59 protein-coding genes and 2 tRNA genes (2 of these 61 running past the window's edge) are annotated in these 55,212 nt (G+C 71.4%); 32 read left to right on the top strand and 29 right to left on the bottom strand.

The window, feature by feature from the left end; translation table 11 throughout:
- Positions 1 to 586 carry the 3' portion of a PadR family transcriptional regulator gene (locus IEX37_RS09865; RefSeq protein WP_188756096.1) on the top strand. The gene continues 17 nt to the left of window position 1, outside the view, so the window shows 586 of its 603 coding nt (coding positions 18-603); its start codon lies off the left edge, out of view; it ends in the stop codon at positions 584 to 586.
- Between the two features lie 62 nt (positions 587 to 648).
- Here the strand turns inward: IEX37_RS09865 and IEX37_RS09860 are convergent, their stop codons facing one another.
- Positions 649 to 954: an EthD family reductase gene (locus IEX37_RS09860; protein ID WP_188756095.1), complete on the bottom strand. Its 306-nt coding sequence runs from the start codon at positions 952 to 954 to the stop codon at positions 649 to 651.
- Positions 955 to 1,115: 161 nt separating this feature from the next.
- On the opposite strand from IEX37_RS09860, the gene IEX37_RS09855 reads away from it, so the two are divergent.
- Positions 1,116 to 1,709, top strand: coding sequence for a carboxymuconolactone decarboxylase family protein (locus IEX37_RS09855; RefSeq protein ID WP_188756094.1), 594 nt, complete (start codon positions 1,116 to 1,118; stop codon positions 1,707 to 1,709).
- Between the two features lie 6 nt (positions 1,710 to 1,715).
- Here the strand turns inward: IEX37_RS09855 and IEX37_RS09850 are convergent, their stop codons facing one another.
- The 7 genes from IEX37_RS09850 to IEX37_RS09825 all read right to left on the bottom strand — a co-directional run bounded on the left by IEX37_RS09850 (position 1,716) and on the right by IEX37_RS09825 (position 9,325).
- Complete coding sequence (locus IEX37_RS09850; RefSeq protein WP_188756093.1) at positions 1,716 to 4,886, bottom strand: DEAD/DEAH box helicase; 3,171 nt, start codon at positions 4,884 to 4,886, stop codon at positions 1,716 to 1,718.
- A gap of 49 nt (positions 4,887 to 4,935) precedes the next feature.
- A complete protein-coding gene (locus IEX37_RS09845; protein WP_188756092.1) occupies positions 4,936 to 5,265 on the bottom strand; it encodes a hypothetical protein in 330 nt (109 codons plus the stop codon).
- Between the two features lie 59 nt (positions 5,266 to 5,324).
- Positions 5,325 to 5,585, bottom strand: a complete 261-nt coding sequence (locus IEX37_RS09840; protein ID WP_229663196.1) for a DUF2599 domain-containing protein — start codon at positions 5,583 to 5,585, stop codon at positions 5,325 to 5,327.
- The gene (locus IEX37_RS15970; RefSeq protein ID WP_229663198.1) at positions 5,518 to 6,288 is read right to left on the bottom strand and encodes a hypothetical protein; all 771 of its coding nucleotides are present in this window, start codon (positions 6,286 to 6,288) and stop codon (positions 5,518 to 5,520) included. The genes IEX37_RS09840 and IEX37_RS15970 overlap by 68 nt, the downstream gene beginning before the upstream one ends.
- Before the next feature lie 103 nt (positions 6,289 to 6,391).
- Entirely contained in the window at positions 6,392 to 6,571 is a 180-nt protein-coding gene (locus IEX37_RS09835) for a hypothetical protein (protein WP_188756090.1), read from the bottom strand.
- 414 nt (positions 6,572 to 6,985) lie between these two features.
- A complete protein-coding gene (locus IEX37_RS09830; RefSeq protein WP_188756089.1) occupies positions 6,986 to 7,315 on the bottom strand; it encodes a PadR family transcriptional regulator in 330 nt (109 codons plus the stop codon).
- A gap of 42 nt (positions 7,316 to 7,357) precedes the next feature.
- The gene (locus tag IEX37_RS09825) at positions 7,358 to 9,325 is read right to left on the bottom strand and encodes a M13 family metallopeptidase (RefSeq protein ID WP_188756088.1); all 1,968 of its coding nucleotides are present in this window, start codon (positions 9,323 to 9,325) and stop codon (positions 7,358 to 7,360) included.
- 85 nt (positions 9,326 to 9,410) lie between these two features.
- Here IEX37_RS09825 and IEX37_RS09820 point away from each other — a divergent pair, with 85 nt between their 5' ends.
- Together IEX37_RS09820 and IEX37_RS09815 are read left to right on the top strand one after the other, a co-directional pair.
- Complete coding sequence (locus tag IEX37_RS09820) at positions 9,411 to 10,787, top strand: MATE family efflux transporter (RefSeq protein WP_229663190.1); 1,377 nt, start codon at positions 9,411 to 9,413, stop codon at positions 10,785 to 10,787.
- Between the two features lie 9 nt (positions 10,788 to 10,796).
- Positions 10,797 to 11,831: an aldo/keto reductase gene (locus IEX37_RS09815; protein ID WP_308421667.1), complete on the top strand. Its 1,035-nt coding sequence runs from the start codon at positions 10,797 to 10,799 to the stop codon at positions 11,829 to 11,831.
- A gap of 27 nt (positions 11,832 to 11,858) precedes the next feature.
- Here the strand turns inward: IEX37_RS09815 and IEX37_RS09810 are convergent, their stop codons facing one another.
- A complete protein-coding gene (locus tag IEX37_RS09810) occupies positions 11,859 to 12,497 on the bottom strand; it encodes a TrmH family RNA methyltransferase (RefSeq protein ID WP_188756086.1) in 639 nt (212 codons plus the stop codon).
- Positions 12,498 to 12,554: 57 nt separating this feature from the next.
- Between IEX37_RS09810 and IEX37_RS09805 the strand changes: the two genes are divergently transcribed.
- The 5 genes from IEX37_RS09805 to IEX37_RS09785 all read left to right on the top strand — a co-directional run bounded on the left by IEX37_RS09805 (position 12,555) and on the right by IEX37_RS09785 (position 17,222).
- Entirely contained in the window at positions 12,555 to 13,187 is a 633-nt protein-coding gene (locus tag IEX37_RS09805; RefSeq protein ID WP_188756085.1) for a metal-dependent transcriptional regulator, read from the top strand.
- 132 nt (positions 13,188 to 13,319) lie between these two features.
- Positions 13,320 to 14,240 (top strand): ABC transporter ATP-binding protein, encoded by a 921-nt coding sequence (locus IEX37_RS09800; RefSeq protein WP_188756084.1) that lies wholly within the window; start codon positions 13,320 to 13,322, stop codon positions 14,238 to 14,240.
- A 15-nt stretch (positions 14,241 to 14,255) separates the two neighbouring features.
- Positions 14,256 to 15,107 (top strand): ABC transporter permease subunit, encoded by an 852-nt coding sequence (locus IEX37_RS09795; RefSeq protein ID WP_188756083.1) that lies wholly within the window; start codon positions 14,256 to 14,258, stop codon positions 15,105 to 15,107.
- Positions 15,108 to 15,159: 52 nt separating this feature from the next.
- Entirely contained in the window at positions 15,160 to 16,515 is a 1,356-nt protein-coding gene (locus tag IEX37_RS09790) for a sensor histidine kinase (protein WP_188756082.1), read from the top strand.
- A complete protein-coding gene (locus tag IEX37_RS09785) occupies positions 16,512 to 17,222 on the top strand; it encodes a response regulator transcription factor (protein ID WP_268236532.1) in 711 nt (236 codons plus the stop codon). The genes IEX37_RS09790 and IEX37_RS09785 overlap by 4 nt, the downstream gene beginning before the upstream one ends.
- Positions 17,223 to 17,275: 53 nt before the next feature.
- Here the strand turns inward: IEX37_RS09785 and IEX37_RS09780 are convergent, their stop codons facing one another.
- Positions 17,276 to 18,280, bottom strand: coding sequence for an SDR family NAD(P)-dependent oxidoreductase (locus IEX37_RS09780; protein WP_229663189.1), 1,005 nt, complete (start codon positions 18,278 to 18,280; stop codon positions 17,276 to 17,278).
- A 177-nt stretch (positions 18,281 to 18,457) separates the two neighbouring features.
- On the opposite strand from IEX37_RS09780, the gene IEX37_RS09775 reads away from it, so the two are divergent.
- The 4 genes from IEX37_RS09775 (at position 18,458) to IEX37_RS09760 (ending at position 22,084) form a co-directional block, all read left to right on the top strand.
- Positions 18,458 to 19,276, top strand: coding sequence for an HAD-IIA family hydrolase (locus tag IEX37_RS09775; protein WP_188756081.1), 819 nt, complete (start codon positions 18,458 to 18,460; stop codon positions 19,274 to 19,276).
- Between the two features lie 133 nt (positions 19,277 to 19,409).
- Complete coding sequence (gene nucS / locus IEX37_RS09770; RefSeq protein ID WP_188756080.1) at positions 19,410 to 20,105, top strand: endonuclease NucS; 696 nt, start codon at positions 19,410 to 19,412, stop codon at positions 20,103 to 20,105.
- 34 nt (positions 20,106 to 20,139) lie between these two features.
- Complete coding sequence (locus IEX37_RS09765) at positions 20,140 to 20,811, top strand: HAD hydrolase-like protein (RefSeq protein WP_188756079.1); 672 nt, start codon at positions 20,140 to 20,142, stop codon at positions 20,809 to 20,811.
- 10 nt (positions 20,812 to 20,821) lie between these two features.
- Positions 20,822 to 22,084: a coiled-coil domain-containing protein gene (locus IEX37_RS09760; RefSeq protein WP_188756078.1), complete on the top strand. Its 1,263-nt coding sequence runs from the start codon at positions 20,822 to 20,824 to the stop codon at positions 22,082 to 22,084.
- A 182-nt stretch (positions 22,085 to 22,266) separates the two neighbouring features.
- Here the strand turns inward: IEX37_RS09760 and IEX37_RS09755 are convergent, their stop codons facing one another.
- Positions 22,267 to 22,473: a cold-shock protein gene (locus IEX37_RS09755; RefSeq protein ID WP_188756077.1), complete on the bottom strand. Its 207-nt coding sequence runs from the start codon at positions 22,471 to 22,473 to the stop codon at positions 22,267 to 22,269.
- A 331-nt stretch (positions 22,474 to 22,804) separates the two neighbouring features.
- On the opposite strand from IEX37_RS09755, the gene IEX37_RS09750 reads away from it, so the two are divergent.
- Positions 22,805 to 23,293, top strand: coding sequence for a hypothetical protein (locus IEX37_RS09750; protein WP_188756076.1), 489 nt, complete (start codon positions 22,805 to 22,807; stop codon positions 23,291 to 23,293).
- 170 nt (positions 23,294 to 23,463) lie between these two features.
- Here the strand turns inward: IEX37_RS09750 and IEX37_RS09745 are convergent.
- A tRNA-Leu gene (locus tag IEX37_RS09745) sits at positions 23,464 to 23,547 on the bottom strand.
- 230 nt (positions 23,548 to 23,777) lie between these two features.
- Here IEX37_RS09745 and IEX37_RS09740 point away from each other — a divergent pair.
- Genes IEX37_RS09740 through pknB form a run of 7 tightly spaced genes read left to right on the top strand, consistent with a single transcriptional unit; the run spans position 23,778 to position 32,848 of the window.
- Complete coding sequence (locus IEX37_RS09740) at positions 23,778 to 24,503, top strand: FHA domain-containing protein (protein WP_188756075.1); 726 nt, start codon at positions 23,778 to 23,780, stop codon at positions 24,501 to 24,503.
- A complete protein-coding gene (locus IEX37_RS09735; RefSeq protein ID WP_188756074.1) occupies positions 24,500 to 25,036 on the top strand; it encodes an FHA domain-containing protein FhaB/FipA in 537 nt (178 codons plus the stop codon). Before IEX37_RS09740 ends, IEX37_RS09735 begins: the two co-directional genes overlap by 4 nt.
- A 12-nt stretch (positions 25,037 to 25,048) precedes the next feature.
- The gene (locus IEX37_RS09730; RefSeq protein ID WP_188756073.1) at positions 25,049 to 26,365 is read left to right on the top strand and encodes a PP2C family protein-serine/threonine phosphatase; all 1,317 of its coding nucleotides are present in this window, start codon (positions 25,049 to 25,051) and stop codon (positions 26,363 to 26,365) included.
- Positions 26,362 to 27,747, top strand: a complete 1,386-nt coding sequence (locus IEX37_RS09725; protein ID WP_188756072.1) for an FtsW/RodA/SpoVE family cell cycle protein — start codon at positions 26,362 to 26,364, stop codon at positions 27,745 to 27,747. The genes IEX37_RS09730 and IEX37_RS09725 overlap by 4 nt, the downstream gene beginning before the upstream one ends.
- Before the next feature lie 19 nt (positions 27,748 to 27,766).
- Positions 27,767 to 29,224: a peptidoglycan D,D-transpeptidase FtsI family protein gene (locus IEX37_RS09720; RefSeq protein WP_188756071.1), complete on the top strand. Its 1,458-nt coding sequence runs from the start codon at positions 27,767 to 27,769 to the stop codon at positions 29,222 to 29,224.
- Entirely contained in the window at positions 29,221 to 31,056 is a 1,836-nt protein-coding gene (locus IEX37_RS16165) for a serine/threonine-protein kinase (RefSeq protein ID WP_188756070.1), read from the top strand. The genes IEX37_RS09720 and IEX37_RS16165 overlap by 4 nt, the downstream gene beginning before the upstream one ends.
- Positions 31,057 to 31,093: 37 nt before the next feature.
- Positions 31,094 to 32,848, top strand: a complete 1,755-nt coding sequence (pknB, locus tag IEX37_RS09710) for a Stk1 family PASTA domain-containing Ser/Thr kinase (protein WP_188756069.1) — start codon at positions 31,094 to 31,096, stop codon at positions 32,846 to 32,848.
- A gap of 21 nt (positions 32,849 to 32,869) precedes the next feature.
- Here the strand turns inward: pknB and IEX37_RS09705 are convergent, their stop codons facing one another.
- Entirely contained in the window at positions 32,870 to 33,025 is a 156-nt protein-coding gene (locus IEX37_RS09705) for a hypothetical protein (protein ID WP_188756068.1), read from the bottom strand.
- Entirely contained in the window at positions 33,025 to 33,798 is a 774-nt protein-coding gene (locus IEX37_RS09700) for a class E sortase (RefSeq protein ID WP_188756067.1), read from the bottom strand. Before IEX37_RS09700 ends, IEX37_RS09705 begins: the two co-directional genes overlap by 1 nt.
- A gap of 35 nt (positions 33,799 to 33,833) precedes the next feature.
- On the opposite strand from IEX37_RS09700, the gene IEX37_RS09695 reads away from it, so the two are divergent.
- Positions 33,834 to 34,088 (top strand): cell division protein CrgA, encoded by a 255-nt coding sequence (locus tag IEX37_RS09695; protein WP_188756066.1) that lies wholly within the window; start codon positions 33,834 to 33,836, stop codon positions 34,086 to 34,088.
- A 65-nt stretch (positions 34,089 to 34,153) separates the two neighbouring features.
- Here IEX37_RS09695 and IEX37_RS09690 read toward each other — a convergent pair whose 3' ends face one another.
- On the bottom strand, positions 34,154 to 35,026 hold the full coding sequence (locus IEX37_RS09690; RefSeq protein WP_188756065.1) for a rhomboid family intramembrane serine protease: 873 nt from the start codon (positions 35,024 to 35,026) through the stop codon (positions 34,154 to 34,156).
- Between the two features lie 19 nt (positions 35,027 to 35,045).
- Entirely contained in the window at positions 35,046 to 35,603 is a 558-nt protein-coding gene (locus tag IEX37_RS09685; protein ID WP_188756064.1) for a peptidylprolyl isomerase, read from the bottom strand.
- A 97-nt stretch (positions 35,604 to 35,700) separates the two neighbouring features.
- Here IEX37_RS09685 and IEX37_RS09680 point away from each other — a divergent pair, with 97 nt between their 5' ends.
- Complete coding sequence (locus IEX37_RS09680; protein ID WP_188756063.1) at positions 35,701 to 36,225, top strand: DNA helicase; 525 nt, start codon at positions 35,701 to 35,703, stop codon at positions 36,223 to 36,225.
- Complete coding sequence (locus IEX37_RS09675; protein WP_188756062.1) at positions 36,222 to 36,740, top strand: aminoacyl-tRNA deacylase; 519 nt, start codon at positions 36,222 to 36,224, stop codon at positions 36,738 to 36,740. Before IEX37_RS09680 ends, IEX37_RS09675 begins: the two co-directional genes overlap by 4 nt.
- Positions 36,741 to 36,746: 6 nt before the next feature.
- Here the strand turns inward: IEX37_RS09675 and IEX37_RS09670 are convergent, their stop codons facing one another.
- The 5 genes from IEX37_RS09670 to IEX37_RS09650 form a co-directional block, all read right to left on the bottom strand.
- Positions 36,747 to 37,760: an amidohydrolase family protein gene (locus IEX37_RS09670; RefSeq protein WP_188756061.1), complete on the bottom strand. Its 1,014-nt coding sequence runs from the start codon at positions 37,758 to 37,760 to the stop codon at positions 36,747 to 36,749.
- Positions 37,761 to 37,812: 52 nt separating this feature from the next.
- Positions 37,813 to 38,916, bottom strand: coding sequence for a zinc-dependent alcohol dehydrogenase (locus IEX37_RS09665; RefSeq protein ID WP_188756060.1), 1,104 nt, complete (start codon positions 38,914 to 38,916; stop codon positions 37,813 to 37,815).
- 37 nt (positions 38,917 to 38,953) lie between these two features.
- A complete protein-coding gene (locus IEX37_RS09660; RefSeq protein WP_188756059.1) occupies positions 38,954 to 40,006 on the bottom strand; it encodes a hypothetical protein in 1,053 nt (350 codons plus the stop codon).
- On the bottom strand, positions 40,003 to 40,554 hold the full coding sequence (locus tag IEX37_RS09655; protein ID WP_188756058.1) for a UGSC family (seleno)protein: 552 nt from the start codon (positions 40,552 to 40,554) through the stop codon (positions 40,003 to 40,005). Before IEX37_RS09655 ends, IEX37_RS09660 begins: the two co-directional genes overlap by 4 nt.
- 83 nt (positions 40,555 to 40,637) lie before the next feature.
- Positions 40,638 to 40,874 (bottom strand): hypothetical protein, encoded by a 237-nt coding sequence (locus tag IEX37_RS09650; protein WP_188756057.1) that lies wholly within the window; start codon positions 40,872 to 40,874, stop codon positions 40,638 to 40,640.
- A 297-nt stretch (positions 40,875 to 41,171) separates the two neighbouring features.
- Here IEX37_RS09650 and IEX37_RS09645 point away from each other — a divergent pair, with 297 nt between their 5' ends.
- A complete protein-coding gene (locus IEX37_RS09645; RefSeq protein WP_188756056.1) occupies positions 41,172 to 41,996 on the top strand; it encodes an IclR family transcriptional regulator in 825 nt (274 codons plus the stop codon).
- A gap of 28 nt (positions 41,997 to 42,024) precedes the next feature.
- Here the strand turns inward: IEX37_RS09645 and aroQ are convergent, their stop codons facing one another.
- On the bottom strand, positions 42,025 to 42,462 hold the full coding sequence (gene aroQ, locus IEX37_RS09640; RefSeq protein ID WP_188756055.1) for a type II 3-dehydroquinate dehydratase: 438 nt from the start codon (positions 42,460 to 42,462) through the stop codon (positions 42,025 to 42,027).
- Positions 42,463 to 42,505: 43 nt separating this feature from the next.
- The gene (locus IEX37_RS09635) at positions 42,506 to 42,934 is read right to left on the bottom strand and encodes an NUDIX hydrolase (RefSeq protein ID WP_188756054.1); all 429 of its coding nucleotides are present in this window, start codon (positions 42,932 to 42,934) and stop codon (positions 42,506 to 42,508) included.
- Between the two features lie 127 nt (positions 42,935 to 43,061).
- Here IEX37_RS09635 and IEX37_RS09630 point away from each other — a divergent pair, with 127 nt between their 5' ends.
- From IEX37_RS09630 to IEX37_RS09620, 3 genes are read left to right on the top strand one after another with little or no spacing between them, the layout of a single operon-like run.
- A complete protein-coding gene (locus IEX37_RS09630) occupies positions 43,062 to 44,783 on the top strand; it encodes a carbon starvation CstA family protein (protein WP_188756053.1) in 1,722 nt (573 codons plus the stop codon).
- Positions 44,784 to 44,793: 10 nt separating this feature from the next.
- On the top strand, positions 44,794 to 45,057 hold the full coding sequence (locus IEX37_RS09625) for a cory-CC-star protein (RefSeq protein WP_188756052.1): 264 nt from the start codon (positions 44,794 to 44,796) through the stop codon (positions 45,055 to 45,057).
- The gene (locus tag IEX37_RS09620; RefSeq protein WP_188756051.1) at positions 45,048 to 46,013 is read left to right on the top strand and encodes an ArsA family ATPase; all 966 of its coding nucleotides are present in this window, start codon (positions 45,048 to 45,050) and stop codon (positions 46,011 to 46,013) included. Before IEX37_RS09625 ends, IEX37_RS09620 begins: the two co-directional genes overlap by 10 nt.
- 22 nt (positions 46,014 to 46,035) lie before the next feature.
- Here the strand turns inward: IEX37_RS09620 and IEX37_RS09615 are convergent, their stop codons facing one another.
- The 3 genes from IEX37_RS09615 to IEX37_RS09605 all read right to left on the bottom strand — a co-directional run bounded on the left by IEX37_RS09615 (position 46,036) and on the right by IEX37_RS09605 (position 48,897).
- A complete protein-coding gene (locus tag IEX37_RS09615; protein WP_188756050.1) occupies positions 46,036 to 46,617 on the bottom strand; it encodes a hypothetical protein in 582 nt (193 codons plus the stop codon).
- Positions 46,618 to 46,831: 214 nt separating this feature from the next.
- On the bottom strand, positions 46,832 to 48,280 hold the full coding sequence (locus IEX37_RS09610; protein ID WP_188756049.1) for a threonine/serine exporter family protein: 1,449 nt from the start codon (positions 48,278 to 48,280) through the stop codon (positions 46,832 to 46,834).
- Positions 48,281 to 48,351: 71 nt separating this feature from the next.
- Complete coding sequence (locus IEX37_RS09605) at positions 48,352 to 48,897, bottom strand: PadR family transcriptional regulator (protein ID WP_188756048.1); 546 nt, start codon at positions 48,895 to 48,897, stop codon at positions 48,352 to 48,354.
- 70 nt (positions 48,898 to 48,967) lie between these two features.
- On the opposite strand from IEX37_RS09605, the gene IEX37_RS09600 reads away from it, so the two are divergent.
- Positions 48,968 to 50,119 carry a serine hydrolase domain-containing protein gene (locus IEX37_RS09600; protein WP_188756047.1) on the top strand — a complete coding sequence of 384 codons (1,152 nt, stop codon included), beginning with the start codon at positions 48,968 to 48,970 and terminating at the stop codon, positions 50,117 to 50,119.
- On the opposite strand, the gene IEX37_RS09595 is transcribed toward IEX37_RS09600, so the two are convergent.
- The gene (locus IEX37_RS09595) at positions 50,116 to 50,982 is read right to left on the bottom strand and encodes an LLM class F420-dependent oxidoreductase (protein ID WP_188756046.1); all 867 of its coding nucleotides are present in this window, start codon (positions 50,980 to 50,982) and stop codon (positions 50,116 to 50,118) included. The two genes, IEX37_RS09600 and IEX37_RS09595, sit on opposite strands and share 4 nt — an antisense overlap.
- 176 nt (positions 50,983 to 51,158) lie before the next feature.
- Here IEX37_RS09595 and IEX37_RS09590 point away from each other — a divergent pair, with 176 nt between their 5' ends.
- Together IEX37_RS09590 and IEX37_RS09585 are read left to right on the top strand one after the other, a co-directional pair.
- Positions 51,159 to 51,629 carry a hemerythrin domain-containing protein gene (locus IEX37_RS09590; RefSeq protein ID WP_188756045.1) on the top strand — a complete coding sequence of 157 codons (471 nt, stop codon included), beginning with the start codon at positions 51,159 to 51,161 and terminating at the stop codon, positions 51,627 to 51,629.
- A gap of 73 nt (positions 51,630 to 51,702) precedes the next feature.
- A complete protein-coding gene (locus IEX37_RS09585) occupies positions 51,703 to 51,975 on the top strand; it encodes a hypothetical protein (RefSeq protein ID WP_188756044.1) in 273 nt (90 codons plus the stop codon).
- Positions 51,976 to 52,025: 50 nt separating this feature from the next.
- Here IEX37_RS09585 and IEX37_RS09580 read toward each other — a convergent pair whose 3' ends face one another.
- Both IEX37_RS09580 and IEX37_RS09575 read right to left on the bottom strand, forming a co-directional pair.
- Entirely contained in the window at positions 52,026 to 52,565 is a 540-nt protein-coding gene (locus tag IEX37_RS09580; protein ID WP_188756043.1) for a nuclease-related domain-containing protein, read from the bottom strand.
- A 181-nt stretch (positions 52,566 to 52,746) separates the two neighbouring features.
- Positions 52,747 to 52,819: transfer RNA gene (locus tag IEX37_RS09575), tRNA-Ala, on the bottom strand.
- A 476-nt stretch (positions 52,820 to 53,295) separates the two neighbouring features.
- Here IEX37_RS09575 and IEX37_RS09570 point away from each other — a divergent pair.
- Positions 53,296 to 55,212, top strand: the 5' portion of a protein-coding gene (locus IEX37_RS09570; RefSeq protein WP_188756042.1) for a phosphodiester glycosidase family protein. Its footprint extends 1,674 nt past the window's final position; the window shows 1,917 of its 3,591 coding nt (coding positions 1-1,917); the start codon lies at positions 53,296 to 53,298; its stop codon lies off the right edge, out of view.

Raw genomic sequence — 55,212 nt, 5'->3', positions numbered from 1 at the left:
GCTCCTGGCGCTGCTGCGCGTCGGTCCGCTGTCGGGCTACGACCTGCAGAAGCAGTTCCAGGTGTCTGTCGGACACCTGTGGCACGCGCCCGACAGCCAGATCTACCCCGAGCTGCGAAAGATGGAGAACGACGGCCTGGTCGTCGGCGAGGACCAGGCGCGGGGCGAGCGTGGCACCCGGCGCGTGTATCACGTGACACCGGAGGGCGACCAGGACTATCTCCGCTGGATGGAGGAGCCCCTCCCCTACGCCCGCGTGCGGGAGCCCGCCAACCTGAAGGCCGCGTATCTCGAGGCCGCGTCCCCCGCGGCAGCGCGCGCCTTCCTCCGTGACCACATCCGCCACTGGAGCGGCGAGCTGGAGCAGTGGGAGGAGGAGCTCGTGCGCATCGACGCGCGCGCCAACCCCATGCTCATGCGCCGCATCGAGTCGCAGGACCCCGAGGAGCGCGACCGCACCGTGGCCTTCAAGCGCTTCGGCTACGAGGGTCTGGTCGCCCGGGCGCGCGCGGAGATCGCCTGGGCCGAGAGCGGCCTCGAGCTCGTCGACCGCCTGTACGGAGCCGAGCCGGTCGCCACCGCGTGACGCTTCGACAGGGAGGGCCCGGACCGGCGCACGGTTCGGGCCCTCCCTGTCGGCCGGGGGGTTCAGCCGCCCTTGACCTCGTAATCGAGCACGATGGTGCCGGGAGGGGCGTAGTTGGGCACGTCAGCGCTGACGGCCTGGCCCTCGGGAGACTCCAGCGCGGCCCCGAGGGTCCGCGCGTCGGGGAAGTCCGCCTCGAAGATCGCGAAGTAGGGGCTGTCGCCGGCGGCCGCGTGGACGTCGAGCGTGTATCGCCACGCGAGCATGCCGGGCAGCTTCGCCGCGAGAGGCAGGTGTGTGCCCTCATAGTAGGACGCGAACGCCTCGGGGTCTGCGGGGTGCGGGTAGAGGACGATGAGCTTGTGCATGGCCGCAGTCTGCCGGTGACCGCGCGGCGAGCGGAAGCTCCCTTTCCGTTTCCTTCCCGTCTCGACATGCTCCGTGCACGAGACGACAACCCGGATCTGCGACAACGGTAGTGCGGCACGTCGCGTCACCGCAGGAGGGCCGTGCCGCAGGAGGAGAGACGATGGACGAGGATCACGGCCGCTTCCGCTCACCGGTGCGCGGAGAGCTCGACGAGCGCCGCGCGGCGGTGTACGACGCGATCGTGTCGGGACCGCGCGCGCAGCGCACACGCCTGACGCCCCTCACGGACGAGGACGGCCGCCTGCTCGGTCCGTTCGGCCCCATGCTTCTCGCACCCGGCGTGGGAGACGCCGTGCAGGAGCTCGGCGCCGCGATCCGCTTCCGCGGGGAGCTCGACGACCGTCGACGCGAGATCGCGATCCTCACCGTGGCCGAGTGCGAGCGCAGCGGGTTCGAGTGGTTCGCGCACGAGCCCCCGGCGCGCGCCGCGGGGGTCTCCGACGCCGACATCGAGGCCGTGCGTGCCGGGCGGGAGCCCGGCGATGAGGCGCTGCGGATCGTGTGGCGGATCGTCCGCGACCTCGTCACCCGCGGCGCGCTCGACGACGACCTGCACACGGACGCCGTCGCCGCCGTGGGGGCCGAGGGGATCGCGGAGCTGATCTGGCTGACGGGGCACTACCGCATGCTGGCGACGGCGCTGCGCGTGTTCGACCCCCCCGTGCCGGCCGGAGCCCGAGACGTCTTCCGGTGACGCCGGTTACTCGATCAGCCCGCGGAAGTCCGCCGCCGTGAGGGCCCCGACGTGCTCGGCGCCCGCGTCGCCCAGCACGTCCCGGAAAAGGCGGGACTTCTTCTCCTGCATCGCGACGACCTTCGCCTCGATGGTGCCCTTCGAGATCAGCCGATAGACCACCACCGGCCGTGTCTGCCCGATGCGGTGTGCGCGATCCGTCGCCTGCGCCTCCGCGGCGGGATTCCACCACGGGTCCAGGAGGATGCAGTAGTCGGCCTGCGTGAGGTTGAGCCCGAACCCGCCCGCCTTCAGGGAGATGAAGAAGACGGGGACCTCGCCCGCCGTGAAGCGCTCCAGCATGCGCCGACGGCCCGCGCCCGAGACCGAGCCGTCGAGATAGGCGTACGCCAGCCCGAGCCGGTCCGCGACCGCGGCGGCCCTGCCGAGGAACGACGTGAACTGACTGAAGACGAGCACGCGGTGCCCGTCTGCGACGATCTCGTCGAGCAGTTCGGCCAGCTTGTCGAGCTTGGCCGAGGGCGCCGCCGCCTCCCCGGCCAGCTCGGGATCGAGGGCCAGCATCCGCAACGTCGTGAGCGAGCGCAGGATCTCGATGCGGTTCGCCTGCACGTCCTCCAGCAAGCCCATGACCTTCTGGCGCTCGCGCTGCAGCCGCACGGCGTACGCGCGGCGGTGGGCCGGGTGCAGCTCGACCTCGAGCACCTGCTCGGTCTTCTCCGGAAGGTCCGTCGCGACCTGCTCCTTCGTGCGGCGCAGCATGAACGGCCGCAGCCGGCGGCGCAGGCGCTGCAGCCGCTCCCCGTCGCGCTCCCGCTCGATCGGCTTGCGGTACTGCTCGGAGAACGTCCGCTCGCCGCCCAGCAGTCCCGGGGCCGTAAGAGCCGCGAGCGCCCACAGCTCCAGCAGGTTGTTCTCGAGCGGCGTGCCCGTGATGGCGAGCTTCGTCGGCGCAGTCAGGAGCCGCGCGCAGCGGTACCCCTGTGAGCGGTGGTTCTTGAGCTGCTGCGCCTCGTCGAGCACGAGCACGCGGAAGCCGAGCGCCTCGTACTCGTCGAAGTCGAGACGGAACAGTGCATAGCTCGTCACGATGAGCCCGGCACCGCCCACGCGCTCGGCGAGCGGCACGCCGCGCTTGGCGGTCGTCTCTTCGATGCCGACGGCCGCCAGGCCCGGCGCGAAGCGAGCCGCCTCGCCGACCCAGTGGCCGACGACGCTCGTGGGAGTGACGACGAGGAAGCGCGATCCCGGCTCCTCCTCGCGCGCCCGCTCGAGGGCCGCGAGGACCTGCACGGTCTTGCCGAGCCCCATGTCGTCCGCCAGGATGCCCCCGAGCCGGTGGCCGCGCAGGAAGTCGAGCCACGCGTAGCCCACGCGCTGGTACTCCCTGAGCGTCGCGCGGAAGCCGTGCGGCACCGGCACGGGCGCCAGCCGGTCGGTCTCCGCCAGCGCGCGCACCCGCTGGAGCCACTCCTGCTCCTGGGCGGCGACCACCCCGAGCGAGACCAGCTCCTGCCACAGATCCACCTGCCACCGGCTGATCCGCAGGGGCCCCGACGGCCGGTCCGACAGCGCGCGTGCCTCCTCGAGGATCCGCCGCAGCGGATCGAACTGCTCCGCGCCGAGCTCGAAGACCGTGCCGCTGGGAAGCACGAGGTACCGGTCCCGCGCGACGAGCGCGGTCAGCAGCGTCCCGAGCGGGACCGGCTCGCCGCCGACGTCCACCGCGACCTCGAGGTCGAACCAGTCGCTGCCGTCCGGCTGGGCCGACACGTGCACGACGGGCAGCTCCTCCGCGAAGCGGTAGCGGGGCAGTTCGTCGGTCTCCTCGATCCGCAGCCCCTCGACATCGCGCAGGCGCGGCAGCACGGCGGCGAGGAACTCGACCGTCTCGTCCTTCGTCAGGCTCGCGGCGCCGAAGATCGTGCCCTGGCGCACGCCGAGCAGGCCCGCCCGGTCGCCGGCCGCCGCCGCGACCGCGTCCGCGATCTCCCGCTCGTCGGCGGGGATCCGCGCGGTCGCGCCGCCGGGATACTCCCAGCGCCACGCGAGGCGCGCCAGGAGCCCGGGATGCGCGACCTGGAGCACGAGCTCCGGACGCGGCGGGGCCGGAGGCTCGTACGTGTCCGTGAGCGACCGCAGAGGCGCGAGCCGGCGCAGCCGCGGCAGGTAGTCGCGCTCGAAGTCGGCGATCGCGGCCTCGGGGATCGCGAACGGCTCCGCCTGTGCGAGCCGCGCGAAGGCGTCGGCGAGGGGTTCCCGCAGCGGCACCAGCTCGCGCACGCGCTCGTCGTCGGCGACCGCCATCGCGGCGACGGGAGTGCCGACCGGCAGCGGCCGGAGCCCCTCGGGTGCGTCGAGCTCGATGACGGGCCGCACATGGAGAGCACCGTCGCGGCGGTCGAGGGAGAAGAAGCTGTCCACCGGCTCGGAGCGCAGCACGACCTCCGGCTGGGCACGCGTGTCGGCGACCAACCGGACGCCGGCGTCGCGCAGCTCCGTCAGCACGTCCCACAGCCCGCGGCTCGGGAGCTCGTCGAGCCGGATCCACTGGGGCGCGCGGTCGTAGTACCCCCACCGGCTCGGATACCGGCGGGCGGACGCCTCCCCTCGCGAGAAGTGCTCGCGAGACTCGTAGAGCGCCGCGAGTTCGCCGAGGGCGCGCCGCTGGGGCGCGGCCAGCCCCCGCCCGTCCAGGTCGCGCCACCCGATGCCGGTGCGGATCCACGTGCCCCGGCTGCCGCGTACGGCCGGGCGCACCTGCACCCCGTCGCCACCGGCCGCGCCGTCGATCCCGACGAGCAGCGCGACCTCGGTCGCGCCCGCCGCGGGGTCCTCGTCGAGCACGCGCTCGAGGGCGCGCCGCCACGGCTCGACGCGGCCGCTCCCGCCGCCGCGACGCTGCGCGGCGCCCGCCGCGAGCGCGTGCATCACGGCGACCGCGTGCACGCACAGCGAGAACCCGCAGGACTCGCACTCGGCGTCGATGCGGCCGTCCTCCCAGACGTCCAGGAACACCGCCCACCGGCCGACGCGGGCCTCGTAGGACGAGGATTCCGGCGCGTAGGACTCGTCGACGACGCGCACGCTCCCCTGTCCGGCGAGGTGCGCACCGGAGCGCAGCACCCAGTCGGGGACGACGCCCGCGAGGGCTCCACGGCTCAGCTCGAACGGCACCACCCGAGCCTACGGCGGACCGCCGACGGGCGCCGACCTGTCGCAACAGCTACGGGTGCCGTCTGCTCTTCGAGGTCCGCGGGACAAAGCCGGTGCGGCGCCGGCCGCGGACGGCGGCCGCGACGAGCGCTGCGACACCAAGGAGGGCGAGGATGCCGCCGAGGATGACGATGCCGCGGTCGGTGGGCGTGATCCGGGTGAGAACGAAGACCGTGTTCTCGTCGAGCCCGAGGTCGAGGTCTTCGACGTACATGTAACGCGCGAAGATGGAGAAGAAGAGAGTCGCAACCGAGTAGAGGCCTGTGGCCAGGAGCGCGACCCCGACGACGACGAGAGCCCGAATTCGCGCAGCCTGCGCCGTTGCTATCTGAGTGGCCATGGGTTTCTCCTTCTTAGGGTGGGATGGGGACCAGTGGACGCCTGGCCCCCATCCGGTGGTTACGACCAGGCCCCGTCGTAGGGATTGCAGCGGTACTGGACGAGCGACTGCGCCCAGTTCACAAGCGGCCGCCAGGACTCGAGGTTGTACTGCGGCAGCGACGCCGGGAGTCCTGCAATGTGGCAGTAGAACTGCTCCTGGATGGTGTCCGTCCACCGCCACGAGTTGCTACCCAGCTTCGATTTCACCTCGTCAACGTGTGCAAACCAGGTCGCTGGACCGGCCCAGGTCTGCCCCCACGCCCGCGGCGTGACGTTGATCTTGTAGCCCTGGGAGGGGAACGTGACCGTCGGCTGGTAGTAGAGGTCTTGCCCCAGCCAGGGGTCCGCAACGATCGTAGGCATATTGCCCGCCGTCGTGATCGATCAGTTGCGTAAGTGTCGTCCCATCCACCTGGTAGCTGGTGCGGACAGGTGCACCGTTGGCGTCGACCGCCCACGCGGTAGCGACGCCGCCGATGAACTCCCCGCTCGCGCTGGTGATGTGCACCGCGCCATCCTCGTCCACGGTCAGCGTCGCGCCCTCCGCCACGTCGATGCTGTAGCTGTAGCTGTCCGGGGCTGTGGCATCGTCGAGGATGGTCAGAATCTGCACCGATCCGTCGTCCTTCACCAGCGGAACACTGGTCGCACCGTTCCCGTGCTCGAACAGCCGCACGCCTTGGCCGCCGACGGAGTCCTCCGCGACGGCCGCTGTCGCGGGAAGCCAGATCGACACGCTCGTATCTTCACCATGAGTCGTGATGGGCTCCGCTCCCGTCGATGGAACCGTAGCCGGAGTGACTGCTTCGGCGCCGCGCGCCGCGGATGCGCCGTCATACAGGGTCTCGCGAACCTCCGGTGCCACACGCGCGAGAAGCGCATCGAGGGTTTCGCTGCCCTCCGCGTTCGCGGCCGTTGCCGGCGATATCGCCAACACTCCCAGTACGGCGACTGCGAGGACCGCTACTCGTCTGTTCTTCACGTTCGTTCTCCCCATTCTGGATCCCTGGGGCCTCGAGGCGAGGCCCCACCCGGGAGACTAGGGCTAGATATGTAGATATAGCAGGGAAGCAGCAACGGAATCTTCACGATCGGCGCGACGGCACCGGCATCACGGGAGAGAACATCAGATAGAGCACGGTCAGACTCACAGCCGACGGGATCGTGATCCATGCCGGAACCAGCGCCAAAGCCACGAGGACGATCACCGCATAGGCGGGAGGCGCGCAGGGTCGCCATTGCCGGTTCTCGCGCATGTCGACCACCAATCTGTTTGGAGCGTTACGGCCGATGCTATATCTACATATATAGCTAAGACAAGGCTGACGTTCCGGAAGCTCTCGGCGGCTCGCACGGCGGTGATGCGATCAGCCATGCGAGCAGCCCCAGACCCACGATGGGAATGAGGAACCACGGGGGAACGAAGGACACCGAGACCAGGAGTGCGACCGTAATGAGCGCGGCTCTCACCCATCGTCTCCGGCCCCATGCGAACGGACCCCGGCGAACAACGAAAGCGATCGCGCCGCGGGCGATGTCGCCACGGTCCACACCGAGGTCGTCGGCATGGTCCAGATCGGCCGCCCACGTCTCGGCCATGATCCGGCTCTCCGGGTGGGGGAGGAGCGCCGCGGCTGCCCTCACCGTGGATCGTGCCGCGCGCTGCCCCCTGTGCATGCCTACGCTCCGGCTAGGCCGACGGGCCGCATCCGCGGCGAGTGCCCCAGTGCCTGCTTGTTCTCGAAAGTGGTTATCGCCGCGACAGCTAGTTCCCGCGCTTCCTCATGAAGCTGGTAGTAGCGACGCCTCGCGCCGTGCCGGGGCGTCTCGTCCTCCCAGGCGCTGGAAACCCACCCCAAAGATTCGAGGCGATCGAGGATCGGGTACACGCTGCCGCTTGGGCGGCTCGTTGTCTTGACGATCTGGAGCCCCCACACAGGATCTTCAGCCGCGACAAGCACCTTCAACACGTCGATCGTGGCTGGCGTTAGTCGAGACAATCGCTCCATATGTCGAGATGATACGCCTGGCCTATCCCCCGCAGACGCTCGCTACCAGATGCTCACGCGCTCCTCAGGGGGCAGCCACAGCGCATCCGCCTCGGTGACGCCGAACGCATCGTAGAACGCATCGATGTTGCGCACGATCTGGTTGCAGCGGAACTCGTTCGGCGAATGCGGGTCGACCGTGAGAAGCCGGATGGTCTCGGCCTCGCGCCCCTTCTGCTGCCACACCTGGGCCCACGACAGGAACAGGCGCTGCACGCCCGTGTACCCGTCGATCACGGGCGCCTCTTCGCCGCCCAGCGACAGCTCGTACGCCTTGAGCGCGATGCCGAGCCCGCCCAGATCGCCGATGTTCTCACCGACGGTCAGCGAGCCGTTGACCCTGTGCTCCTCGTCGAGGCCGCGCGGCGTCAGGGCGTCGTACTGGGTGATGAGCGCCTTCGTGCGCTGCTCGAACGCGGCGCGGTCCGCCTCGGTCCACCAGTCGTGCAGGCGCCCGTCGCCGTCGTAGCGGCTGCCCTGGTCGTCGAACCCGTGTCCGATCTCGTGTCCGATCACGGCGCCGATGCCGCCGTAGTTGGCCGCGGCATCCCGCTCCGGATCGAAGAACGGGTACTGCAGGATCGCCGCGGGGAACACGATCTCGTTCATGAGCGGGTTGTAGTACGCGTTGACCGTCTGCGGCGTCATGAACCACTCGTCGCGGTCGATGGGCCGACCGACCTTGCCGATCTGACGGTCGTGCTCGTGCGCGCTCGCGCGCCGCACGTTGCCGAGCAGATCGGCGGCGTCGATCTCGAGACCGCCGTAGTCGCGCCACCTCGCCGGGTAGCCGATCTTCGGCGTGAACGCGTCGAGCTTGCGCAGCGCGCGCTCCCGCGTGTCGGGCCCCATCCACTCGAGCGTGGAGATGCTCTGGCGATACGCCTCGATCAGGTTGGCCACGAGCTCGTCCATGGCGGCCTTGGCGGCCGGCGGGAAGTGCCGCTCGACGTACACCCTGCCGACGGCCTCGCCCAGGGCCCCTTCGGCGAGCGCGACGCCGCGCTTCCACCGCTCGCGGATCTCGGGGACGCCCGTGAGCTCCGTGCCGTTGAACGCGAAGTTCTCCGCCACGAAGGGATCCGGCAGATACGGCGCCGCGGCGCGCACGATTTTGAAGCGCAGCCAGGCCTTCCAGTCCTCGATCCGCTCGTCGGTCAGGAGCGTGCCGAGCCCCTCCAGGAAGGACGGCTGATACGCGACCGCCTCCGTGAACGCGGCGGCGTTGCCGGGCGCGACGCCCTCGAGCCACGGCGTGAGGTCGCGGCCGAGGAGCCGCTCGATCTCCGACCACGGCTTGAGGTTGTACGTGGCGACCGCGTCGCGGCTGCGCACGTTGTCCCAGTGGTGACCGGCGATCTCGGTCTCGAGCGCGATGATCCGGTCGGCCTGGCCGGAGGCGTCGCCGATGCCCGCGAGCTCCAGCATCCGCTCCACGTGCGTGCGGAAGACGCTGCGCGTGCGGGCGAACCCGTCGAGGCGGTAGTAGCTCTCGTCCGGCAGCGAGATCGCCCCCTGCACGAGGAACGGCACGTAGCGCGTCGGGTCGCCCGGATCCGGCTCGACGAACACCCCGATGACGTTCGCGACGCCCTCCCGGTCGAGGGCTCCCACCGTGCGCAGGAAGGAGGGGATGTCCGTGACGGCGTCGGCCTGGGCCAGGTGATCCTCGAGCGGTGCCGCGCCGAGCTCGTCGATGCGCTCGGTGTCCATGAAGCTCGCGTAGATGTCGCCGACCTTGCGCGCGTCCGTGCCCGGCTGCGCCGCCTGCGACTCGAGGACGATGTCGCGCACGTCCTTCTCGGCCTGCTCCGCGAGCAGGTGGAACGATCCCCATCTGGCCTTGTCGCCGGGGATCTCGGTGCGGTCGATCCACGCGCCGTTCACGTGGCGGTAGAGGTCGTCCTGGGGGCGGATCTCGGGGCTCAGCTCATCGAGGGCGATCCCGGATCGGAGAGGGGCGTCCGTCATGCTGCCACTCTACGGCCGCGGCATCCCCCTCGACCCGGTCCCCCGCGCGGAGACCGGCGTCCGGGGCCGTGCCTACCCTGAAGGGGTGAGCAGCACGAGAGCGCCCCGCGTCGGGGACGCGGCGCCCGGCCGAGAGATCCTGCGGCTGGCGCTGCCCGCGCTGGGCGCGCTCATCGTCGAGCCGCTGTTCCTGCTGGTCGACGCTGCCATGGTGGGCCATCTCGGCGTCGCGCCGCTGGCGGGGCTGGGCATCGCGTCCGCTGTGCTGCAGACCGTCGTCGGCCTCATGATCTTCCTGGCCTACTCGACCACGCCCGCCGTCGCGCGGCAGTTCGGTGCGGGGGATCTGCGGCAGGCCGTGTCGGTCGGGATCGACGGGCTGTGGCTCGCGCTCGGCATCGGGGCGGTCCTCGCGATCGTCGGCTATGCCGCCTCCCCCGCGCTCATCGCCGCGTTCGGCGCATCGCCGGACGTCGCCGCGCAGGGCGTGACCTACCTGGGGATCTCCATGTGGGGCCTGCCGGCGATGCTCCTGGTCTTCGCCGCGACCGGCCTGCTGCGCGGCATGCAGGACACGGTCGTGCCGATGTGGATCGCCGGGGCCGGTTTCACGGCCAACGCGGGGCTCAACGCCCTGCTCATCTACGGGGCGGGCTGGGGCATCGCCGGTTCGGCCGCGGGGACCGTCATCGCGCAGTGGGGCATGGTCGCCGCATACGTCGTCGTCGTGGCGCGGCTCGCGCGCCGACACGGCGCGCGAGTGCGGCCCCGGCGCGCGGGAATCCGCGGCTCGGCGCTCACGGGCGGCTGGATGTTCCTGCGCACGGTGAGCCTGCGCATCGCGCTGCTGCTGACGGTCGCGGCCGCGACGTCGCTCGGCACCCCCGAGCTCGCGGGCTGGCAGGTCGTCTTCACGATCGCGACGACCGCTGCCTTCGCTCTGGACGCGCTCGCGATCGCGGCACAGGCGCTCATCGGCCGGCACCTCGGCGCGGGCGACGTGCCGGCCGTCCGGTTCGTGCTGCGACGCACGCTCGCGTGGGGCGCATGGTTCGGGCTCGCGCTCGGGGCGGTGATCGCCGCCCTGTCGGGGGTGCTGGGCCTGGCCTTCACGGGAGACCCCGACCTGGCCGCGCTCATCCAGCCCGCCCTGCTGCTGATGGCGGTCGCCCAGCCCCTCGCCGGGGCCGTCTACGTGCTCGACGGCGTGCTGATGGGGGCCGGGGACGCGCGCTACCTCGCGATCGCGGGCGGGCTCAACCTCGTGCCCTTCCTCCCCGCTCTGGGGCTGCTCGCGTGGCTGTCGCCGGTGGGCGCGGGCGGTCTCGCGTGGCTCACCGCCGCGTTCTTCGGCGTCTATCTGTCGGCGCGCGCGGTCACGCTGGGCGTGCGCGTGCGCGGGCGCGCCTGGATGTCCGCGGGCGACGCAGACCGCTCCTCACCGGCATCCTCGGCCCGTTAGGCTCGCGGTGTGACCTCCGCAGACGCAGCCTCGACGACCGCTTCCGACCCCGCGCTCGACACCGTGGAACTGGGCGACGGACTGCGCGTGACGCGTCAGGGGTACGGCGGGATGTCGCTGAGCGACATCTACGGCCCCGTGTCGGACGAGGACGCGCTGCGCACGCTGACGCACGCCGTCGACTCCGGCGTGACGTTCATCGACACGGCCAACATCTACGGCGAGGGGCGCAGCGAGCGCATCATCTCGCGGCTGCTGCGGACCCGCCGGGACGAGGTCCAGCTCGCGTCGAAGTTCGGCATCATCATGGGCGGCTCGGTCGGCAAGCGGGGGATCCGAGGCGACCGCGCCTATGTACGGGAGCAGCTGGAGTTGAGCCTGGCGCGCCTGGGCACGGACCACCTCGATCTCTACTACCAGCACCGCGTCGATCCGGACGTCCCGATCGAGGAGACCGTGGGCGCGCTGTCCGAGCTGGTCACGGAGGGCAAGATCCGCCACATCGGGATCTCGGAGGCGACGGCGGACGAGCTGCGCCGCGCATCTGCCGTCCATCCCATCGCCGCGGTCCAGAGCGAATGGAGCATCGTCAGCCGCGACGTCGAGACCCACGTCGTCCCCGCGGCACGCGAGCTCGGCATCGGCTTCGTGCCGTATTCGCCGCTCGGGCGTCAGTGGCTCACGGGGGCCTTCGACCCCGCCGCGATGCGCGAGGGCGACGGCCGGCCCAAGTTCCCCCGCTTCGCGCCCGACGCGCTCGAGGCCAACCGGCCCGTCCTCGACGAGGTCCTGGCCGTCGCCGCGGAGGCCGAGATCGCCCCGGCCCAGCTCGCCCTCGCCTGGCTGTACGACAAGGGGCGCACGCTCGGCCTTCCCGTCGTGCCGATCCCCGGCACGCGCTCTCCGGAGCGGGTCGACGAGAACGTCGCGGCCGCGGGGATCCGGCTCGACCCGGCCCACGTCGCGCGCCTCGACGCGCTCGCCGCCCGCGTCGTCGGCCACCGATCGTTCAACCCCACCTGGGTGTCCGCCGGGCGCGAGTAGGCCCCGCGCTCGCCACCGCTCGCACGCTCAGCCCGCGTGCCGGCGGCACCACTCGTACATGACGATCGCGGCCGCGGCCGAGGCGTTGATGGAGCGGGTCGAGCCGTACTGCGTGATCTCGATGTGTCCGCTCGCCGCGGCGAGCGCCTCGTCCGTGAGCCCCGGCCCCTCCTGGCCGAACAGCAGCACGCACCGCCGCGGCAGCTCCGCCCGGTCCACGGGGACGGCCGCACCCACGTTGTCGACCGCGATGATCGGGATCCCCTCCCCCGCGGCCCACGCACGGAAGCCTGCGACGTCCTCGTGATGCACGACGTGCTGGTAGCGATCGGTGACCATCGCGCCGCGGCGGTTCCAGCGGCGGCGGCCGATGATGTGCACGGTCTCCGCGAGGAAGGCGTTCGCGCTGCGCACGATCGAGCCGATGTTCATGTCGTGCTGCCAGTTCTCGATCGCGACGTGGAAGGGATGGCGCCGGCCGTCCAGGTCGGCGACGATCGCCTCCATCCTCCAGTAGCGGTAGCGGTCGACGACGTTGCGGCTGTCGCCGTGCTCCAGCAGCTCCGGGTCGTAGCGCTCATCCTCGGGCCAGGGTCCCGGCCACGGACCCACGCCATGCGTGGATCGCTCGGGGGTGGGCTCTGCGCCCGATAGGGGGTCCGTCACCCGGAAAGGCTACCGAGCATGTGCCGTGAGACGCAGGCGCCGCCTAGCATCGGTGACGTGAGCTCGCCCGCGATCGACGACTACCTCAAGGCCGTCTACACCCACACGGAGTGGCAGGACGCCCCGATCACGCCGTCCGTGCTCGCGGCTCGGCTCGGGATCGCGCCGTCGAGCGTCACCGAGATGGTCAAGAAGCTGAGCGCCCAGGGCCTCGTGGCGCACGAGCCCTATCGCGCCGTGCGGCTGACGCCGGAAGGCGAGCGGCGGGCACTGGCGATGGTGCGCCGCCACCGCCTGATCGAGACATGGCTCGTCGAGGAGTTCGGGTACTCGTGGGACGAGGTGCACGAGGAGGCGGAGGTGCTCGAGCACACCGTCAGCGATCGGCTGCTCGAGAAGATCGACGTGCGCCTGGGGCGGCCCCGCTTCGATCCGCACGGGGACCCGATCCCCGACACCGACGGCCAGGTGCAGCGTGAGGGGTTCGTGCGGCTCGCGGACGCCCCGCCGGGTCACACGGGACGCGTGCTGCGCGTGAGCGACCGCGATCCCGCGCTGCTGCGGCGGATCGAGAACGCCGGCATCGCCGTCGGCCATACGCTGCGGGTCGCGCCCGGCGTCGTCGAGCTCGACGGCGTCCCCACGGCGCTGCCCGAGGGCGCGGGCGACATCATCTGGATCACCGCCTGATCGCGCGCGCCGGACCCGGCGGGACGTCGTCGCCCGACCCATCGGGGCGTAGTACCGGAGTATGACCCGCGGGTCGAAGATCCGCCCCCGCTCCGACGCGCCGCCGGCGGCCGGCTGCCTAGCCTCGACAGCATGATCGCGGCAGAGAACCTGACGAAACGCTTCGGCGCCAAGACCGCCGTGGACGGCATCTCCTTCGAGGTGCGTCCCGGCAGGGTGACCGGCTTCCTCGGCCCCAACGGCGCCGGCAAGTCGACGACCATGCGGATGATCGTCGGGCTCGACCGACCGGATGCCGGCAGCGTCACGGTGAACGGCAGCCCGTTCGCACAGCACCGCGCGCCCATGACGGAGGTCGGCGCGCTGCTCGACGCCAAGGCCGTGCACCCGGGACGCACCGCGCGGTCCCACCTGAGGATGCTCGCCGCCACCCACGGCCTGGGCGACCGCCGCGTCGACGAGGTCATGGAGCTGACGGGGATCGCCTCCGTGGCACGCCGGAGGGTCGGCGGGTTCTCCCTCGGCATGCACCAGCGCCTCGGGATCGCGGCCACCATGCTCGGCGACCCGCACACCCTCATCCTCGACGAGCCCGTGAACGGTCTCGATCCCGAGGGCGTGCACTGGGTGCGCGGGTTCGTGCGCTCGCTCGCCGCCGAGGGGCGGACCGTGTTCCTGTCCTCGCACCTCATGAGCGAGATGGCCCAGACCGCCGACCACATCATCGTGCTCGGACAGGGCCGGATCCTCGCCGACGCACCCGTGACCGACCTCCTGCAGACCTCGGAACGGGAGCGCGTGCGGGTACGGGTGTCGGACGCCGAGCGGCTCACCGGGCTGCTCGCGGCCACGGACGTCGCCGCGACGCGGACGGCCGCCGACACCCTCGAGGTCGAGGGACTGCCCGCCGCCGAGATCACGCGCCGGGCGGTGGGCGCGGGCATCGACGTGAACGAGCTCGTCCCCCTGCGCGGCTCGCTCGAGGACGCGTACCTCGCTCTCACGGGCGACGCCGTCGAATACCGCAGCGCCCCTGCCGTCAGCGCGGCCTGAGCAACGAAGGACCCCATGAACGCCACCACCATGACCCGCACCGCCACCCCGCGCCGCGCCACGTTCAGCGAGGCCGCCCCCGCCGTCACCTTCGCCCGGCTCGCCCGGGCGGAGTGGATCGGACTGTGGAGCCTGCGCGGAACCTCCGTCGCGCTCGCGATCGGAGCCCTCCTGACGATCGCGTCCGCCGTCGGCTTCGCCGCCATGTGGGGCTTCGCCTCCACGAGACCGGACTCGCCCCTGCCGGCCGAGGCCGCGCCGCCGCTCGTCGCGATGGCGCTGAACGGCATCGTCATCGTCCAGGTCGTCGGCGTCCTCCTGGGTGTGAGCGCGTTCGCGAAGGAGCACTCAACCGGCTCGCTGCGATCCCAGCTCGCCGCGGCTCCGCGGCGAAGGGGCCTGCTCGGCGCGAAGGCGCTCGTCGTCGGCGCGGTCTCCCTGGTGTGGAGCATCGTCGTGCTCGCGGTCGGCCTCGCGGGAGTGGCGCTGGTCTATGCGGCCTTCGACCTGCCGCCCCGCACCGGCGACGTGTTCACGGGGCTGCTCCTCCCCCTCGCCGGCGGCGCCGTGCTGGTCGGGCTCTCCGCGGTGCTGGGAGTCGCCGTGGGCGCGCTGCTGCGCTCGGAGACGTGGGGGATGACCCTCGTGCTGCTGTTCCTCCTGCTGCTCCCCGGAGTGCTGCTGACCCTGCCGTTCGACTGGGCCAACCGGATCGGCGAGACCCTGATGGGGCACACGGGAGCCGCCCTCTACACGCCCCACGAGTCGGTCGACCCCGCGGTCCTCGGCGACATCGCCCTCACCCTCGCCTGGCCGGCGGTGGCCCTCGCCGCCGCGCTCGTCGTCGTGGCGCGACGCGACGCGTGAGGCACCGGGCGCGGGATCCGCAGCGGCGGATCCCGCGCGTAGGGTCGATGCCATGACGAGCAGCGATCCGGCAGCGCCGGCGCTCGCGGAGGCGGAGGCGGATCTGCCGCGTCCGCCCGGGGCGCTTCGCCGCTGGCTGGACGCGCATCCGCGCGCGGTCGACATCGCGCTCGTCGTCGTGTGCCAGGGGCTGCCGGCGTTCCTGACGCTCGTGGTCAGCGCGGTCGTGCCCGATCCCGGACTGCAGCTGACCGTCTGGGTCATGCTCGGCACGGTCACCGCCCTCGTCCTCGGCGGCGCGGCCCTCATGGTGCGCCGTCGGCGCCCGCTGGCCGCCACGCTCGTGTGCGCGGTCATCGCAGCGCTGCCCGCGCCTCTCAGCGTGGCCGGCGGCGCGGCGCTGTTCGTGACCCTCTACTCGCTCGGGGTGTACTCCACACCCCGGCGCACGTGGATCGGGTACGGCACGGCCGCCGGCCTCGCCGTGGTCGCCGCCGGGCTCGCGGCGCTCCTCAGCGCCCCGGGGGAGGACATGATCCGCTGGGATGTGGGCGTCGGTGCCGCGACACCCGCCGCGGCGCTGCTCCCGAACGCGGTCGTACTGCTCGTCCCCACGCTGATCGGCCTCTCCGTCGGCAACCGGCGACGTTACGTCCAGGCGGTCATCGCCCGCGCGCACGATCTCGCACGGGAGCGCGACCAGCGGGCTCGGCTCGCCGTCGCGGACGAGCGGGCCCGCATCGCGCGGGAGATGCACGACATCGTCTCTCACAGCCTGACGGTGATGGTCACGCTGTCCGAAGGCGCCGCCGCGCAGGCGGAGACGGGCGGGCCGCGCGCGGCCGAAGCGATGCGCGCGGTCGCCGACACGGGACGCGCCTCGCTCGCGGAGATGCGTCGGCTTCTCGGGGTGCTCCGCGCGCCCGACCACGACGCCGAACGCGCGCCGCAGCCGGGAGGCGAAGCCGACCTCGAGGCCCTGGTGGCCCGATTCCGCGAGACGGGGCTCCCGGTGCGCCTGGTGTTGGACGGACGATCCTCGAGTCCGTCGTCCCACCCCGCAGACGGGGGCACCTTGGCGGACGAGAGCGCGCGGGTGTCGCGGCGCGGCCTCGACCTGACCGTCTTCCGCATCGTCCAGGAGGGACTGACGAACGTCCTGCGCCACGCTCCGGCGACGGAGCACGTGGACGTGGGAGTGTGGAGCGACGACGGCAGGGTCGTGGTCGAGGTCCGCAACGCGGCCCCGTCCGCCGCCGCGCCGACGGCGGGTCTCGGAGACGATGCCCGCGGCACCGGACTCATCGGTGTCCGCGAGCGCGCCGCCCAGCACGCCGGGACCGTGGTGGCCGGCCCGCTGCCGGACGGCGGCTGGATCCTGCGCGCGGAGCTGAAGGAGGATGCGTGAACGCGAATCCGCAGGACGCGAGCCGGTCAGGCGCACACGCGCCCATCCGGGTCGCGATCGCCGACGATCAGGCACTCGTGCGGATGGGTTTGCGCATGGTGCTCGAGGTGCAGCCCGACATCGACGTGGTGGCCGAGGCCGGCGACGGAGCCGAGGCCGTGGCCATCGCGGAATCGGCCGGAGCGGACGTCATGCTCATGGACGTGCGGATGCCGGGCGTGGACGGCATCGCCGCGACGGAGCGGATCGCGGCGGCAGGCCCGTTGCCGCGGATCCTGATGCTCACGACGTTCGACCTCGACGAGTACGCCTTCGCGGCGCTGCGCGCGGGGGCCAGCGGGTTCCTCCTCAAGGACGCCCTGCCCGCCGACCTGCTCGCGGCCATCCGCTCGGTGCACGCGGGGGACGCGGTGCTCGCCCCGAGCGTCACGCGACGCGTGATCGAGCAGTTCGCCCGTCCCGGAAGCGCCCGACCGCCGGGCGCGGCTCCGCCGCCCGACCCCCGGATCGGCTCGCTCACCCCGCGCGAGCACGAGATCTTCCTCGCGATCGCGCAGGGGCTCACGAACGAGGAGCTCGCCGAGAGGTTCTTCCTCTCGCCGTCCACGGTCAAGACGCACATCGGCCGGCTGCTGCAGAAGCTCGAGGCCCGCGACCGCGTGCAGCTCGTCATCCTCGCCTACGAGAACGGGCTCGTCGGCGGGTAGGGGCCTGCGCGGGCACGACTGCCCGGCGGAGCGCCACGTGCGACCCGCCCGGATCAGCGCGCGGCCCGGGCCGCGCGCGCGAAGGGCCACTCGATCCCGGCGAGCCGCTCGCACTCCTCCCAGACCCGTCGCCGCACATCGGGGTCCGCCGCCACACGCGAGGGGCGTTGCCGCACGGGCAGGCCATGGGTCAGGAAGCGCGGGCCCCAGTACTCTCCGCCGCGAACCGCGGGGTCGACGAGTGCGCGGACGAGCGACGCGGCCCCGCGCTCCTTGCTCTGGGACCACGGGGACTGGAAGCCGTCGCGGATGCGCTTCCACCGGCTCGGCTCGTTCACACCCTGCACGCGCGGCGTGCGCCCGCCGATCGAGTAGCCCGGGTGCGCCACGACGCTCTGCACGGGCACGTCGGCGTCCCGCAACCGGGCGTCGGCCTCGATCCCGAGCGCGTGCACGACGACCTTCGACTGCACGTACGCCCGCCACGCGTCGTACCGGCCCTCGAGCTGGATGTCCGTCGGATCCGGCGTGCGCAGGTGGGTCGACACGCTGCCGAGCCAGACCATGCGGGCGCTGCGGTTGCGCGACGAGGACTTCGCGAGCGTGGTGAGCAGCTCCGCGGCGAGCACGAAGTGGCCCAGCGCGTTCGTGGCGAACACGAGCTCGCGCCCGTCGCGCGTGAGCTGCCGCCGCCGAGGCGTGTGGACGATGCCGGCGTTGAGCAGCACGCCGTCCAGTCGCGCGCGCGAGAACAGGCCTCCCCGCACCGACGCGGCGGCCGCGCGCACTGAGCCCGGGTTGCTGACATCCAGCAGGAGCGTCTCGACCGAGGCGCCCGGCACGCGCGCCTCGATCGCGTCGTGGGCGGCGGCGAGGCGATTGGGGTTCCGGCCGCTCAGCACGACGTGAGCGCCCGCCCGTGCCAGTTGCTCGCTCGCGAAGTAGCCGAGCCCCGCGTTGGCGCCGGTGATCAGGTACATCCGTCCCGACAGATCGGGAAGGCGCGCCGGGTCCCATGCGGCTCCTGGTCGGTCGCTGGCGGGCGCGCGCTCGGTCACAGTCCGAACGATATCCCCCCGGCACCGCCCATCTCACCCGACACAGCGCAGGAGTCCCGACGCGTTCACAGAGTGTTACGGCGGGGTTCCCGGCCGGATGTGCTCGGGACGGCGACGGTCTGCACCAGGCGGCATCGGAACTGTCGCCGGCGGCGGCCTCGACCCTACGCTGGAGGCATGGCGCGACGCGACGAGATCGAGTGCTGGCTCACCGACATGGACGGCGTGCTCGTGCACGAAAACGTGCCCATCCCTGGCGCGCGTGAGCTCCTGGCCAAGTGGCGCGACGAGGACACGCCCTTCCTGGTCCTCACGAACAACTCGATCTTCACGCCCCGCGATCTCAGCGCCCGGTTGCGGGCGTCGGGCATCGACGTGCCGGAGGACCGGATCTGGACAAGCGCCCTCGCGACCGCGGACTTCCTCCGGTCGCAGGCGCCCGGGGGAAGCGCGTTCGTCATCGGCGAGGCCGGCATCCTCACCGCGATGCACGAGGCCGGGTTCATCATGACCGAGAGCGACCCCGACTACGTCGTCGTCGGCGAGACGCGCAACTACTCCTTCGAGGCGATCACGAAGGCGATCCGCCTCATCGGGCGCGGCGCGCGCTTCATCGTCACCAACCCGGACGCCACCGGCCCCAGCGCCGAGGGCCCGCTCCCCGCGACCGGCGCCATCGCGGCGCTCATCACGAAGGCCACCGGCCGCGATCCCTATGTCGTCGGGAAACCGAACCCGATGATGTTCCGCTCCGCCCTGAACCGGATCGGCGCGCACTCCGAGAACACGGGCATGATCGGCGACCGGATGGACACCGACATCGTCGCGGGGATCGAGGCCGGCCTGCACACCGTGCTCGTGATGACGGGCATCAGCGATCAGGCGGAGATCGAACGGTACCCGTTCCGCCCGAACGAGGTGCTCCGCTCGGTCGCCGACCTGCTGACGCCCGCCGACGCGTCCGAGCGCGAGGGCCACGAGGAGGCGACGGCATGAGCGAGCGGGACCTGTTGTTCGCCGTGACGATCCTCGTCGTGGCCGGCACCCTCGTCACGATGCTCGTCCAGCTGTGGCGTCGGCGCGACGACGACTGATCGCCGCGCCGGCCCGCTGCGGTTAGGCTCGTCCGGTGCGTCTCGTCATCGCCCGCTGCTCCGTGGACTACACCGGCCGCCTCAACGCCCACCTGCCCCTCGCCACGCGGCTGCTCGTCCACAAGGGGGACGGCAGTCTCCTCGTGCACTCGGACGGCGGCTCGTACAAACCACTGAACTGGATGAGCCCGCCCTGCCGTCTCGACGTCGTCGCGCCCTCGGAGGAGCTCGCGGACGCCGGCGTCGTCGAGCTGTGGAAGGTGACTCACCAGAAGAGCGGCGACGCCCTTACGGTGCACATCTACGAGATGCTGCACGACTCCACGCACGACCTAGGCGTCGACCCGGGGCTGATCAAGGACGGCGTGGAGGCCGACCTGCAGCGCCTGCTCGCGGAGCAGGTGGACCTGATCGCGGAGGGGGCGACGCTCGTGCGCCGCGAGTATCCGACCGCGATCGGTCCCGTCGACCTGCTCGTGCGCGACGCGGACGGCATCGCGATCGCCGTCGAGGTGAAGCGACGGGGCGACATCGACGGCGTCGAGCAGCTCACGCGCTACCTGGAGCTGCTCGGACGCGATCCGCTGCTCACGGGCATCCAGGGCGTGTTCGCGGCGCAGGAGATCAAGCCGCAGGCCCGCGTGCTCGCGCAGGATCGGGGCATCCGCTGCCTCACACTCGACTACGACGAGATGAAGGGCATCGAGTCGGGCGCTCCCCGCCTGTTCTGACGGGCCGGCGCACGCGCTGGTTAAGCTCGACGGTATGACGCGTTCGCCCTGGTCGTGCATCCTCTGGGACGTGGACGGCACGATCGCCGACGCGTCCGCCGGGATCCTGCCCCGCATCACGGAGGTGCTCTCGGTGCTCGGCCGCACGCCACCGTCCCCCGACGAGCTGATGCACTGGATCGGACCGCCCCTGCTGGAGTCGTTCCAGAAGCGGGCACTGCTCGCCCCCGACGAGGCGGTGCGGGCCGTGGCGGAGTACCGTGCGCTGGCGGCCCGCGACGGCTACGCGGCGTCGGTGTCGCTCTATCCGGGCGTCGCCGACCTCATCCGCGATCTGCAGGCGGCGGGCGTCGCCCAGGCGACGGCCAGCACCAAACCCCAGAACCAGGTGCGCGGCATCCTCGAGCACTACGGCCTGGCATCCGCGTTCACCGCGATCCTCGGCGCACGGCCGGAGGCGGATGTGCTCGACACGAAGGCGGACGTGCTCGGCCGCGCGCTGGAGGGCCTCACGGCGGCAGGCGTCGACACGTCGCGCCCCGTGCTCGTCGGCGACCGGCACCACGACGTGGACGGAGCCGCTGCGTACGACGTTCCGGTCGTGTTCGTGCGCTGGGGCTTCGGCGCGCCCGGCGAGGAGGAGGGCGCCCAGGCCGTCGTCGACGACGTGGGACAGCTGCGCGACCTGCTACTGACGGACGGTTGAGGAGGTGCGCATGCCTCCGCTCCCCTTCGATCCGCTCGCCTGGATCGTGCCTGCCCTCGTCGTGTTCGGGTCGACGGCGCTCATCGTCGTGGCGATCGTCGTGCTCGTGCGCCGAGCGCGTCGCGGCCGCCGGGCGCGGGAGCGTGCGGCGGCCGCCCTCGCCGAGGCCGGCGCCTCGCTCGTACGACTGGACGACGCCGTCGAAGAGCTCGACCTCGAGGTGGGACTGTCCGGCGCGCTCTACGGCGGAGACGCGCCCCCGTCGCTGCGGCGCGCGCGCATGACGGCGCAGCACACGCGCGACGAGGCCTTCACGGTGTACCGGGCCGCGAACGCGGACGACGTCCTGCCGCGCGACGCCGAGCAGGCGGCGCGACAGCTCGGGCGCCGGATCGAGCGCGCGCTGGAGGCCGTCGAGTGGGCCCGACGGGAGCATGCCGAGTGGATCGCCACACACGTGTCGGCGGCCGACCAGGTGACGGCCGCCGAACGGCGGCTCGCCGAAGTGAGAGCGCGCGTCGGCGAGCCGGACGCCCTGCTGCGGGAGCTGGAGGCCCGCGCGGATCCCGAGGAGTGGACGGCCGCCGCCGACTCCGCCGCGGCCGCGAGCGCCGCGTTCGAGGAGTGCGAGGCGCGCCTGGCCGCGGCCCGCGACGCGGTGGCGGATCCGTCGCGCTCCGCGCTCGAGGACCTCGCCTCCGCTGAGCGGGCGCTGCGACGAGCGGACGCGCAGGCGCGCGCCCTCGAGGAGGCTCACCGGCTCGTGACCCAGGCGGGACTCGCCGTCGCCGACGAGATCGCGGCCGCGCATTCCGCCATCCGGGCCGCGAGCGGCATCCAGGCCGCGCTGCCCCCCGACGACGCCGAGCGGGTCGGGCGCGAGATCCGCTGGGCCCGCGAGGAGCTGGCGCGCGTCGAGCCGACGGCGGGACGCCGGCCCGTCTCGGCGAACGAAGCGATCGCCCGCATCCGCGACCGGCTCGACATGGCCGTCGCGGAGGCGCAGACGGCCCAGCAACGGCACCGCGGGGCGCGCAGCGCCCTGCCGGGCACGCTCGCGGCGGCGCGCAGCGCGATCAGCCGCGCCGAGGCGGCACTGCCCCCGCGCTCAGCGGGTCTCGAGGCGCGCGTGCGGCTCGACGCCGCCCGCAGCGAGCTCGCCGCCGCGCGCCACGCGCATGATCCGGTGGAGGCGCTTGACGCCGCGCGCCGCGCGATCCGCCACGCGGAGGACGCGAAGGCGCTCGCCGACTACCACCGCCTCAACGAGTAGGGCGCACGGAGTAGCCGCGCTCGCCGTCGGAAACGATGAAGGGCCCGGCGACCATGTCGCACGGACCCTTCTCGGATGACCCGGCACGCGAGTGCTCCCGGTGTCACGCTGACGCGTGAATGACCCGGAGCCCGCCGCGCGGTGGGGTCGACCGCTCGATGCGGTCTGACCGGCGAAGCCGATCAGATGGGGCGGATGTTCTCCGCCTGCAGGCCCTTGGGGCCCTGGGCGATCTCGAACTCGACGCGCTGGTTCTCCTCCAGCGAGCGGTATCCGGAAGCCTCGATTGCGGTGTAGTGCGCGAAGACGTCAGAGCCGCCCTCGTCGGGAGAGATGAAGCCGAAGCCCTTCTCCGAGTTGAACCACTTGACGGTGCCCTGCGTGCTCATTTACTGCCGATCTATCGTGATGAAACCGGCGCGAACATCGCGCCGACACTCCCACGCTAACGGAGTCGGCTGTAAAGCGACAGGGCGAATTTTCCGTGTGACGTCACGCGACGCGCCGCACGACACGCCGCGCAGCCCGGGTGAGCGCCACCAGAAAGGGAGCAGCCCTCATCATTGGGGGGAAACGATGAGGGCTGGACGACCGAGGGACGTCGCTTCCAGCGTAGCGGACGATCGGCCTTCGTGTCCCCCATTAGGCGGACAGATTGTCAGACCGACCATTTCCGCGTGCCGGCCCCACTCCCCCGCTCGAGGACACCCAGGAACGACCATGATGCGCTTCGGCCCGCTCCACCACATCCCGGACGGCCTGGTCATCGGAGACCCGGGACGCCGTCACCTGCTGCTGCTCCCGGGCTCTCTCGTACATCGCGACGGGGACCAGCCCACGCGCTCGCTGCCCTGGGACGACATCGCCGCGACACGTCTCGACCTGCCTACGACGCGCTTCCGCTACCCGGGGCTCGTGTCGGCGATCGTGTCGAGCGTCCTGGTCGCCGTCACGCTCGGCGATCCCGGTCTGGACCCGGACGACGGCGCACTCGAGATCTCCGGTTCGCCGGAGACGACCCGCCTCGCGGTCAGCAGGCACCACGTCGGGCGCTACTGGATCGGCAGCGTGGGCGCCGCGCAAGCCCTGCTCGACCGCCTCGCGGCGCACGCTCCCTCGCGCGCCCTGCTCGCCGATCCGGAGGCGATCCTCCACCGGCTCGCGCGCACCGCGCGACGCGGGGGCTGGCGGGACCTGCCCCCTCGCTGACCGCGGCGCCGCACGACAAGACGTCCCTCCGCCGACAATCCGTCCCCGCGCCGACAATGCACGGGCTACACGCATTCTCGGCGCGCAGACGTATTGTCGCGCGGGGTCGGGAACGAGAAAGTGCTGAGGGGCGGCATCGACGTGTCGATGTCGCGCCTCAGCACGTGATGTGCGCGAGGGGGGAGTTGAACCCCCACGCCCTTTCGGGCACTGGCACCTGAAGCCAGCGCGTCTGCCTATTCCGCCACTCGCGCGAGAGCCGGACGACCGGCACTCAACTTCCCGAGGATATCACGTGCTCCGCCGCCTCGCGAAACGGCGGGTCGCGGCGTCGGGCGCGCCCCCGGCGGGCGCTCCGCCCACTTTTCTCCGCCGTCACGAGCCGCCGGAGCTCCCGGATCGACCCCGCGGCGACTCGCGCGCAACGTCACGTACAGGCATGCTGGCTACGATGTGCCTACCGACCGGCGGATTGAGGAGACCCGTGGGACTACTGGACAGCTTCGAGCAAGGTCTCGAGCGCGCGGTGAACCGCGCGTTCGCGAAGACCTTCCGCAGCGGCATTCAGCCGGTCGAGATCGCCTCCGCGCTCCGTCGCGAGCTCGACACGAAGGCGGCGGTCGTCACGCGCGACCGCATCCTGGTTCCCAGCAACCTCACCGTACGGCTGAGCCCGGCGGACGAGGAGCGCATGCGCTCCCTGGGCGGCGCGCTCATCAACGAGCTGCACGAGATGCTGCAGCGGCATGCGACGGATCAGGGGTACAGCTTCGCCGGCCCCGTGCGGGTCTCCCTGCGCGCGGACAGCGGCGTCACGACGGGAACGGTCGCGGTCGACTCGTCCACCGCGGAAGGCCGCATCGAATGGCGCGCGGTCGTCGACGTCGAGGGCCGGCGCCACCCGCTGTCCAAGGCGCGGACGGTGATCGGACGCGGCAGCGACGCCGACATCACGGTCTCCGACCCGGGCACGAGCCGCGCGCACGTCGAGGTGCTGTGGGACGGCGAGCGCGCCATGATGCGCGATCTGGGCTCGACCAACGGCTCCAAGCTCGACGGGATCCCGACCAAGCAGTCCGCCCTGCGCGACGGCCAGACCATCACGATCGGTCGCACGTCGATCGTCTTCCGCGTGGTCCCGCTCGCGGAGCCGGGAACCGGCACCACGGCCACGCGTATCTTCGACGCACGGAACGGGGATCTCGCATGAGCGAGAGCGAACTGACCCTGCTCATCCTGCAGGTCGGCTTCCTGCTGCTCATGTGGCTGTTCGTGTTCGCGGTCGTGTTCGCGCTCCGGTCCGACGTGTTCGGCGTGCGCGTGCGGAAGCTGCCCGAGACGGCGAGCGCACGACCCTCGAAGCGCCCCTCGCCCCCCGCCGCGCCCGCGGCCGCTCCGGCCCCCCGGGCCGCAGCGGCGTCTCCCTCCAGTCCGGCCACGACGGCGACCGCGAGCCGCATCGTCATCACGTCGGGCCCGAAGGCCGGGCTCGAGCTGCCCCTCGGCACCGACACGCTCACGATCGGACGCTCGAGCGAGGCCGGGCTCGTCATCCGCGACGACTACACCTCGAGCCAGCACGCGCGGCTGGTCCTGCGCGGCGACCAGTGGATGCTGCAGGACCTCGACTCGACCAACGGCACCTTCCACGACGGCCAGCGCGTGGCGTCCAGCTCGCCCGTCGCCGTGCGCGTCGGCGCGCCGATCAAGGTCGGGGCGACGACCTTCGAGCTGCGGAAGTAAGCCTCCGCCACCATGTTCGTCGGTTCCAGCGCGGCCATCTCCCATACCGGGAAGGTGCGGTCGAACAATCAGGACTCCGGCTATGCCGGCTCCAACCTGTTCGTCGTGGCCGACGGGATGGGCGGCCACGCGGGCGGCGACGTCGCCTCCAGCGTGGCGGTCAGCGCGCTGCAGGAGCTGGACCGCACCTACGGCTCACCCGAGGAGGCGGAGGCGATCCTCCGCGACACGATCGCCTCGACCGCGGGTGACCTGATCCAGCTGGTCGCCCGCCGTCCCGAGCTCGCGGGCCTCGGCACCACCGTGAGCGCTATCGCGATGGTCGACGACTACGCCGTGATCGCGCACATCGGGGACTCGCGGATCTACCTGTGGCGCGACGACGCCCTCACCCAGATCACGACCGATCACACGTTCGTGCAGCGCCTCGTCGACTCCGGCCGCATCACGCCCGAAGAGGCGCGCTTCCACCCGCGCCGCTCGGTGCTCATGCGCGTGCTGGGCGACATGGACCCGGATCCCGAGATCGACACGTTCATCATGCCGACCAGGCCCGGCGACCGCTGGCTGCTGTGCTCGGACGGCCTGAGCGGCGTCGTGGACGAGGCCCACATCCAGAAGGCGCTCAAGCTCGGGCTCCCCCCGGGCCGCACGGCCGACATCCTGCTGAAGTACGCGCTGGACGGCGGGGCGCCCGACAACGTGACGATCGTGATGGTCGACGTCGGCGGCCACCACCCGCTCGTGAGCGGCACGGCTACGATCGTCGGCTCCGCCTCCAACCCCCAGGGAATCGCGGTGCCCGCGGCGCGGGCCATCCTTCCCACCGGCTGGCTGCACCCGAACCGCCAGGCCGCCAACGAGCCGACGCACTTCGAGCCGGAGCCGGAGTACCTCGAGGAGCTCATCGAGGAGGACCGCCGCCGCGCGCGCCGTCGGCGGGTCGTATGGATCGCGATGCTCGTGCTGCTGGCCGCGGCGGTCGCCGCAGGCTTCTCGGCCTTCTACAACTGGACGCAGACGCGCTACTACGTGGGCGCGGACGACGACAGCGTGGTCATCTACCAGGGCATCCAGCAGTCGCTCGGACCGATCCAGCTGTCCTCCCCGCACGAGGACACGGGCATCCTGCTCGCGGACCTGCCCCAGGTGTTCCGCTCCAACGTCGAGAACACCATCAGCGCGCGCTCGCTCTCGGACGCGCAGGCGATCGTCGACCGGCTGCGCGCGATGACGCCGGAGGGCCGAGCGGACGGGCCCGCGGCGCCGGATGGCGAACAGCAACCGGATCCCGAACCCACGACACCGGACGGCGGGGAGGGCTCATGACGACCGATGTGCAGGCCGACACCGCGGTGCTCAAGGCGCTGCGGCGCGTGCGGCAGCCGCAGCCGCAGCCGCAGCGGAACCGGGAGCTGGGGCTGCTGCTGTTCGCGATCGCGCTGAGCACGGGCGCCACGGCCCTGTCCCAGCTGGGTGAGCTCGGCGAGCTCGACAACACGCTCCTGATCATCCAGGGCGTGCTCGGCGCGCTCGTGCTCGCCCTGCACGTCGTGCTGCGCCTGCGCGCGCCGCAGGCCGACCCGGTCGTGCTCCCGATCGCGACGCTGCTGACGGGGCTCGGCATCGCGATGATCTACCGGATCGGGCTGTCAGGTGCCCCCGGCACGGACAGCGGTGCCGGAATGAACCAGATCATCTACGCGGCCATCTCCGTGCTGGCGGCGGGAGCGCTGGTCTGGCTGCTGGGCAACTACCGCGTGCTGTTCCGGTACACGTATCTGTTCGGCTTCGCGGGGCTGATCCTGCTGGTGCTGCCGTTCATCCCGTTCCTCAACGGCGGCGGGAACGCGACCGTGTGGATCCAGATCGGCGGCGTCAACTTCCAGCCGGGTGAGATCGCGAAGATCTGTCTGGCCGTCTTCTTCGCCGGCTATCTCGTGCGCACGCGCGAGAGCCTCACCTCGACCGGGCGGAAGTTCCTGGGCTTCACCTTTCCCCGCGCGCGCGAGTTCGGGCCGCTCGTGGTGATCTGGCTGGTGTCGATGGTCATCATCGTCGCGCAGCGCGACCTCGGCACCGGGCTGCTGATCTTCGGGATGTTCGTGGCGACGCTGTACGTCGCCACCGGCAAGACCGGCTGGGTGCTGATCGGCGTGCTGCTGGCCGTCGGCGGCGCGATCGCCGCGTCGTTCGTGCTGCCGTATGTCCGGGGCCGGTTCGACGCCTGGCTCGGGGCGTTCGATCCCGAGCTGTACGACGCCCAGGGCGGCAGCTTCCAGCTCGTCAACGGCATCTACGGGCTCGCGCACGGCGGCCTCCTCGGCACCGGGCTGGGCCTGGGGCGCCCCTACCTGACGCCCGTGTCGCAGAGCGACTACATCATCCCGAGCCTCGGCGAGGAGCTCGGCCTGGTGGGTCTGTTCGCGATCCTGTGCCTCTACATGGTGTTCGTCGCCCGCGGCCTGCGGATCGGCGTGGCCGGCCAGGACGACTTCGGCAAGCTGCTCGCAGTCGCCCTGTCCTTCACGCTCGCGCTGCAGGTGTTCATCATGGTCGGCGGCGTCACGCGGCTCATCCCGCTCACGGGACTGACCACCCCGTTCCTTGCGGCGGGAGGCTCGTCGCTGCTGGCCAACTGGCTCATCGTGGCGATCATCCTGCGCATCAGCGACGCCGTGCGCCAGCAGCCCCGGGCGGTCATCGGATGATGAGGGAGGTCACACCCGCATGACCAAGGAACTGCGACGACTCAGCATCATCGTGCTGTTCATGTTCCTCGCGCTGTTCGCCTCGACGAGCTACATCCAGGTGATCCAGGCGGACGCGCTGGCCGATCAGCCGACGAACAGGCGCACGCTCTTCGACGCGTACGAGGTCCAGCGCGGCGCGATCATCGCGGGCGGTCAGGAGATCGCCAGCTCCGTCCCCAGCGGTGACGTCTACGCGTGGCAGCGGCAGTATGCCGATTCGCACATGTGGTCCCCCGTGACGGGATACCTCAACCCGGTGCTCGTATCGGCGACGGGAATCGAGCGGGCGATGGGACAGGAACTGTCGGGAACGGCGGGATCGGCCTTCTTCTCGCGCATCGAGCAGATCGTGACGGGCCAGCCGCCGCGCGGATCGAGCGTCATGCTGACGCTGGATCCCGCCGTCCAGCAGGCGGCCTTCGAGGCGATGCAGGGACTGACCGGCGCCGTCGTCGCGATCGAGCCCGACACCGGTCGCATCCGGGCCCTGGTCTCCACGCCCGGCTACGACGCCAACCAGCTCGCCCAGCACGACATCGAGGCGACGAACTCGGCGCACTCGGCCCTCGAGAACGACCCCCTCCGCCCGCTGCAGAACCGCGCGCTCGAGGAGCTCAACCCGCCCGGCTCCACGTTCAAGCTCATCGTCACCGCGGCCGCGCTCGCCTCCGGCGAGTGGGACGAGGACTCCGAGCTGCCCAATCCGCCGACCTTCCGGTTGCCGCAGTCGTCGGCCACGGTCCAGAACGCCAACGGCGGCACGTGCGGCGGGGGCAGCACCGTCTCGATCGCCACGGCGCTGCGCCTGAGCTGCAACGTGCCGTTCGCGGAGCTCGCGATCGAGATGGGCGACGACGCGGTGCGCGACATGGCCGAGCGCTTCGGGTTCAACCACGACTTCTCGGTGCCGCTCACCGTGACGCCGTCGTCGTACCCCGCCGAGCTGGACAACCCGCAGACGGGCCTGACCGGCTTCGGTCAGGGCCGGCTCACCTCGACGCCGCTGCAGATCGCGATGATCTCGGCGGGCATCGCGAACGGCGGCACCGTCATGGAGCCCTACATGGTGGACCGCATCGTGGGCGTGGATCTGTCGGTGCAGAAGAGCACGACCCCGACCCCGTTCGGCGAGGCGATCGACGAGGACCTCGCGACGCTGCTGACATCGATGATGGTCGCGAATGTCCAGGATGGGGTCGCGTCAGGTGCAAGAATAGACGGCGTCGATGTGGCCGGGAAGACGGGCACCGCGGAGATGGGCGGGGAAAACGACCCGTACACCCTCTGGTTCACCGGATTCGCGCCGGCCGACGACCCCGAGATCGCGGTGGCCGTGGTTGTCGAGGACGGTGGCGGACAGGGTCAGTCGGGCAGCGGGAACACTATCGCGGCGCCGATCGCGAAGAAGGTCATGGAGGCGGTGCTGAGCAGATGAGGCCAACACAGGGCGTGTCCTTCGGCGGCCGCTACGAGTTGAACTCGCGGATCGCGATCGGCGGCATGGGCGAGGTGTGGGAGGCCACCGACCACGTCATCGGCCGCACGGTCGCCATCAAGATCCTCAAAGACGAGTACATGGGCGACCCGGGCTTCCTCGAGCGCTTCCGCGCCGAGGCCCGGCACGCCGCGCTCGTCAACCACGAGGGCATCGCGAGCGTCTTCGACTACGGCGAGGAGAACGGCTCTGCCTTCCTCGTCATGGAGCTCGTCCCCGGCGAGGCGCTCTCAACCATCCTCGAGCGCGAGAACAAGCTCGAACCCGACCGCACGCTCGACATCGTCGCGCAGACCGCGTCCGCCCTGCAGGCCGCCCACGCGGCAGGCCTGGTGCACCGCGACATCAAGCCGGGCAACCTGCTGATCACGCCCGACGGCCGCGTCAAGATCACCGACTTCGGCATCGCCCGCATCGCCGACCAGGTGCCGCTCACGGCCACCGGCCAGGTCATGGGCACCGTGCAGTACCTCTCGCCGGAGCAGGCGTCCGGCCACCCCGCCTCCCCCGCGACGGACATCTACTCGCTGGGCATCGTGGCGTACGAGAGCCTCGCCGGACGCCGTCCGTTCACGGGCGAGTCGCAGGTCGCGATCGCGATGGCGCAGATCAACGAGCAGCCCCCGCCGCTGTCCGACGAGATCCCCGAGCCCGTCCGCAACCTCGTGATGGCGATGATCGCCAAGAAGCCCGAGGACCGTCCCGCATCGGCCGCCGTGGTCGCGCGCGCCTCGAACGCGCTGCGCCGCGGCGATGTGGCCGCCGCGGCCGCCGCGGTGCCCGCCATCGCGGGAGGCACCGCGCTCCTGGCCACGACCGACGCGTTCACCCAGCTGCTCGAGCCGGGCACCGAGGCGACGCGCATGCTGCCGCAGACGACGCCCGTCCCGATCGGCGGCGAGGGCGCCGAGGAGGAGCCGGAGAAGAAGAAGCGCAGCCCGTGGACGTGGCCGCTGATCGCGCTGATCGCGCTGCTGCTGCTCGTGCTCGGCGGCACGCTCTACGCCATCTTCGGCCCCGGCTTCGGCCAGCCCGAGGAGTCGCCGACGCCGGACCGCACGGTCCAGTCACCCCAGCCCACGCCCTCCGAGCCGACCGAGGAGCGCGTCAACATCAGCGACCTCGGCCTCGAGGGGCTGACGTGCGACGAGGCCGAGGCCCGCCTGGCGGAGGCCGGCGACTTCTCCTGGAACTGCCAGCCCGGCAACGCGGCGTCCAGCCCCGACCAGGTCGGCCGGATCTACGACGTCAGCCCGCGCGGCTCCGTCGCCGAGGGCACGTCGATCACGGCGACCCATTACGGCGAGATGACCCCGGTCGGACAGCCGGGATCGGCCCCCACGTTCAGCGACGTCGACGTGACGGACGAGCTCGAGGCCGGCCAGCGGGCGAGCGTGAACTGGTCGAGCTTCTCGTGCCCGTCGGGCACCGGCCAGCTGACGGGCTACACGGTGAGCCTGACGAACGCGACGTTCGAGTCGAACGGTCAGTCCAGCGCGGAGTTCGGAGCGGACCAGCTCTCCGCCGGCATCGTCGTGGGCAACTCGCCCGGACAGGTCGTGTCGGCCTCGTACACGGCCACCTGCTCCGGTAACGGTGGGGAGCCGCGCGTCTCGGATCCGTCGCCGAGTGCGGAAGCCCGGATCGTCGCGCCCCAGCCCGAGCCGACGCAGCCCGCGCCGACGCCCACCCCGCCGACCACTCCCCCCGCCCAGGGAGGCGGCGACGGCGGCGACGGCGGGACCGGCTCCGTCGAGAGCCCCGAGGGCTGAGAACGTGCGGGGACAGACCCCGCCGGGAGGAACACGCATGAGCGATCCGGGGGGATTCTCTGTGACCGACGACGAGCGCCCGGAACGGGCGAACGGCGCGCCGCCGCGCGTGCTCGCGGGCCGCTACCGCGTCGATGAGCTGATCGGCCGGGGCGGCATGGCGAGCGTGCACCGCGGCTTCGATCAGACGCTCGGCCGCGAGGTCGCCATCAAGATCCTGCGGCGCGATCTCGCGAAGGACAGCACCTTCCGCACGCGATTCCGGCTCGAGGCGCAGGCGGCGTCGCGCATGGCGAACCAAGCGATCGTGCGCGTGTTCGACGCGGGCGAGGACGTCACGACCGATGCGAGCGGGACACGGCACGTGCCCTTCATCGTCATGGAGCTCGTGCGCGGCACGCTGCTGAAGGACGTCATCGCCGCCGGCCCCGTGACGCCCACGGACGCCGTGCGCTACGTCGACGGGATCCTCGAGGCGCTGGAGTACTCCCACCGGGCCGGCGTGGTCCACCGCGACATCAAGCCCAGCAACGTGATGATCACGGACGCCGGTCAGGTCAAGGTGATGGACTTCGGGATCGCCCGGGCCGTGTCGGACTCCTCGGCGACGGTCGCCGAGACGACATCCATCCTCGGCACAGCCGCGTACTTCTCTCCGGAGCAGGCCAAGGGCGAGCCGGTCGACGCGCGGGCCGACGTGTACTCGACGGGTGTCGTCCTGTACGAGCTGCTGGCAGGACGCCCGCCGTTCCGCGGCGACTCCCCAGTCGCCGTCGCCTACCAGCACGTCAGCGAGACCCCCGCGCCCCCCTCCCAGGTGAACGCCGCCTCGCCGACGGCGTTCGACCCGGTCGTGCTGCGCGCTCTCGCGAAGGACCCCTACCAGCGCTTCCCCGACGCGGGCTCGTTCCGCCGCGCGCTGGACGCGGCCTCCGACGGTCGCGCGCCGTCGAAGCGCGAGCTCGGGGCGCTCACGAGCGAGCTCTACGGGCCCAACCCGCGGCAGGCGGCGGAGACGGCGCGGTCGCTGCGTCAGCTGTCCTCCGACAACGCCTCCGTGCGGACCCAGTCGGGGCCGCCCGTCGCCTGGATCTGGGCGGGCGTGGCCCTGCTGGCCGTGCTCGTCGCGTCGGTGCTCTTCTGGGTCGTCACGATGCGGCCGTTCGCCGAGGTACCCGGCAACGCGCGCATCGTGCCCGACGTCGCGGGCATGGTGTACGAGGACGCCGTCGCTGAGCTCGAGGACGCCGACCTCGTCGCGGTGGAGGAGCACGAGCCGAGCGATCACGTGGAAGAGGGCCGGGTCATCCGGACGGACCCGCAGTCGGGCGCGTCCGTGACGCCGGAGACGATGATCCGCGTCTTCGTCTCCGAGGGCCAGGAGGTCACGTCGCTGCCCGAGCTGGAAGGCCTCACGGAGGATGAGGCGCGCCAGGCACTCTCGGACGCGGGCCTGTCGCTCGGGTCGATCACGCCGCAGAACAACCCGTCGCTCGAAGCGGGCATCGTGCTGAGCGCGTCCTCCGGGGGAGACCAGCTCGCCGCCGGCGAGGAGGTGGCCGAGGGGGCCGTCGTGGACCTCGTCGTGGCGTCCGGCCGCGTGACGATCACGGACTACTCCGGCTACACGCTGGAGGCCGCGGTGCGGGCGCTCGAGTCTCTCGAGCTCACCGCGGAACCCCAGGAGGATCCGAACTGCGAGGCGAGCGCGGGCGACAACGTGGTCGCGCAGTCGGCGATCGGAGACGTGCCCGTCCACTCGACCGTGCAGTTGCGCTACTGCTCGGGCTGAGCTGCGGTCGGCCCGGGCGGGCTACTGGACCGTGACCTCGTCCGGGACGAAGGTCATCGCGATCCACGGGTAGAGGTGGAAGAAGAGTCCGTAGAGCACGCCGGCGAGCAGGATCAGCAGGATGAACACCCGCACCCACCAGGGGCCGGGGAGCAGGCGCCACAGGGCTGCGTACATCAGTCGACCTCCTCGGTCAGCGCGGCCGGGAGCTCCCCGGTGGAGCGCGGCAGGAACGAGTCGAACACGCCGTAGGCGACGATCCGCTCGGCGAGCGAGAATCGCGGCGAACAGCTGGTCAGCGTGATGTACCGCTCCCCCGCGGGAAGAACCTCCGGCGCCTGCGGCACATCCGCGAGCACGTCGTACTCGGAGGGCTGCACGTACTCGAGCGTGCGGAAGCGGTACGTGTACCAGCCGACCTCGGTCTCGACGACGATCGCATCGCCGATGCGCAGGTTCTGGATATCGGTGAACGGCTTGCCGAACGTCGTGCGGTGCGCCGCCAGCCCGAAGTTCCCGACCTCTCCCGGCATCTCGGTGTCGAGGTAGTGGCCGATCCCGATCGTGTCCAGCGTGCCCGCGCGCGTCACGCCGCCCGCGATGTCCACGGCGTAGTCCTCGCCCCAGCGCGGGACCCGCAGGATCGCGAAGCGCTCGCGGTCGGCCGCCTTCGGCAGGATCTCGGGCTCGTACCAGGTGTCGCCCGTCTCGGGATCGAGCGTGGGCTCGGGTGCGGGGGCCTGCGCGGCGATCTCGGCCCACTCGCGCGAGCGCTCCTCCGCGCGTGCCGCGTGCTGCGCGCCGTAGATCACATCGCCGATCCACAGCTGCCATGCGACGTACAGCAGCACGACCGCGCCGAGCGTCAGCAGGATCTCGCCGAGGACGCCGACGACGGAGGTCCTCCCCCGCGCGCGCGCCGCCCGCCGCGCCTGTGCCCTGCCCGTCACGTTTCGAGCTTAGCGAGCCGGATAGGATGTCTTTCATGGCAGGAGCACAGAAGCGGGGCCCCGTCGGCGGCGAGGACGAGGCGTTCGAGCCCACGCATGATCACCCGGCACCGAACCCGGTGTGGTTCAAGCCCGTGATGATCGGCTTCATGCTGCTCGGTCTGGTCTGGATCCTGGTGTTCTACCTCTCGGGTTCGCAGTACCCGATCCCCGGGATCGCGGCCTGGAACCTCCTCATCGGTTTCGGCATCGCCTTCATCGGCTTCCTGATGACCACCCGCTGGCGCTAGCCTCCGGGCCGCGAATTACACGCGTGTCATTCATCCCCAGCCGGGGATAAGCCTGTGGATAACCCTCAGAAGAGGATCGCCGGAGGCACCGCCAGCAGGGCCAGCAGCACAGCCGTCAGCCCCGCCAGCAGCCAGGCCTGAGCCCGGAACTGATCGGCACGGCGGGTGCGCGCGAAGATCAGCCCGACGAGGAGCCCCGCGATCAGGCCGCCGACGTGCGCCTCCCACGAGATGCCGCCGAAGACGAAGCCGACCGCCAGGTTGATGCCGAGGATGATCAGCACCCCCGTCACGTTCCCTCCCAGCTGCCGCCCGATCACGACGAGGGCACCGAGCATGCCGAACAGGGCGCCCGACGCCCCCACGACGGGAGTGTTGAACGACAGCAGGGCGACCGCGACCGAGCCGCCGACCGCCGAGATCAGGTAGAGCGCGAGGAAGCGCCATCGGCCGATCGTGGGCTCGAGCAGGCGCCCGATGATCCAGACCGACAGCAGATTGAGCGCGACGTGCAGGAAACCGCTGTGCACGAGCGTGACCGACACGAGCCGCCAGGGCTCGAAGCTCCCGAACTGGGGGTACAGGCGAGGCGCGTAGAACGCCAGCCACGGCTGGAGTCCGAACCCCAGCGGCGTGAGCAACAGGTTGAGGAGGAACGCGGCCCCCGTGATCGCGACGATCCAGTTCGTCACGACAGGCCGGTCCGACGCGACGAGCGCGCCGCTGCGGCCCCACCGGCGCAGCGCCCGCCGCTGCGCCGGTGTGCGCGACTTGCGCTGTTCACGGATGCACTCGGGGCAGATCACGCCGACGGCCGCCGGCGTCTGGCACTCCGGGCAGATGGTGCGCGTGCAGCGCTGGCAGAGCGCGAAGCTCTGGCGGTCCGGATGCCGGTAGCAGTAGTTCTCGGGGTTGCGGGACGGCTCGGCGACGGTCACGGCAGCACGCGGGACGGGCTTACGCCGAGACGATGTCGACGGAGTGCAGCACGACGGGCTCGACCGGGCGGTCCTGCGCCCCCGTCGGCACCTGCGCGATCGCGTCGACGACGGCCTTCGAGGCCTCGTCGGCGACCTCGCCGAAGATCGTGTGCTTCCCCATCAGCCACGGCGTCGGATCCGTCGTGATGAAGAACTGCGAGCCGTTCGTGCCGCTGAGCTTGCCCGTGAGGGCGTTCGGCCGCTTGCCGGCGTTGGCCATGGCGAGCTTGTACGGGGCGTTGAAGTCGAGCTCGGGGCTGATCTCGTCGTCGAACGTGTAGCCCGGGCCGCCGACGCCCTGTCCCAGCGGGTCGCCGCCCTGGATCATGAAGCCCGGGATGATGCGGTGGAAGATGACGTCCTTGTAGAGGGGGCCCTCGCCCGGGGCGCCGGTGGCGGGGTCGGTCCAGGAGCCGGTGCCGTCGGCGAGGCCGATGAAGTTCTTGACGGTCTTGGGCGCGTGGTCGCCGAAGAGGTTGACGACGATGTCGCCGTGGTTGGTGTGCAGGGTCGCGACTGCGGTGTGCTGAGGCATTTACACATTGTTTCAGAGGACGGCAACCCTCTGCCTCGCGCTCGCTGTTCTGGCAGTATGAGGGTGGATACCGCATCCCCACGACAGGGAGGGCCACGTGAGCCTCAGCAGAAAGCGCAAGAAGGAGCTCCGCAAGCTCCAGAACTCCGCCACCAAGCTGTGGGAGTCGCAGCAGGTGCTGGTCGGCCAGGCGGGCTCGGTCGCTCGCGAGGCGAGCCGCCAGCTCGGCCACCTCAACCGCGAGCAGATCTTCCCGAAGGTCGAGGACAAGTACCACCACTACGTCGAGCCCGTGGTCGACCGCGTGTCGCCCTACGTGGACAAGAGCGTCAAGGCGTCCAAGAAGTTCGTCGACGGCTCCGTCGTGCCCGCCGTCGGCGGCGTCGTCGGCAAGGCCATGTCGGCGTGGGATGTCGCGAACGAGACGCGCATCAAGCTCGCCCGCAACCGTGCAGGACTTCCCGTGATCGAGACGAAGAAGAAGCGCAGCGCCGGCCCCATCATCGCGATCGTCCTGGGCATCGCTGCGGCCGGAGCCGTGCTCTACGCGGCCTGGCAGACGCTGCGGGCCGACGACGAGCTGTGGGTCGCGGACGACCCGCTCGCCTCGCCCGACGCGTGACGGAACACCTCGAAGCGGCGGCATCGGATGATGCCGCCCTTCGTCGTGTCCGGGAGGCGGCCGCGGCCCGCGGGCTGGAGATCGACATCCGGGTCTCCCCGCGGGCGTCGTCGCTGGAGGAGGCCGCCGCGCTGCGCGGCATCACGCCCGCGGACATCGTCAAGACCCTCGTGGTCAAGGGCCGCGGCGACGACGCGTACCTGTTCGCGCTGATCCCCGGCGACCGGTCGATCTCGTGGCCGAAGCTGCGCCAGCTCATCGGCGTCAACAAGCTCCGCCTGCCCGATCCGGAGCTGGCCCTCGCCGCGACCGGCTATGAACGCGGCACGATCGTGCCGATCGGCAGTACGCGCGAGTGGCCCGTCTACGCGGACGAGCGCATCGTGGGCCGGCGCGTGTCGATGGGCGCCGGCGCCCACGGCTACACGCTGCTCGTCGACGCCGACGCCCTCATCACCGCCTACGGCGCCACCATCGCCGACATCAGCGACCCCATCGACGCGATCCGCACGTAGGCCGGGTCAGGCGGACGACGCGGCGACCTCGCGCCCGAGCCACCGGTATGCGTTGCGGGAGGCGATGTCCTGCCATTGGTCGTCGGGCAGCTCGAGCGAGCGGAGCGTGCGCGCGATGGGCTCTTCGCGGAGCATCGCGGGGAAGTCCGAGCCCACGAGGAGACGGTCGGCGCCCAGCAGGTCGACGAGATAGCGGATGGTACGCCGGTCGAACACCATCGAGTCGTAGTAGAAACGGCGGGCGTACTCGAGGGGAGACGGGCCGTCGTCGGGCATCACGGCGCGCTCGGGGTTGGGCGGCTCCTCGTTCCAGGAGCCGCTCCAGAAGTAGTTCGCGCGCGGCAGGGCCATGGCGAATCCGCCGGCGGCGTGGCTGAACGAGACCCTCAGGTCCGGGCACGCCGCGGCCGTGCCTCCCAGGATCAGGGAGGCCGCCGAGTACATCCCCTCGATGCCGACCACATACGTCCCCATGGCACTCGTCGGCAGCCGGTCGGTCGGCGACGGCATGGCGTGCACGAAGATCGCCAGCCCCAGGCGCTCGGCCTCCTGGAAGAACGGCAGGAACGCGGGGTCGCCGATCGACTTCCCGAGGATGTTCGAGGCGATCTCGACCCCCGCCAGCCCCCGGTCGGCAATCGCCTGCAGCTCGGTCGCGGCGGCGTCCGGATCCTGCATGGGCACCATCCCGAGCCCGATCAGCCGGTCGGGGTCGTACGAGCTCATCGTCGCCGCGAAGTCGTTGACGTGCTGAGCGAGCGACAGTCCGTCGGCGGGAGGCAGGTCGTACTTCAGCAGCGGCGGCATCGGACTGACCACCTCGGCGCCCACACCCGAGGCATCCTGCGCCTCGATGCGCCTCTCGGCCTCGAAGAACACGCGCTTGGCGGGGAAGCGCGTCTGGCCGAACACCAGCAGCAGGCCGTCGGACCCCTCGATGGGGTCCATGTGCGGGAAGCACTCGGGGGCGTCCTCGGGGTAGTCCTTGGGCAGGAAGTGGGCATGGGCGTCGACGATCACGGTCTCTCCTCGTTCGGCGGGCCGGGCGGCGGGCGGGTCTCAGGCGGCGATGTCAGGCAGACGGGTGGACGGACACGTGCAGCGCCGAGCGATCGTCGGTCTCGCCCGCGAGGGTCTCGATCGCCAGGCCCACTTCCTCGAGACCGAAGGTATGCGTGTGCAGCTTCTCGAACGGGAACCGGCCGGACTCGAGCAGCTCGATCGCCTTCTTGTTGGCGGCGGCGTCCACGCCGAACGCGCCCTTGACGGTCAGCGCGCGGTTGATGATCAGGTCGGTCACGAGCGGGATCTCGCGGTGTCCCTTCAGGCCCGCGAGCACGACGCGGCCGCCGTGGCGCACCGACTTGAGCGCGTCGGTGACGGGACCGGCCGCCATGGGCGTGAGGTCGAGCGCGACGTCGGCCATGCGTCCGTCCGTGATCTCCTGCACGGCCTCCACCACGTCGCGGCCGTCCTCCCCGTCGACGACGATCGTGTGATCCGCACCGAACTCCCGCGCGACGGCGAGCTTGTGCGCATCGGTCTCGAGCCCGGTCACGATCACGTTCGACGCACCCGCCGCCTTCGCCGCGATCACGGCGGAGATCCCGCGCTGGCCCGCGCCGAGCACGACGAGCGTGTCGCCCAGGCCCACCTCGCCGAGGTCCACGGCCCAGCGCACGCCGGCGCCCAGCGGGTTGTACATGGCGGCGACCTCGACGGGCAGGTCGCGGGAGATCTTGTGCATCACGGTGTTGGGGGAGAGGTACAGGTACTCGGCGAAGCCGCCCCACAGGCTCGGATCGACCTCGATCCCGGTCACGCCGTGCCCGTACTTGCGGAATCGGCACGCCTGGTACCGGCCCATGAGACAGTCCTCGCACGAGCGGCACGGCACGATCACCTCGAGCGCGACGCGATCGCCGACCTGCACGCCCCAGCGCTCGGCCGCGCGCTCGCCGACCTCCTCGATGATGCCCATGGGCTCGTGACCGGGGATGAACGGGTTGGGATTGGACCCCAGGTGCCCCCGGTAGATCTCGACATCGCTGCCGCAGATCCCGTTCGCCTCGACGCGCAGCAAGCCGTCGTCGGCTCCGATCTTCGGCCGCGGGAACTCCCGCATCTCGATCTGCCGGGGGCCGGTCTGCACCGCGGCGCGCACCATCTCGGTCATGTGTCCATCCGTTCTGTCATGAGGCGGTCCTGTCGGGTCAGGCGACCGCGGCGCGTTTCCCCGCGGCGATCGGCACCGATGTCGCCGACCAATCGGCGAAGTAGCGCACCACCATCGAGATCCCGGCGTTGCGGGCACCCGCCACCGCGATGAGCATCGAGGACGCCGCGCCCTGCGGCAGCGTGCGTTGAAACGCGTCGGGGTCGCCGTTTCCGCCGGGGAAGCGCACGCCGCCGTCGGCGTGGTCCTTGCCTGCGGCGGCGAGCTGAGCCGTCGTGCGGCCCGCGTGCTCCGCGAGCCACGCCGCGATCTCGGCGCGTCCGTATCCGGCGTTCGCAAGCAGTTGCGCGTGCTCGGGGCAGAGCACGAGGCCCGCCATGGCGTGCTGGAAGATCCACGCGCCGGATCGGCCGATCGTGTCGGCGAAGTCGCCGAGCAGCTGTTCGGCACTCGCGGTGTGGCGATTGTCGACGTACTCGCTCGTGCGCAGCAGTGTCGTGGTCACGGCGTTGCCCGGCGTGCCCAGCTGCTCCGCGAGCGGCGGCCAGGGACTCTCCTCCTCGTTCTCGCCGAAGCAGATGGCCCAGCGCCCGGGGAGGCCCTGCGTCGCCTGCTCGAGTTCGTGGGGACGCACGCCGAACGCGTTCCGGACGATCAGGCCGACCGCGCGCGGCACGGTCGCGTTGGGGCGGAAGCCCGGCCCGAACACGCCGCCGGCGCTGTTGAAGCCGAGCTCGTGGCGGATGGGGCCGTTCACGACGATGAGCGGTGCGGGCCCGCTCGTCGACTGCCAGCCGCCGCCCTTCGCCGCGCGCTCGCGCATCAGCGCCTCCCAGGCCGCGAGCACGACCGGGAAGTACTCGGGCAGGCATCCCGCCATCGCGGCATTGATGGCGGCCGTGCGCACCGTCACCGATCGGCCGGTCTGCGGCAGCTCTCCGATGACCTGGTCCGCCGGCAGGGGAGAGTGCTCGAGGAAGCGCTCGAGGAGCGGCTCGCTCACGGGCACGAGCGGCAGCCCGTCCGACCAGCCCTGCGCGTACGTGTACTCGATCGCCTCCTGGGCGATGTCCGGGTCGGGGGCGCTCACGCGGCCGCTCCCGTGAGGGTACGCACGATCTCGGGCAGCAGCCGCCGGGCGCGCTCATGCACCTGCTCGGGCTCGAGGACGGCCATCGGGTGCTCCGTGGTGATCCACTCGTAGTCGGGGTCTCCCTGCAGATTCGCCATCGTGCGTCCCGTCGTCGCAAAGGCGTCGGTCAGCACGACCGCGGCCGGCAGGCCCGCACGCTCGAAGTTGATGCCGTCCGCGACGGCCGCCGCGCTGCACGAGCCGCAGTCCCCGACGCCCGTCACCACGACATCCGCCGCCTCCCGGTAGCGCGACACCACGTCGTCGCCGACGGGCACCGCGAAGCTCTGCTTCGTCTGCACGATGCTCACCTCCCGCGCCCCCGCCTCCGCGACCAGCAAGCGGCCGACCTCCTGGAGGAAGGGCAGGGCGTTGTGCTTCGTGTTGTCGAGCAGCCCCACGCGCGCGCCCGTCAGTGGCCGACGGGGAGCCCGCAGGCCCGCCGACGCGTCGGGTCGCTCCTGCGACGGGGGAGCGCCGGTGGGATCGAGGATGGCATTCGGCATCGCGCCTCTCCTTGCTTCTGCGTGGTTCCGCGCGCGGGCGCCGCGCGTGACAGACGTCAGCGCGGTGTCCAGCGTCGGGGCGGTCAGCCCGCGTGGACGTCCACCGGGTAGTTCATCTCGATGCGCTCGGGCTCGACGCCGATCATGGGGGCGAGCATGCGCTTCATGAGGTCCTTCGGCACGAGACAATCGGCGCATGCGTCCGGGCCGGCAGTGATCGTCGCCACCGCTGCATCGTCGTTCACATCGAGCTCGAGGTGGTAGTCGTCGGCCTCCAGAGATCCCCGCAGGGCCTGGATCTGAGCCTCGTCGATCGCCATCGCATTCCTCCACAACACTGTGCCGGCGCGCTCCCGCGCCCCGCCGTGGTCCGAGGCTAACCGCTGGCAGAGTCGCCGGGCGCGCGCTTCCGCAGGATGGAAGGCGCACCCGTGGACCATCCGCAGCGGCGTCCGTTGCGACCGTCGCCGTCAGCGGTCTACTGTGTCGCACAGCGCTGATGGTGCTCATCGCCGCGGGGGAAGCGGGTGCCGTGTGGAAGCCCAACGAGCCACCGCCATCCGCACGACCCGGGCGCCCGGACGACAGAGCCGATCGACAAGGAGGTCTGGTCGACGATGACCATCACCGATCCGATCCCCCGTTCGCCTGCCCGGCCGGCGGCTGCCCCCGACTCCGCCCCCGAGACGCGGCTCACCGCGGCCCAGCGCGTGCTCGCCATCCTCGAGGTGTTCGACCAGGATCACCTCGTCCTGACCCTCAGCGAGATCTCCCGCAGGTCGGGCCTGAGCCTGTCCACCACCCATCGCCTCGTCGGCGAGCTGCGCCAGTGGGGCGCGCTCGAGCGCAGCGAGGACGGGCGCTACGCGATCGGCATGCGCGTGCTGGAGCTCGGCGCACTCGAGCCGCAGGGGCTGCGCCTGCGTAACGTGGCCCTGCCGTTCCTGGGCGACCTGCACGCGGCGGTCGCCGCCGACGTGACGCTGTCGGTGCGCGACGGCAACGACGTCGTGTATGTCGAGTCGCTACGCTCGCGTCGGGGCGCGCCCGTCCTCACGCGGCTCGGCGGCCGGTGGCCGCTGCACGCCACAGGGACGGGACAGGTGCTGCTCGCCCACTCCCCGACCGAGTTCCAGGACGCGATCCTGCGCGGGCCGCTCGAACGCTTCACGCCGAAGACGATCGTGGAGCCGTCGGAGCTGCGACGTATCCTCGCCGAGGTGCGCCGCTCCGGCTACTCCGTCGTCGAGGAGTCGATCACCGCGGGCGCGGTCGCCATCGCGGTGCCGGTGCGCGGACCGCGCGACCGCATCGTCGCAGCGGTCGGCGTCACCATCCGGAAGGGGAGCTGCACGCCCGAATCGGTGCTTCCGCCGCTGTCGATGACCGCCCGGGCGATCTCGCGCGGCCTCGGTGCGCCCTCCTCGCGGGGGAGGGGCTGACGCGCGCGGCCCGGTGCCGCCGCGCCTGTCAGCGCAGCAGCGCGGCGAGGCGGCGGATCGCGAACTCGTAGCCCTGCACGCCCGCGCCGACGATGACGCAGCTGGCGACATCGGAGAGGTACGAGTGGTGCCGGAACGGTTCGCGCGCGTGCACGTTCGACAGGTGCACCTCCGCGAACGGCAGCGCGACCCCCGTGAGCGCGTCGCGCAGCGCCACGGAGGTGTGCGTGAGCCCGCCGGGGTTGATGACGATCCCGTCGCAGTCGCCGCGCGCCTCGTGGATGACGTCGATCAGGGCGCCCTCGTGGTTGCTCTGGAACGCGCGCAGCTCGAAGCCGACCTCGCGGGCGACCGCCGTGGCCATGGCGAACACGTCGTCGAGCGTCTCCGTGCCGTAGATCTCAGGCTCCCGCGTGCCGAGGAGGTTGAGGTTGGGTCCGTTGACGAGCAGCAGGCGGTTGTTCACGTTGACTCCGATGCGTCGAGAGGGTGCGTCGATGGGGGCGCGCTCAGGTCTGCAGTCCGGCCATGCCGAGTGCGATGTCGACGAGGCTCACCCGCTCGATCCCGCGCACCTTCGTCAGCGGGATCCACTCCGCCATATCGCTCGATCCGTCGACCTCGTGCGTGAGCGTCCCGCCGGTCACGGTCGCTCGATACACGATGCGCAGGGCGTGCATGGGCACGGCCGTGTCGCGGCTGATGCGCCTGCGGGCGGGGACGACGTGCGAGTCGATGCCGAGGAGCCCGTCCAGGCGCACCTCGTATCCGGTCTCCTCCCACACCTCGCGGCGCGCGGCGTCCGCGGGATCCTCGCCCGGCTCGAGCCCGCCGCCGGGCATCGACCACGCGGGGGTGCGTCCCTCGATCCAGCGGGAGAGCAGCACGCGCTCCTCGTCGTCGACGATGACGCAGTAGGCCGCCACTCGCATGTCCATGCGGTCAGCCTAGCCACCCCCGCGTGACGCGCCCGCGGCGGTGCGGGCGAGTGCCGGGCGCGATCGCCCATCCTGGGCGTATCCTGAGCGCGCAGCACCTCCGACAACGACGACGGAAGGACTCCCTGTGAACGCTCTCATCCTGCTGGTGATCGGCCTGGCCATGTTCGCGGCCGGTTACCTGCTCTACTCCCGTTTCCTCGGCAGGCGCGTGTTCCAGTTGAACGCGTCCTTCCGCACTCCCGCGCACGAGTTGAGCGACGGCGTCGACTACGTCCCGACCAACAAGTACGTGCTGTGGGGGCACCACTTCACCTCGGTCGCGGGCGCGGCCCCCATCGTCGGGCCGGCGGTCGCCGTCATCTGGGGATGGCTGCCCGCCTTCCTGTGGGTGACGCTGGGCACGGTGTTCTTCGCGGGCATGCACGACCTGGGCGCGCTGTGGGCGTCGCAGCGCAACAAGGGCCGCTCGATGGGCTCCCTCGCCGCGCGCTACATCGGTCGGCGCGGCTCGGCGCTGTTCCTGGTGGTGATCTTCCTCCTGCTGCTCATGGTCAACACGGCCTTCGCGGTGGTCATCAAGGACCTGCTGATCAACACGCCGTCGGCCGTGATCCCCGCCTGGGGCGCGATCCCGGTGGCCCTGCTGGTCGGCGTCGCCGTCTACCGGCTGCGCTGGAACCTCGTCGTCGTGACGGTGCTCGGTGTCGCGGCGCTGTACGCGCTCATCCTGCTGGGCGACGCCGTGCCGATCGTGCTGCCCGAGACCATCCTCGGCGTGTCCCCCGCGACGTTCTGGATCGTGGCGCTGTTCCTGTACGCGGGCATCGCGTCGCTGCTGCCGGTGTGGGTGCTGCTGCAGCCGCGCGACTACATCAACGGCGTGCAGCTGTTCATCGGACTGGGGGTGCTGTTCCTCGGCGTGCTGATCGCCGGTCCCACGCTCGTGGCGCCCGCGATCAACACGGCCCTCCCGGAGGGCACGCCGAGCCTGGTGCCGCTGCTGTTCGTGACGATCGCCTGCGGCGCGATCTCGGGCTTCCACGGCATGGTCGCGTCCGGCACGTCGTCGAAGCAGCTCGACAAGGAGCCGGATGCCCGCTTCGTCGGCTACTTCGGCGCCGTCGGTGAGGGCATGCTCGCCCTGGGATCCATCATCGCGGCGACCGCCGGCTTCCAGACGCTGGCACAGTGGGAGGAGATCTACCACGCGTTCAACCAGGGCGGCGTGGCGGCGTTCGTCGCCGGCGGCGGCAACATCATCAACGCCGGTCTCGGGATCCCCGCGTCCCTCAGCGCGACGATCCTGGCGACCATGGCGGTGCTCTTCGCCGCGACGACCATGGACACGGGCGTGCGTCTGCAGCGCTTCGTGGTGCAGGAGGCGTTCGAGTCGGCGGGCATCAAGCTGAACAAGCTCGTCGCGACCGTGATCGTGCTCGTCGTCGCCGTCAGCCTGACCTTCAGCCAGGGCCTGGACGGGTCGGGCGGCCTCACGATCTGGCCGCTGTTCGGCACGACGAACCAGTTGCTGGCGTCACTGACGCTGATCATCGTGTCGGTCATCCTGATCCGCAAGCGCCGCAACGTGTGGGTGTCTCTGATCCCCCTCGCGTTCGTGTTCGTCATGTCGTTCAGCGCCGCGCTCGTGCAGGTGGGGACGTTCGTCTCGACCGGCAACTGGCTGCTGCTGGTGCTCGACGTGGTGATCATCCTCGCGTCCGTATGGGTCGCCATCGAGGGCGTCACGGCGATGGTCAAGGCCCGCAACGAACCGCAGGAACCGGACGACGCCGACCTGCTCGATCACGTCGCGACCGCGAACGTGCGCACGGCGAGGCGAGAGTGAGCGCGGACGCGTGAGGGTCCCCTCCCGCTGGGCCGCGTTCGTCGCGGGGCTCGACGAGTTCTACGCGGGGCCCTACCGGCGCACCTTCGCGCGGGCCCGGCGGGAAGAGGACGACCACTTCACGCTCGTCGTGTTGGCCGAGGCGCTCGGCGTGCCGGATCCGGCCGCCTATTACACCGTGGAGCTGATGCCCGCGCTCTACGAGGGTTTCCACGACTGGCACCGCCGGATGGGAATGGACCGGTCGCCGCTGGAGCACGTCTCGTGCTGCTAGACGCGCTCGACGCTCGCAGGGTGCTGTTCGTCGGCGGCAAGGGCGGGGTGGGCAAGACGTCCCTCGGGTCGGCGATCGCCCTGGCCCGGGCTCGCGAGGGGGCGCGCGTGCTCGTCGTGTCGACCGATCCGGCGCACAGTCTCGGCCACCTGTGGCAGCAGGCCCTCGGCGACGATCCGTCGCGGCTCGCGACGACGGCGGCCGGCGGAATCGTCGACGGGCTCGAGATCGACCCGGCGCGCACCGTCATGCGGCACCTCGAGGCCGTCGGCGACGCGATGCGGCGCCTGCTGCCCGAGCGTCTGCACGCCGCCGCACGTCGGCACCTCGAGCTCGCGCGCGACGCCCCGGGCACACACGAGTCGGCGGTGCTCGAGCGAGTGGCCGAGACGCTCGAGCACGGGCTGGACCGCTATGACCTCGTCGTGTTCGACACCGCGCCGTCCGGGCACACGCTGCGCCTGCTGAGCCTGCCGGGGGGCCTGGCGTCCTGGACCGAGTCGCTGCTGGCCAACCGCGAGCGATCGGAGGGGTTCGCCGCCGCGATGCGCCGGCTGGGCGGACGCGACGAGCGCGCGCGTGACGCCGAGCTGCGCCGCGTGCTCCTGATCCGCCGGGAGCGCTTCGCGCGCCTGCGCGACGTGCTCGCGAACCCGGAGACCGCGGGGTTCGTGGTGGTCTTCGTCCCCGAGCCGCTGCCCGTGGCAGAGACGCTGGAGATCCTCGATCGACTGCGCGAGCTCGGGATCGCCGTGGTGGCCGCGGTGGCGAACCGTCGATCGCCGGCGGACGCGGGCCGTCTGCTCGCCGGGCGCCGCGCTCGCGAGGAGGCCCTCCTGGCCGATCTCCGTGAGCGGCTGCCGGACGTCCCGCGGGTGGACCTGCCCCTCCTCGAGGGCGCGCTGGTGGGGGAGGAGGCCGTCGGCGCGCTCGCCGACCTCGTCGGCCGCACGTGACGCGGCAGGACCGAGCCCGTCGCTAGCCTCCCCGGAGCCCGACGAGCGCGGCTCGGTCCGTGAAGTACCGGGCGTATACGGCCTCCAGCTCCGGAGGGAAGCCGCCCTCGGGCATGATCTCGGAACCGAGATACGCGAACAGCTCGGTCGGCCGGTTGCCCTCCTTGTCGCCCACCGAGGTCTCGATGCGACCGTGCAGCTCGTCCCCGGGAGGGATCCTCACGACCTCCTCGGCGAGGATCTCGTCGACCCGTTCGCGCACGGGCGGCTCGAGCCGCTCGTAGGCGGCGTGCAGAAGCTCGTGCGCGGCGGTCGTGATGACCGCGTGGCGGTAGCGCGGGTCGTCCGGCCAGAGGATATAGATGCGGTCCAGGTGTCGCGCGTTGCCGGTGGAGAGGAAGCACCCCCCGGCGTGCGGCCCGCACACCTCCGCGATCCCGTCCGCGTCGAGGAGCTCCGGCTGCGCCGCCGTGAAGATCTCGCGTCCCTCCTCCGTGAGGAACATGCTGTCAGCGATGGCGGCGACGTCCGGCTCGAGCGCGGACGCGGTGAACACGTCCTGCAGCGGCGAGGGGAAGTCGATCAGCCCGTCGGCGCGACTCATCAGGAACGGGATGGCCGCCGCCGCGATCGCGAGGAGAAGCAGACCGGACCATCCTGCCCCACGCCTCGGCCGCTCGGACCGCGGCGGAGGCACCAGTCGCAGGTGCCTCCGCGACCGGCGCCGCGGGATGGCTGCACGCACACCGGTAGCCTGCCGCATGCGACCTCCTGCCGCCACCTCGATCCGCCGTCAGACGGGAGCGACGGGATCGAACTCAGTCCCGCCGCTCGGCGCGGACGATGACGTTCGCGCCGCCCGCCGTCGGCCGGCCGACGGCGGCGCGGATCGAGCGGAGACCGCCGATCGTGCGCCCGAGCGGGGAGCCGATGAACAGGCCCAGCGTCGCTCCTGCCGCGAGCGCGATCCCGACCATGCCGGCCGTGATGAGGGAGGACGTCGCGAACAGGATGTGCTCGGTCTCGCCCCCCGCCTCGACCAGCCCGAGGAGCCCGCGGAAGACCGCGGCCCCCGGCACGAGCGGGAGGATCGCGGCGGTCGTGACGGCGACGGAGGGAACGTGCAGCCGCTGCGCGATGATCGCGCCGACCACGCTCGCGACCAGCGCGCCCGCGAAGCTCGCCGGGGCCTGATCGAGGCCGGTCGCGCTCGTCCCCGCGAACCCCGCCCACGCGATGATCCCGAGCAGGGCGCTCACGACGATGATGCGCAACCCGGCCCCGTTGAAGACGGCCACGGCGACGGCCACCAGCACGGCACCCGCGAACTGGGCCGCCACGGGCCCGAGGGGGAGGGGCTCGCTGGGCGGCTGCATGCCGACACCGAGCGCGCGCGCGAGCTCGAGCCCGACCAGGATGCCGAGCACCACGCCGAGCGTCTGCAGCGTCAGCTCGAGGATGCGCCCTCCGGCCGTGAGCGAGAAGCCGTCGATGGCGTCCTGCGCGGCGCCGACGACGGCCAGACCCGCGAGCATCAGGACGATGCCGGACGACACGACGATCGACGCGCGCACGTCGACGAACGGCTCGATCCCCGCGCGCGCGAGCATCGCCGTCAGCACCGTGACGGCCGTCAGCACGAACGCGCCGGCGATCTGGCTGAAGAACAGGGGAACCTGCAACCGGGCCAGGCCGGCCTGCGTCAGCGCCACGCCGAGCGCCGCGAAGAACGTCACGGCCAGAATCGCCCACGACGCGCCGAACATGACCCCCACGCCCACCGCCAGCAGCGCCTGGGAAAGGACCACGACCAGGGGCCGGTAGCGGAACGGCGTGCGCCGGACATGGTGGAACCGCGCACGCGCCTCCTCGAGGTCCAGGCCCGACTCGATGTCGCGCACGAGCGCCTGCAGCCGCTGCAGCTTCGAGTGGTCGGGCACGGCGGAGCGCACGACGCGCATCAGTGTGATGGGCCACTCGTCGCCGTGCCGGTGGTCCGACACCGTCACCGAGTTGAACGTCACGTCGACGTGCACGCTGACGATCCCGTACGCACGGGTGATCCGCAGCGCGGCGAGGACGACCTCCTTCGCGGACGCGCCGACCGAGAGCATGACCTCGGCGACGCGCATCGCCAGGTCGATCACCCGGACCGCGGTCGCGTCGTCGATGACGGGCAGCGCCTGGGTGGCGGTGCGCTGCGAGGCGTCCGCGTGGATCGCCCTGCGCACGGTCTCGATCATCCGCCGACCACGCTCGCGAACCATGCGTCCATCCTCCCCGACGCCGCTGGAGATCTCATCCCCGCTCGCGCGGCATTTCCGCACGGTCGGGCGGATCAGGCGGGGCGCGTCTCCCGCTCGACACGGTCGGCGAGCTCGGAGATCCAGGCAAGCGCGTGGCGCCCCGAGGCGATCCCGTAGTCGAGCGTCGCCCTCTGGTAGGTCGCGACATCGCGGAACTCAGGAGGAACATCCACCGCATCCAGGTTCCGCTCCACCGCCGTGAGAGCCTCGAGGTCAGCGGCCGCGCGCCGCTGGATGCGCCGGAGCACCGGGGCGCGCTCGGGCGGCTCCAGCAACCCCAGGAAGAAGAGCCGGGGAAGCGCGGCCGTCTCCAAGTGGGTCCCTGCGAGCTCACCGGTCATCCAGGTGCGGAACTCGCGAGCGCCGGCAGCAGTAGCGCGGTACACCTTCCTTCCGCGGCCGCCGGGCTCGACGCTCGCGACCTCGATCCATTCCTTCTCCAGGAGGGAGTCGAGAGCGCGCTTGATGCTGCCGGTGCTGGCGCTGTACACCAGCGCGACGCCCGCCTCGAAGCTCTTCACGAGGTCGTAGAGGCTCTGCGGCGCGAGCAGCAGCAGGCCCAGGATGACGTGTCCCACGCCGGAAGCCTAGCGAGCGCGGATCCTAAGATATCTAGTAGACATATCTATGAGACATATAGGAGGCCGCATGAGCACATCCGTCCGCGTAGCGAAAAGCACCGACGCCGTCCCCGAGCGCGTGCACGCGCAGCTGCGGAACCTCGTCGAGGGGCTCGCGTCCCGCCGGCGGCTGCACCACGTGAACCTGGCCGTGGCCTCCGCGGACGGAGGCGCGCACTGGGCGGGAGCTGCCGGCCCGGAGCGGGGCACCGGGCCGGCCGTCGACCCGGAGGCCCCCTTCTTCATCGCCTCCATCACGAAGCGCTTCATCGCCGCCCTCGTCCTGCAGGCGCACGAGCGAGGAGAGCTCGACCTTGACGCGTCCGTGTCAGCCTGCCTTCCGGCGTCCGTCACGACGGGGCTGCACGTCAGAGGGGGTGTGGACCGCACGCCCCAGATCACGATCCGCCACCTCGCCAGCCACACCTCGGGCCTGCCCGACTTCTTCGAGCGACGCCGCGGCGGGACGAGCCTGTACCGACGCCTTCGGGCCGGGCAGGACACGTCGTGGAGCTTCGAGGACGTCGTCGAGATCACTCGCACGCAGCAGCGCCCCCACTTCGATCCGCAGGACCTCGCCGCCCGCTCGCAACTCGCGCGCTATTCGGACACCGGCTTCCAGCTCCTGATCCGCATCCTCGAGGAGGCCACCTCGACTCCGTTCCCGACGCTGATCGCGGACCGTATCGCCTCCCCCCTCGGGCTGACCCGCACGTGGCATCCCGCGAGCGAGCCACCGGCCGGAGCCGCGCCGGCCCTGCCGCTTCATGCCGGGCGACGGCCCGTCGCTGTGGACGGGGTCATCGCCTCCAGCAACGACCTGTTCAGCACCACCCGTGATCTCCTCGCCTTCGAGCGCGCGCTCGTGGCCGGCACTCCCTTCCGCGACCCCGCCACGCGGCACCTGCTCACGGAACGCCGCAACCGGCTGCGCAACATCCCGGTGCTCCGCTACGGGCTCGGCACCATGACGTTCTCGGTGAATCGTCTCGCCGCGCCGGGGCGCGAACCGCTTACGCTCGTCGGACACTCCGGCTCCACCGGCACCTGGCTGTTCACCTGCCCGGAGCTGGGCGTCCACGTGGCGGGCACGGTCGATCAGACGCAGGCGCAGAGCCTGCCGTTCCGCGTGATGGTCCGGTGCCTGCGGATTTGGGCGGGGGGCGTCGGTCCGAGCTAGAGCTTGGCGAGTCTCGGCAGGACCTCCTCGGCGAGCCGCTCGACCGCTCCGGCCGGGTCCTCCGGGCGGTTGCCGAGGACGACCTGCGTGATGCCCAGTCGCGCCAGGCGCTCCATCCGGCCGAGGAACTCCGGGGCGAACGGATCCGCCCCGGACGCGATCACGGTCTTCTCGATCGCGTCGTAGTCGGTGCCGAGCCGGTCGCAGTGCCCACGGAGCACGTCGAGCAGATGGGCGACCTCGTCGGGCTCGGACGACGTGAGGTTCACGATCTGGGCGTACTGGGCCGCGATGCGGAGCGTCTTGCGCTCACCCTTGCCCCCGATCATGATCGGCGGGTGCGGTCGCTGGATGGGCTGCGGGCTGTTGAGCGTCTCGGCAAGCGCATAGTGTCTTCCCTCGTACGGCCCGTCGTCGTCGCTCCACATCTGCAGCGCGATCTGGAGCGCCTCCTCGAGGCGCTCGAACCGCTCGGAGATCGCCGGATACGGAACACCGAGCGCGTGGTGCTCGCGCTCGTACCACGCGGCGCCGATGCCCAGCATGGCGCGCCCGGAGCTGAGCACGTCGAGCGTCGTGACCGTCTTGGCGAGCAAGCCCGGGTAGCGGTAGGTCACGCCCGTCACCAGGGGTCCGATGCGCATCCGCTCGGTCGCCGCGGCGAGGAACCCGAGCGTCGTGTACGCCTCGAGCATGGGCTCGGACGCGGGGGCCACGCGCTCCATCTGGAACCAGTGGTCCATCACGGTGAACTGGCTGAACCCGCCCTGCTCCGCGACGCGCGCCGCGTTGATCAGGACGGAGGGAATCGTGTCGGGCGCGCCCGGCACGGAGAAGTTCCAGAAGTGGTAGCCCGCCTGCATGCGGTCAGCCTAAACCCGCCGAGCTGCCACGGACAGGGGCGGATTCCGGTCGCGGCGAGGACGAGAGCGCGCTGCTACGATCGCCCCAGCGTCGCGTGCTGGTGGCAGGCCGTGCCAGGCATGGAGGCGCCGGACCGAAGGAGTGACGATGACATCGTTCGCGCCTTCGCCCTCCCGTGACTGAGGGCGAGAAGGCCAGGCTGGTCGCCTGGAGCACCGAGATGCGCCGTGTCCACGACCGGCTGCGAGAAGCGCTGCGCGTGACGCGGGAAGCGATCTCGCGCGGGAGCCCGACGGAGCCCGCCACACGTGATCTGCTGCTGTACTGCCATGGGTTCTGCGCGGCGCTCACCGGACACCACGTCGGCGAGGACCGGCAGCTCTTCCCCGAGATCGCCGCACGGCATCCGGAGCTGGGGGACACGCTGCGGTACCTGATGCAGGACCATTCGATGATCGCGCATCTCGTGCAGGGCTTGCAGGCGGTCATCGACCGTGGCGGGAGTCCTGCCGAGCTCGACCGCCACCTGGAGGGCATCGCGGCCATCATGGAGTCCCACTTCCGCTACGAGGAACGTCAGCTCATGGGCGTGCTGCAGCAGTTGCGTCTGGCGAGGGATCCCCGGGAGGTGCTTGGCCCACTGTGAGGCCTCCGCGGCTCGCGAGATCGTAATGTGGAGATATGGGCACCGACGGTGAATCGGCTCGACGGGTGCGATCATGAGCGACGAGCAGCAGCAGAACGAGGAGAGCCGCGGCGGCGGCGTTGTCGCGTCCCTCATCTTCGTTCTCATCGGCGCCCCCGTGATCTACGCCGCGGCCACCGCCGACCTCGCGTCGTGGTCGCAGTTCGCGATCGCCCGGCACATCGTCCCGATCCCCGTCAACGAGACGACCTTCCCGTGGATACGCGCCTTCGTCGCGGTCGGCGGAGCTGTGCCCATCCTGATCGGGCTCAACGGGCTGGTCGGCGCCATCCGGAAACGGCGGTAAGCGACCCCGGCCGGCGCGACCGACCGGCTCGATCTCGCCGGCGCCGCCACCTAAGCCGGCGGAAAGGCGACGGCGAGCGCCCGGGCCAGGTCCTCCGGATCCAGGCTGCCGTCGCCCGCGGTGACGAACTCTTTGCGCAGCCGCTTGGGCCAGACCACGCGGATGCCGCGGATCGTCAGGTCCCCGGCGATGAGAGGCCAGTCACCTTCCACGAAGCACAGCACGCCCCGCACCGGCACTGCCTCGCCGACCGCCTCCTGAACGACGTCCACCTGACGCGCGACGCCGTCGATCAGCGCGTCCTTCTTGCGCCCTCCGACCTTCAAGCGCGTCGTGCCGCCGAACCCCAGGAATCCGCCCTCCGTGTAGGCTTCGGGTCGCTTGCCGCGGTATCGCTTCGCGTCGATGACCCACACGCCCGCCGTCGTCACGGCCAGGTGGTCGATGTTCGCACGCGAGCCCGGGATCCGCCTGTCGTGCAGGGCGATCACGCCGAGGTCGGCGAGCCCGTCGAGCTGGGCCCCCACCACGGTCTCCCCGACGGCGCCGGCCGACCAGGCCTGCGTGCTCTGCCGTGCGGCGTCATCCACGGCAACCGCCGCGACGACCCTTCCGATGCGGCCCCCGCCGAATTTCGCGCGAATGCGCTCGCGTTCGGCTTCAACCGCCGCCTCGTCGCGCGCTCTCCGACGTTCATACTCGCGCTGTGCCGATGCCCCTGCTGTTCCGCGATCCACAGGGTCAGCATGCTCGAATCCGGATCACAGGATGTGGAGCCTAGGAGAATCGAACTCCTGACATCCTGCTTGCAAAGCAGGCGCTCTACCAACTGAGCTAAGGCCCCGAAACGCGCCGACCGGCGCAGGAGACGGACGCCGGAAACCGGGCGAAGTCTCGGGAGAACCCCCGTTTCCCGGGGATGCTGCGTTCCGCGACCGTGGCGCGGGACTGACCCATCCTAACAGACCGGTGACCGCGCACCCCGGGGGCGGCCCAGGCAGGCGCGGGGCGACACCTCGCGCCGCGCGGACGGCGGGACCACGTCCGCGGCCCGAAACATCCCGTTCAACGCCCGACCACCTTCAGGCTGTCCCGCGTTCACTCCCCGCTGGGAGCGTCGCGACGGGTAGCCCGGCCCACGATCCGGCGTGCCCGTCGATACGAAACGCATGTGAAAGGTAGACGATGTCCCGCAGAGAAGCAGTGTTGCGGCCACGGTTAGCGGTCCCCGCCGCTACCGTGTTCGCGCTCGCGATCGGTCTGATCGCGCTCCCCCCGACCCCCGCCCACGCGGCAGCAACCCCGATCACGGTCGATGGCATGAACATCGACTCGGGCGGGGCTGCCGTCGTCAACGACGTGCAGCGCACGGAGATCGCTCCCGGGCTGATCCACGTGTCGTACGACCGTCTGGACGCAGACGGCTGGCAGCAGGTCAATGTGCTGAAGGCAGAGCTGTCCGACGAGACGGTGAAGATGAAGTACCTCTCGCCGGAGACGGTGTCCGGCGAGGGTGCCACGGTGACCGAGATGGTGGAGAGGGCACGGGCCGTCGCGGGCGTCAACCTCGACCGCTTCGACATCAACAACTCCTGGGCCGCCGCAGGCTGGGGTATCAGCAACGGCGAGATCATCAAGTCCGGCAACCCGGATGCCGCCGCGAGCGTCGGCATGACGAACGACGGCCTCGGCGCCCTGGTCGACCTGGTCCTCCAGGGCTCGGTCGTCTTCGCCGACGACACCTCGGTCGCCATCACCGGCATCAACGTGACCTCGCTGGCCAACAACGGTGTCGCGCTGTACAACTCCCAGTGGGGCACGTTCAGCCGCGCCCGCGCTCTGTCGAGCGCCTCCGCCGGCATCGAGGTCTGGATCGACGCCGACGGCGTCGTTCAGGCCGTCAACACCACGGTCGGCGAGGGAGAGATCCCCGAGGGCACCCAGATCCTCGTGGCCGCCAACGGCAGCGCGGCGGCGAACCGCCTGCAGCAGCTGCAGCCGGGCGACACCGCGACCGTCAGCTACTCGGTCCGCGACGATGCGCTGGGCATCCAGGAGGCCGGCGGCGCCTGGCACCGCCTCCTCCGCGACGGCCAGGTCGTCAACAACGGCAACGGCAGCCACTTCACCACGCGTCACCCACGCACGATGATCGGCTTCAGCGAGGACCGCCGCACGGCGTTCTTCGTGACGGTCGACGGCCGGATCCACACCGCTTCGGGCATGCTCTTCACCCAGATGAGCGCACTCATGCGCGACCTCGGTGCGCACGACGCGATCAGCGCCGACGGCGGTGGCTCCACGCAGATGAACGCGCGCCTCCCCGGCGCCCTCGGCACGTCGATCCTGAACACGCCGGCCGACGGAGTCGAGCGGCGCGACGGCAACGGCATGGGCCTCACCCTCGCCCGCCCGGGCTCCGGCGAGCTCCGCGACATCGTGATCGCTCCCGCCTCGGCGGACAAGGACGCGCGCCGGGTCTTCCCGGGCCTGCACCGCACGCTCGTCGGCACGGGCGTTGACGAGACCCTCACGCGTGTCGAGGGTCACACGTTCGCCTGGTCGAACACGGAGGGCCGCGTCACCACCGCGCCCGTCGACGAGACCCGCGTCCACGTCGTCGGCCAGCAGCGCGGCACCACCACGGTCGCGGCGGCCACCGGTGACGTGCGCGCTGAGACCGAGCTCGTCGTCCTCGGCGACCTGCAGCGCCTCACCGCCTCCTCCTCGGTCCTGTCGCTCTCGGGCCCCGAGGACTCCGCCACGATCTCGCTGACGGGTCACGACGCCAACGGCTTCCAGGCCCCGGTCGAGCCGGTCGACGTGACGATCACCGGGAACGACGCCGGCGTGCTGGCGGTCACTGACGCCGGCGACGGCACCTTCGAGCTGCGGCCGGCGGTCGCCTCCGGTGGTGTCACCCTCACGTTCTCGGTCGGCGACGCTTCCGTGCAGGTCGCGGTGACGGTCGGCATCGAGGAGCGGGTCATCTACAACATGGACAACATGGTCGCCGATGGCTGGCGCACGACGGGCTCGCGCGCCACGTCGAGCGTCGTCCCGGGCGAGGGCTACGACGGCGGCACCGCGGTGCACATGACGTACGACTTCTCGCAGTCGACGGCCAACCGCACGGCCAACTCGCGTCCCGGCGTGGGTCACCCCGGCTACCCCGTTCCCGGCCAGCCCCGCACGATCAAGGTCTGGGTGAAGGGCACGACCACGCAGGGCTCGAAC

The sequence above is a fragment of the Microbacterium album genome (assembly GCF_014643695.1).
In the GTDB taxonomy this organism is placed as follows: Bacteria; Actinomycetota; Actinomycetes; order Actinomycetales; family Microbacteriaceae; genus Microbacterium; species Microbacterium album.
This window is presented reverse-complemented; position numbering and strand designations above follow the sequence as displayed.

What these genes read in the sequence shown, in the direction of transcription:
- IEX37_RS09860 (WP_188756095.1), bottom strand. Translation starts at nt 954, where the DNA reads ATGCACAAGCTCATCGTCCTCTACCCGCACCCCGCAGACCCCGAGGCG.
- IEX37_RS09720 (WP_188756071.1), top strand. Translation starts at nt 27,767, where the DNA reads ATGACCAAGGAACTGCGACGACTCAGCATCATCGTGCTGTTCATGTTC.
- IEX37_RS09665 (WP_188756060.1), bottom strand. Translation starts at nt 38,916, where the DNA reads ATGACCGAGATGGTGCGCGCCGCGGTGCAGACCGGCCCCCGGCAGATC.
- IEX37_RS09795 (WP_188756083.1), top strand. Translation starts at nt 14,256, where the DNA reads ATGAACGCCACCACCATGACCCGCACCGCCACCCCGCGCCGCGCCACG.
- IEX37_RS09765 (WP_188756079.1), top strand. Translation starts at nt 20,140, where the DNA reads ATGACGCGTTCGCCCTGGTCGTGCATCCTCTGGGACGTGGACGGCACG.
- IEX37_RS09790 (WP_188756082.1), top strand. Translation starts at nt 15,160, where the DNA reads ATGACGAGCAGCGATCCGGCAGCGCCGGCGCTCGCGGAGGCGGAGGCG.
- IEX37_RS09735 (WP_188756074.1), top strand. Translation starts at nt 24,500, where the DNA reads ATGAGCGAGAGCGAACTGACCCTGCTCATCCTGCAGGTCGGCTTCCTG.
- IEX37_RS09645 (WP_188756056.1), top strand. Translation starts at nt 41,172, where the DNA reads ATGACCATCACCGATCCGATCCCCCGTTCGCCTGCCCGGCCGGCGGCT.
- IEX37_RS09635 (WP_188756054.1), bottom strand. Translation starts at nt 42,934, where the DNA reads ATGGACATGCGAGTGGCGGCCTACTGCGTCATCGTCGACGACGAGGAG.
- IEX37_RS09595 (WP_188756046.1), bottom strand. Translation starts at nt 50,982, where the DNA reads ATGCAGGCGGGCTACCACTTCTGGAACTTCTCCGTGCCGGGCGCGCCC.
- IEX37_RS09685 (WP_188756064.1), bottom strand. Translation starts at nt 35,603, where the DNA reads ATGCCTCAGCACACCGCAGTCGCGACCCTGCACACCAACCACGGCGAC.
- IEX37_RS09855 (WP_188756094.1), top strand. Translation starts at nt 1,116, where the DNA reads ATGGACGAGGATCACGGCCGCTTCCGCTCACCGGTGCGCGGAGAGCTC.
- IEX37_RS09845 (WP_188756092.1), bottom strand. Translation starts at nt 5,265, where the DNA reads ATGGCCACTCAGATAGCAACGGCGCAGGCTGCGCGAATTCGGGCTCTC.
- IEX37_RS09775 (WP_188756081.1), top strand. Translation starts at nt 18,458, where the DNA reads ATGGCGCGACGCGACGAGATCGAGTGCTGGCTCACCGACATGGACGGC.
- IEX37_RS16165 (WP_188756070.1), top strand. Translation starts at nt 29,221, where the DNA reads ATGAGGCCAACACAGGGCGTGTCCTTCGGCGGCCGCTACGAGTTGAAC.
- IEX37_RS09725 (WP_188756072.1), top strand. Translation starts at nt 26,362, where the DNA reads ATGACGACCGATGTGCAGGCCGACACCGCGGTGCTCAAGGCGCTGCGG.
- IEX37_RS09755 (WP_188756077.1), bottom strand. Translation starts at nt 22,473, where the DNA reads ATGAGCACGCAGGGCACCGTCAAGTGGTTCAACTCGGAGAAGGGCTTC.
- IEX37_RS09760 (WP_188756078.1), top strand. Translation starts at nt 20,822, where the DNA reads ATGCCTCCGCTCCCCTTCGATCCGCTCGCCTGGATCGTGCCTGCCCTC.
- IEX37_RS09800 (WP_188756084.1), top strand. Translation starts at nt 13,320, where the DNA reads ATGATCGCGGCAGAGAACCTGACGAAACGCTTCGGCGCCAAGACCGCC.
- IEX37_RS09600 (WP_188756047.1), top strand. Translation starts at nt 48,968, where the DNA reads ATGAGCACATCCGTCCGCGTAGCGAAAAGCACCGACGCCGTCCCCGAG.
- IEX37_RS09650 (WP_188756057.1), bottom strand. Translation starts at nt 40,874, where the DNA reads ATGGCGATCGACGAGGCTCAGATCCAGGCCCTGCGGGGATCTCTGGAG.
- IEX37_RS09615 (WP_188756050.1), bottom strand. Translation starts at nt 46,617, where the DNA reads ATGAGTCGCGCCGACGGGCTGATCGACTTCCCCTCGCCGCTGCAGGAC.
- IEX37_RS09695 (WP_188756066.1), top strand. Translation starts at nt 33,834, where the DNA reads ATGGCAGGAGCACAGAAGCGGGGCCCCGTCGGCGGCGAGGACGAGGCG.
- pknB (WP_188756069.1), top strand. Translation starts at nt 31,094, where the DNA reads ATGAGCGATCCGGGGGGATTCTCTGTGACCGACGACGAGCGCCCGGAA.
- IEX37_RS09830 (WP_188756089.1), bottom strand. Translation starts at nt 7,315, where the DNA reads ATGGAGCGATTGTCTCGACTAACGCCAGCCACGATCGACGTGTTGAAG.
- IEX37_RS09750 (WP_188756076.1), top strand. Translation starts at nt 22,805, where the DNA reads ATGATGCGCTTCGGCCCGCTCCACCACATCCCGGACGGCCTGGTCATC.
- IEX37_RS09730 (WP_188756073.1), top strand. Translation starts at nt 25,049, where the DNA reads ATGTTCGTCGGTTCCAGCGCGGCCATCTCCCATACCGGGAAGGTGCGG.
- IEX37_RS09585 (WP_188756044.1), top strand. Translation starts at nt 51,703, where the DNA reads ATGAGCGACGAGCAGCAGCAGAACGAGGAGAGCCGCGGCGGCGGCGTT.
- IEX37_RS09655 (WP_188756058.1), bottom strand. Translation starts at nt 40,554, where the DNA reads ATGCCGAATGCCATCCTCGATCCCACCGGCGCTCCCCCGTCGCAGGAG.
- IEX37_RS09610 (WP_188756049.1), bottom strand. Translation starts at nt 48,280, where the DNA reads ATGGTTCGCGAGCGTGGTCGGCGGATGATCGAGACCGTGCGCAGGGCG.
- IEX37_RS09825 (WP_188756088.1), bottom strand. Translation starts at nt 9,325, where the DNA reads ATGACGGACGCCCCTCTCCGATCCGGGATCGCCCTCGATGAGCTGAGC.
- IEX37_RS09705 (WP_188756068.1), bottom strand. Translation starts at nt 33,025, where the DNA reads ATGTACGCAGCCCTGTGGCGCCTGCTCCCCGGCCCCTGGTGGGTGCGG.